Genomic DNA, 48,755 nt, shown 5'->3' with positions numbered 1-48,755 from the left:
GCGCCGGATCGGACCCCTCCGCCCTCACCACCACCGCCACCCGCACCGACGGCGGTTGGCGCATCGACGGCCACAAGTGGTTCATCACCGGTGCGGACGGTGCCGGGTTCTTCATCGTCATGGCCCGCACCTCCGGCACTCCCGGCGACCGCGGCGGCGCCACGATGTTCCTCGTCCCCGCCGACACCGCCGGCGTCACCGTCGGCCGCCACATCAGCACCCTCGACCGCGCCATGATCGGCGGGCACTGCGAGGTCACCTTCGACCGCGTCGTCGTGCCGGAGGACAACGTCCTCGGCGCCGTCGACGAAGGATTCACCTACGCGCAGGTGCGCCTCGGACCCGCCCGCATGACCCACGTCATGCGCTGGCTCGGCGCCGCCCGACGCGGACACGACGTCGCCGTCGCCCACGTCGCCCACCGCGAGGGCTTCGGCAGCCGCCTCGGCGACCTCGGCATGGTGCAGAAGATGATCGCCGACAACGAGATCGACATCGCCGCCACCCGAGCCCTGCTCGTCACCGCCTGCCACGCACTCGACCTCGGCGACCCCGCGAGCAACGAGACCTCCATCGCCAAGACCTTCGCCGCCGAAGCCATCTTCCGCATCGTCGACCGCGGCGTGCAGATGTGCGGCGGACTCGGCGTCTCCGACGACCTCCCCCTCGCCCGACTCTCCCGCGAGGTCCGCCCCTTCCGCGTCTACGACGGCCCCTCCGAAGTGCACCGCTGGGCCATCGCCAAACGCGCCGTCGGCGCCGCCCGCCGCGCCGCCGCGAAGGAACAGCCGTGACCACCACCCTACCCGGCATGAACATCGCCGCACTCGAAAAGTTCATGCGCGACAACAGCATCGACATCACCGGAGAACTGCGTGTCGACCGCATCGCCGGAGGACGGTCCAACCTCACCTACCGCGCCCACGACGACACCACGTCCTGGATCGTGCGCCGCCCCCCGGTCAGCGGACTGACCCCCTCCGCCCACGACATGGCCCGCGAGTGGACCGTCACCCGCGCCCTCGCCGGCACCGACGTCCCCGTCGCCACCGCCGTCGCCTTCGACGCCGACGGCGCCACCCTCGGAGCTCCGATGACCGTCGTCGAGTTCGTCCACGGACAGGTCGTGCGCACCCGCACCGACCTCGACGCCCTCACCGACGACGACATCGCCGCCAACACCAGCGAACTCGTCCGTGTCCTCGCCGCGCTGCACGCCGTCGACCACCACGAGGTCGGACTCGCCGACTTCGGCAGACCCGACGGATTCACCGCCCGACAGGTCGCCACCTGGGGACGGCAATGGCACCGCGTCAAGACCCGCGACCTGAACGACATCGACCGACTCCACCGGGCCCTCACCGACGCCGTCCCCACCCACTGCGCCGCCGCCATCGTGCACGGCGACTACCGCGTCGACAACACCATCCTCACCCACGGTGAACCCGGAACCGTTGCCGCACTCGTCGACTGGGAGATGTCCACCCTCGGCGACCCCCTCACCGACATCGCCCTCATGTGCGCCTACCGGCAACCCATGTTCGACACCGTCCTCGGCGTCGACGCCGCCTGGACCTCCCCCCGCTACCCCGACGCCGACGACCTCGCCCAGCACTACGCCGCCGTATCCGGACGCGACCTCGCCCACTGGAACTTCTACCGCGCCCTCGCCGACTTCAAGATCGCCGTCATCGCCGAAGGCATCGCACACCGCGCCGCCACCTCCGACGACACGGACGGCACCGCCGCAGCAGCCGCCCACGCCACAGCCGAATTCGCCGCAGCCGGGCTGCGCGCGTTCTCACGGTGACCCGCAGACACCACTTCTGATCGAGAGGCCGACAGCAATGAACGACATCGAGTGCGACGTACTGGTCATCGGCGGCGGGATGGCCGGTCTGACCGCCGGAGCCCGCGCCGCGTCCGCAGGCAGATCCGTCGTCGTGGTGGAGGTCGGTGCGGATGTCGGCGGATCCGCGCGCTATGCCGGATACGTCTGGACGGCACCGGATCACACCGTCATGGACGCACAGAACCCGCACGGCAACCCTGCCCTGAGGCGACTGCTGGTGGACCGGTTCCAGGACGGCGTGCAGTGGTTACGTGACACCGGTGTGGAGGTGGGCGATGCGCAGCGAATCCTGTCCTTCGGGCGAGGACACAAGTTCGACACCAACCAGTACGTCGATCTGTGCAGGCGGATCGTCCTCGAGTCCGGCGGATCGGTCCTTCTGAACACGTGCACCGAGAGCCTGACGTTCGAGAACGGCGTCGTCACCGGCGCGGTGATCCGGACCGGCACCGCGGAACCACAGGACGTGCGGGCGGCGCACACCGTGCTCGCCACGGGCGGTTTCCAAGGGTCCGCAGCGCTGCTCGAGAAGCACGTTCATCCGAATGCAGGGCGCATGCAACTGCGCTCGAACCCCCACAGCACGGGCGTGGGCCTGACACTCGCCGAGAGCGTCGGCGCTGCCGCCGGTGCGATGAACGCCGGCTTCTACGGGCACCTGATTCCCAGCGGGGTGACCCTGACGGACCCGTCCGATTTCGTCGACATGTCGCTGTACTACAGCGAACACGCGCTCCTGTTCGATCTCGACGGGACGCGCTTCGTCGACGAGACACTCGGTGATCACCTGACGACGATGGCTCTGCTCGACCGGCGCGAGGCACGCGGGCTTCTCGTGGCGGACGCTCGCGTGCACCGGGACTGGGTCCTGGCGTCGTACGTCGAGGGCGCCGTGGCCGTCGACAAGTTCGCACTGGCGAGCAAGCGCGGGGGTCGGGTCGGACGAGCGGACACGCTCGAGGAGCTCGAATACCTACCGGAGGACTGGGGATACGACGGAGCCGCCATCGCGGCCGCGATCGCCGACTTCAACGAGTCCACCACGTCGGCGGAGGGCCCTGTGCCGGGCCGAGCGCTGGATGCGAGCCCGCTGAACGAACCGCCTTACTACGTCATCGAAGCCGTCCCGGCCGTCACTTTCCCGTTTCACGGCGTCAGAGTCGACGGCGACGCCCGTGTTCTGACACCGAACGGCGAGCCGATTCCGGGCCTGCTGGCAGCCGGTTCCGACACGGGCGGCCTGTGGAACCGCGCGTACGCAGGCGGTCTGGCGGCCGCTCTGGTGCTCGGACTCGTCGCCGCGGAGACTGCCGGGTGACCCCTCGGGAAGGATGATGCCGCCGCCGCGCTGCGCGTGTCACGGCCCCTCGCGGCCGTGGAGGGTGGCGATGATGCGCTGCGCCTCCTCCACCGACGAATGCTCCCGAGTGACCGCTCCGGCCCGCAACATCGCCGACGCGACATCGACCGCCACGGCATGCCGCGCGACCAGGATGCCGATGGCCACGCTCGTGAGATCGGTTGCCTCGTCCCCGTCCACGGTCGCCAGCGCGGCGTCGCCTGCGACCACGGGCCCGATGACCCGCACCAGGTGTCCGATCAAGACGTCCGTTCCTGCCGGCAACGGCCCGCTCCACACCGAGCGCCGGTGCAGTTGCACGCACCCGAGGGGGGCGTCCACCGCGCCCAGTGGGAGCACCCTCACCCACCCGACATCCAATGCCACCAGGTCGTCGATCAGCAACGGCCACCGCGCCCCGTCGTGGCGGTCGTCCACGATGATCGTCCGGCCCACCGCACGGTCACTCGACACGAGATCGACATCCGCGCCGTGCAGGTACAGCAGGTCGGCGATCCTCTCCGCCGACGAGTCGGTGGTGTGCAGCACGCGTCGCGTATCGGGGTGACGCGGGGACGACACGACCACCGCGCCACCGTCCGCGCCGGCGACCCCGACGCACACGTCGACGAAATCCGACAACCGCTCCCCCGGGCCGAGTCGAGGCCCGTCGGACGCGGTCGCGTCACCGGGGTCGTTCATGGTCCATCCCTCCACCAGGCGTTCGCAGATCGACTCGCGCACGCCTCGTTCAGCTTTCCCGTCCGCGACGACGGGGGCAGGTCGCATCCTCACGAGACGGCGGACGTGCTCGCGTCCGATACGCCGCCACGACAGAATCGGCGATGCGCCCGCGGTCGGCGATGGCGAAACCATGTCCACGCGCCCACGTGCGGATCGCCGCGGTCTCCGCGCGGTCCGCTGCCGTCCGACGCCGCACCGTCGAGATGTCCTCCGACCGACGTCCTCGGGTGCTCCACTCCGTGAGCAGGCCGTGGATCTGCGCTGCGTTCTCGGACGACAGGTCGATCTCGAACCATGTTCCCCGGTAACCGAACACGACGGTGTCGTCCGCGGACATCCCGTCCAGGTCGTCGATCAGCGTCACGTCAACCTTGCGAACCACGCGGAGCTCCTCGGACACGCGTACGAACGACCACGCAGGGTGACCCCGCACGGGCCGATCTGACGTTGTATCTGTAGGTAGTAGGAAGCCGCCACACTCTGGACGCCGCTGTCTGTGCGTGTCCATACCCTGTCCGGTGCCACTCAACCTTCCGTGAGGGGATATTTTCTCTCGACTCCATGGTGATCTTCGAGCGGTGTTTCAGGGTGGTCCCCCACCGGGCACAATTCTCCGCAGGTGCCCCGCTGCACCCGGAGTTCGGTGCTCGACTGTCGAACCGACGGCGGTCGGCACCGACTTCCCGTGTTCGCGAGGCCCGTCACCGGTCGGCGCGACCTGAGACAGTGATGGAAAGAGCGCCGTGACCACGTCGGACCCCACACCGCCCGAGCTGCGGCTCGCTCTGGCCGTCCGGGCATTTGCCGCACTCGCCGACGACGACCACGTCGCCGAGCTGCTCGATCGACTGACCGACGTCGCCTGCACCCTCGTCGATGCCGCCGACCACTGCGGCATCACGCTGTCGATCGGCGATGTCACCTTCACCGCCGCAGCCTCGAGCACGGAGATCGCGCCGATCAACGACCAGCAGTACTCCGCCGACGACGGTCCCTGTCTGCACGCGGCTCGCACGGCCGCCACCATCGTCGTCGATTGCACGGTCGACGACGATCGATGGCCGCATCTCGGACCCGCTGCTCGCCGCGTCGGCATCAACACCATGCTGTGTGCGCCGATCGTCTGCGACGATCGGCCGGTCGGATCGCTGACCCTGTTCGCCCGTGCACCACAGGGTTTCGACGATCTCGATCACCGCCTCGTCGAGCTGCTCGCGGGAGTGACAGCGGATGCTCTCGAGAGGGCTCGACGTCGCCGCGAACTACACGGAACCATCGCCGGACTACGGGACGCGCTGGTGCACAGGGCTCCCATCGAACAGGCCAAGGGCATTCTGATGGCACTGCGTGGCATCGACGAGGATGCGGCCTTCACTGTGCTGTCGACCCGCTCCCAACATCTCAATCGCAAGGTGCGCGACATCGCCACCGAGTTCGTCGAGTCCGTCAGCGCCGCCGCGCCGACCGGCGATCTCTGACCGTCGGCGGAGGCGCCGTCGCGGTGCAGACAGAGTCGGTGGGACCGCCCCGACGTCCGAGCGAGAGCAGCAGCGGAGTTGCTCGCGACGCGTGATCAGCCCACACTTCTTGCAGAATATGCATTGCATATGCAATATTCGCAGTACGCACGTGGGCGGGCCGGGTGCGAAGACCGGAGGGGGTTCCATGATCACGGTGACCAGTGCCGCAGGCGGTGTCGGACGGCTGCTCGTCCGACAGCTGGCATCACGGGGTGTTCCGATACGAGCGGTGGTGAAGAATGACGACCAGGCCCGTACGACTCGGCGGGACGGGGCCACCGAGGCCGTCGTGGGCGATCTGAAAGCCCCGCAGACACTCGACACGGCCCTCGCCGGCACGACCGTCCTGTACCACGCGGCTCCGACCCAGATCATCGACGAGCGACCCATCATCGATCACCTCATCGCTTCAGGACCATCACATGGTCTGCAGCACATCGTGTTCCACTCGGTGATCCATCCCGAACTGCACCAGCTGCCACATCATCGGCAGAAGGACATCGCGGAGGGGATGCTGTTCGACAGCGCGATCCCCACCACCGTCCTGAGACCGTCGCACTACATGCAGAACTACCTCGAGGTATGGGACCTTCTGCACGCGGGCGTCATGCCGTACCCGGTCTCACCGGACAGCGTCATGGGAGTGGTCGACGTCGCCGATGCCGCCGAGGTGGCCGCCACCATCGCACTCGATCCGGCCTCACACACCGGGCGTACCTACGACCTGTCCACCGTCGAACTGACTCGCCACCAGATGGCGGCGATCTGGTCGACGGTGTTGGGCCATCGCGTGACTGCTCTTCGCATCCCGCCGTCATCGCTCAGACACAGGACAGCCGCCCTGCCCGCGCTGGGACCGATCCTCGTCGAGGCCGTCCGGGCGACCGGAATGCACTCCGCGAGCCACCTCGTGCGGGGAGTCGGCGCGGCCGCCAATCCCCGCGGCATGAACGACTGGCCGCACGATGCGCGCGAGGCGTACCGCACGATGATGTCGCACTACGACCGGCACGGACTTCCCGCCGGTGATCTGACCGTGCTTCCCGCACTGCTCGGACGCGAACCCACCTCATACGAGGATTTCGCCCGACGGTCCGCCTCCGAGCGTGGGCATCGGTCGAAGGACTCCCGAGGATGAGTCGCTCGCAGGATCCATTCCGACCGGCGCGGTCCATGGTGACCGGAGCGAGTTCCGGCATCGGGGCCGAGTTCGCCCGAGCCCTGGCCGCGCGCGGCTCCGACCTGGTGTTGGTGGCACGACGGGAGGACCGGTCGACCGCTCTCGCGGCCGAACTCGAACGTGCACACGGCATCCACTGCCGTACGGTCTCCCATGATCTGTCGGAACCCGCAGCCGGACGTCGACTGCGGACCCTGGTTCCCGAGAGACTGGACCTCGTCGTCAACAATGCCGGCTTCGCAGTACAGGGCCCGTTCGTCGACAACGATGCCGACGACCTCGCGCGGCTCCTGGCAGTCGATGTCGCTGCCGTGGTGGACATCTGCTCTGCCTTCCTCCCCGACATGATCTCCCGCGGCACCGGATCCGTCGTCAACGTCGCCAGCACGACGGCGTTCCAACCCGTTCCCACCCTCGCCGTCTACGCCGCAGCCAAGGCCTTCGTCCTGAGCTTCACGCAGTCGCTGTGGTACGAGTCCAGGCGCCACGGTGTCCGAGTGTTCGCACTCGCCCCGGGTCCGACGCGCACCGAGTTCTTCGATGTCATCGGCGAGTCCGCCGCGACGACCGGCTCGTACCAGTCACCCGCCGAGGTCGTCGCCACCGCGATGCGCGCCCTCGACGCCAGAATCTCACGTCCACAAGTCATCTCAGGACGGAGGAACGCCATCGCGGCCGCCACGGCAGCGCTGACGCCACCTCGGGTACTGCTTCCGGCGGTGGCGCGGCTGCTGCGCTGATCTCCCGAGTTGCCGTCCCCGCTCGGCCGACACGGACTGTAGTGTCACGATCATGGCCAGGGCCTCGAAGTTCACTGCGGCCGACCGTCGCGCCGCTGTGGAGCGTGCCTTCGAGGGAACAGAGAGTCCCACCGCCGTCGCATCTGATCTGGGTGTCCACCCGACCACTCTCTATCGGTGGGCCGCGTCCGACACGGCGGACGACCCGGGGCCGGCGCCGACTCGGCTCGTCCACGCCACCCAGACGCTGCTCGAACACTCCGACTACGGCGACATCACCGTGGAGGCCGTGGCGCAGCACTGCGGACTCGCGGCCCGGACCGCATTCCACCACTTCCCCACCAAACGCGACCTGTTCCACGCAGCCGTCAACGATGCCGCCACCACGCTGATCGACCGCATGGCAACGCGTTCCGAGCAGGCGACGTGGCCGGACGATCCTCTGGGACAGCTGCGATCGTTCCTGCACATCGCCGCGGCCACCATCTACGACACTCCGGCGACCCACGTGCTGTTCCGCAACATCGGTGTTCCCCGCAGCGAAGGAACCGCCGAGGGGTGGCACACCGACTTCGTCGTCGCGATCGAACAACTGCTGCACAGAGCGGCCGATGCCGGTCAGATCGAACGCCACACCGACGTGGCCGCGGCAGCGCAACTCGTGACCGGCGCCATGCGCGGGATCCACACCGCCGTGTTCGACGGCGCCTCTCCCGATGTCGCACTCGACCTGGTGGACCGCGTTCCCCTGCTGATACCCGGCCCCCGGCGAGCGTGATTCGCGGCGGTGACATAGACCTCCACACCGCATGCTCTGCACAGACGCGCCATGAAACGTGCAGGCCTCGACGGACGCTTCACCAGCTCGCTGCGGTGACTCGACCGATCTCACCCGGCCCGAGCCGATCAGCCGGCCGCTGCCCGTAACCGCTCGATCTCGCTGCGAGAGTGGCGTACGGACTCGGTGTCCTCGCCCTTCTCGCGGGCGACATCGTGCGCCAGGTCCAGAACGGCACGACGCAGATGTGTGCGGGCTCGTCGGGCATTCCGAGTGGGTGCGGACTTCACGAATGCCTTGCGTGCCTTCGTGTCCAGCACACCGTCGACCTCCGCCTCGGTCACCGCACCAGCATCGACTTCCGGGGCGAGGATGTCTCGCACGAACTGATACTCACGCGGTGCGGCCCGTCGGAACGCGATGGTCAGCACCGTGAACCCGATGACGACCGACGCCAGGAGGACCACGAAGTTTCCCAGACCGCCGCCACCGAGACCGCCGGCGTCGTCCCATGTGAAGTGGAGGAACATGCCGGCGACGACGAAGGCCGCACCACGCCCGACCCGCCGGGGTTGCGCTGCCGTCCCGATCAGATAGACGGCTCCGGTGCAGACGAGGGCACTGAACAGAGGGTGGGAGGCGAAACTGACGGCGATGCGTACGACGGACATGTGCACCGCGTTGCCCACGGAATCGGTGCCGAATGCCCGAGCAGTGGAACTCGCCGCGTAGAGGAAGTCCTCGAACACGGCAAATCCGAGCCCGATGAACGCTCCGACGATGAGGCCGTCGTTCGCGGTGCGGATGAGACGCGGGGCAAGGCTCATCAGGAGCAGGAAACCACAGAGTTTGGCCGCCTCCTCGGTGAACGGTGCCGTCGCACCTGCCGCCCAGTTCGCGCTCCATTCCTGACCGAACAGCTTGGGGTAGATGCCGAGCATCGCCGTATTGACGGTCATCGCGAAGGCAAACGTTGCCGGGACAGCGCCCCACACGAGGGCAGCGACCACGAGCCCGCCTGGTTGCCGCTCCCACCGGTCGATGTGATGGAACCAGGCGAGCCACGCGAGTCCGCACAACCCGCACAGCACCGCTGCGACCGCGAACCCTTCGGCGTAGAACCCGGCGTCGGGTGCGAAGAACGCCCACGCCTGGAACGCACCTATGGCGGTCAGCGCCAGGTAGACCCAGAAGGAGAGGTTGTGAGGCTGCACGAAGTGGAATATCGCACCCCACCCGGAGATCTCGACTGCTTCCGCTCGGCGCTGACCAGCTTCCGTGCCGACCGTCTCGGGAGACGTGCGGGGGTCGACAGTGCTCATGCGTCGTCCCCATCCACGGTACGGATGCTCGCGATCATCGCTCGGACGTCGTCGAGGGCTGCGGTCATCTGGGTGGGTGGCCCGTAGGCAGTGATGTCGACCCCTGTGCCGCCGAGAACGAAGGCCGCGATCACCCCGTCGCTTCGCACGCTGTTGTAGGGCTGCGCGACTCCGGTCTCGCCGGCCGCCGTGGTGAGAGTGGCCCTGTTCCAGTCGACCCGGAAGGTGGGGTCGTCCGTCCGGGACGTGACCTTCTACACCTGGTCGAGCAGCTGATCGGGAGTGCCGTCGTACGAGTCTGTCGACACCTGGAAGGTGATGCCGGCCCCGGCGAGGGTGGCATCGCCGAACGTGCCTCCGTCTCCGACACGGAAGCCGGACTCGACGTCGTAACCGGCGACGGGGGTGAAGACGAGGGTGTCGGTGAGTGCAAGCTGCTGCCCTGCCAGAACGGGGTCGTCCCAGTCGAGGGCAGCGTCGATGCGCGGAACCACCACGGTGAAGACCAGGAACACAGCGAGCACGACGAGCGCCGGTGGCCACGTTCGACGGTCGAGACCCAGCACACGATGTTCGACCGGTACTCGATGTCGATGTGCAGGAGCGTTCAACAGTGGTGTCACGGATACCCCTCGAACTCGTCGTTGTTCGTACTTTGTCACAAACCACGCGGTCCGTGCAGTCCGCTGTGAACGACCTCGACGAGAACGGCGAGTCGAGTGTCAGAGTCCGGCGATCACCCGATCGAGCCACTCGACCATGACCGCGCGCTCGGCGGCGCTCAACGTGTCCAACGCCGGCGTGATCGCACGAAAAGCGACCGCGGCGGCGGCGTGGTCGTCCTGCTGGCGGTCGGGCGGGTCGGTGAGGGTCTGCCGCATGACGGCATCGAACATCGCGTCGGCCAACTCGTCGTCGCGGTCCTCGGCCGGAGTCGCGAGAAGCACCGAGATCGTGCCCACACCCGCTGCCTGGACGAGTCCGAGCGCCCGTTGTTCGCTCACCCGCAGTCGGCCCGTCTCGGCGACCCTGTGTATCCGAGCCCGGAGGACGTCCATGCCGGCCTGCGCCGCGCGAGATCGTGTCAGGTGCTGCGGGCCGTTCATCATCCGGAACAGTTCCGGGTTGGCGATGCCGAACTCGACCTGCGTCAGCCACCCGTCGTGCAGGTCCACGAGGGGATCCACGCCCTGCGACGCGGCCGTCTCGGTGATGCGTCTCTTCATCGAGACATGCTCGGCCAGAACATGTTCTGCGACGGATTCCAGGAGACCGTCCTTGTCACCGAACAGTCGATAGATGGTCGGGGGCTGTACGTCGGCACCCTCGGCAACCCCACGAGTGGTCACTGCGGCCACGCCGTGATCGCGCAGCAGGGCGGCCGCGACCTCGATGATCCGCGCCCGGACGTCGTCTCGAGTGCTGGTCGGCTTGATCACGTTCCAACGATAACAGTCTCGTGATACCGTTGTGTTTCCATCGATAACACCGGTGCGATACCAACGAAACTGAGGCACTCATGATCGTCATCACCGGCGCCACCGGCGCGCTGAACGGCGCCACTGTCGACCACCTGCTCAGACATCGCCCCGCTTCGGAGATCGCGGTGGCGGTCAGAGACGCGTCCAGGGCCCGACGCTTCGCCGATCTCGGCATCGAGGTGCGCCACGGCGACTACGCAGACCCGGCGTCGCTGCCGGACGCGTTCGCGAATGCCGATCAGCTGCTGCTCGTCTCGTCCAGTGATCCGAGGGCCGACGCAGTCTCCCTGCACCGCAACGCGATCGACGCGGCCGTCACCGCGGGCGTGGGGCGAATCCTGTACACGAGTCATCAGGGGGCCGCGGACGACACGCCATTCGGTCCGGGTCGAGACCACGCGGCGACGGAGCGGCTGCTGGCGGGTTCCGGCCTGCCGTGGACCTCGCTGCGCAACGGCTTCTACGCCCACAGCCTGGCCTGGTCGACTGGCCCCTGGCGCGAGTCCGGCGTCATCACCGTTCCGGCCGACGGTCCGGTGTCGTGGACGTCCCGAGCGGATTCGGCGGAGGCTGCGGCGGCGATCATCGCATCGAACGGCGCGTACGACGGACCGGTCACGGTGACCGCCGAGTCCGCACCCACCTTCGAGGAGGTGGCGGCGATCGCTTCCGACGTGGCCGGGCGGACGGTACGGCGAGTCCTGATGGACCCTGAGGACTGGATCGCAGCCCGGGTCGCTTCGGGACAGCCGGAATTCGCGGCTCGCTTCACACTCGGGATGTTCGACGCTGCAGCCGGCGGTTGGTTCGCCGGCATCGATCCCCTGCTGGGACAGTTGCTCGGCAGGTCGCCTGCGACCGTGCGCGACGCGCTGACTCTCGCGTAGCCTCCACGGCGCCCGTCAAAGGTCGAGGGTGGCACTCCAGGACAGCGAGACTCAGACCGGTCGTTCCGCCCTCACCCGCAGCCGTTGTGCTGATCGGCATGTTCGGAGGACAATCACCGGATCGGTGACGTGTTCGGTGAGAGGGTGTGCGATGTCTGTGTCGTGGGAGTCTCTGTCTCGTCGGCGCGGCGTACGGGTGACCGGCGGGCTCGTCGGCGTGTACGTCGGCCTGGTGGCCTACTGGTTCGTGCAGGATGCCGCCCACCGTGTGGCAGCGCGGAAGGCTGAGGCATAGCCTCCGTTCGTGCCGCTCCGCGTCTTCGTCCGATGTGAGGGGTTGTCGGACAACAGGATGCCCCTACGACGCCGACCCTGAGTGCCGCATCGACGACGGGGACCGACCCATGATGCGGGTGAACGCTCGCGAGAACGCCGCGTCGGACCCGTTTCCGAACGAGGCCGCGACCGAGGAGATGGTGGCGTTCGATCTCATGAGCTCCGCCGCCGCGAGCTGCATGCGCCGACGGGTCAGGTGGACCAGCGGGGCCTCACCCACCAGCGCGGTGAAGCGCGCGGCGAAGGCGGATCGAGACATCGCCGCCGTCCGAGCCAGATCCGCCACCGTCCACGGCCGCTCCGGATACCGATGCATCGCGATGACCGCGGCACCGATCTGTCTGTCGCGCAACGCCCCCAGCCAGCCGCCGATCTCAGCGCCCTCCTCTCGGAGCCACGCTCGGACGAGATCGATGATCAGGATGTCGGCAAGCCGCGTCACCACGGCCTCCCCACCCGGCCGGCGGGCAGCGGCCTCGTTCGCGAGCAGTTCCAGTACCGCGGCCGAGACCGCAGACCCGCGATCACCCACCAGCACATCGGGCAGCACGTCGAGGAGTGAGCGGGCAGTCGGATGATCGAACTTCACGGCGCCACAGATCAACACGGCCCGCTCGCCCCCGCCGCCGTGCTCGAGAACGATGAAGCGGTCCGAGATCCACTCGGGCTCCGGGTCGTACATCGACACCGACAGGGATGACGGATCGTCCACCACTCGGTGGCCTCGACCGTGCGGGACCAGCACGCACTCACCCTCGCCCACCAGCCGAGGGTCCGTCCCCGGCAGGTCGAGCAGGCACGATCCCACCACCGGTGCGTGAAACCACAGGCAGTCCTCCATCGCGGGGATGTCGAGACCCCAGGGAGCCGTCAGTTCCGATCGAACGTAGAACACCCCACGCATCCGCAGCGAGTGCAGGGCGTCGCCGAGCGCATCGTCACCGCGCCACATCCTGGACGATCGATCATCAACGGTGGACTCCACGGTATTCATTGTCCACCACGAACCCGGCACCGTGAATATCGTGACCACACAACGAACCATCACTGTTCTCGGCGCCACCGGCCGAACCGGACGACGCCTCACCGACACGCTCCTCGGCCGCGGATGGAAAGTACGCCGTGTCGCGCGCACCGCACGGCCCCACCCACACCCGGCTGCCACCACGCACACGGGCGACCTGACCGACACCGACTTCCTCACCACCGCGTTCACCGGCGTGGACGCGGCCTACGTCCTCGTCCCGTTCGACCCCACAGCACCCGACGTCCGAGCACACATGGACGACATCGGGTCCTCCATCACCGACGCACTCCGACGAGCACGGGTGCCACGCGTCGTCGCACTCAGTTCTCTCGGCGCCGAACTCGAGCACGGGACCGGATTCCTCACCGCACTGCACGCTCAGGAGCAGCGACTCACCGCCCTCGAGACCGATCTCGTCCTTCTCCGACCCGGCTACTTCTTCGACAATCTCGACCCCGTCCTGCCCCACCTCCGCCACATCGGGGCACTCCAGGACTCCATCGCCCCCGACGTGCCCCTGCCGATGGTGGCGGCCGGAGACGTCGGCGCAGCCGCGGCCGACGCAGTCGAGGAACCCGAGCACCAGGGCACCACCATCCGCGAGATCAGGACCGCAGTCGATCTCACCCTGATGGACGTCGCCGCCGCGGTCGGCCGAGCACAGGGCATCGGCAATCCCCCCTACCAGCAGCTCCCCGACGAGGAGACGATCACCCAGCTACTCCAGGTCGGATTCTCCGACGATGCAGCGAGATTGCAGGTCGAGATGCACCACGCGTTCTCTGCAGGACGCGTCGCCGCGGCGGGGGACGACCCCCGCGCCCCGACGACGGTGGACGACTACCTGGCGTCGCGGGCGTGAGCGTCTACCGAAAGCGTGGCGTTCCCACGTGTGCTCACGACGCCGTGGTCGAGCCCCTGATCACAGCTGCCACGAGATCAGGATCGTCCCACGTGGGAACGTGCCCCAGATGCTCGTGGACGATGACGGCGGCGAGGGACGGCAGCCCGTCGAGGTCCGTCTCCGCTGCACGGATGAGCGGGTCTCTGCCCCCGTAGACCACGGTGATCGGGACATCGATCTCGTCTCCGCCGCCGAAGCGGGTGCCCTCGAGTGCCGACATCGTGCGGTCGAGTCGCACGTGGCGAGGTTGCGTGCATCGTCGGCTGCCACCACCGACGGGATGCGCCACGGACGGCCGACCAGCCCGAACAAGGCGACGGTCCGCAGCAGTGGCCGGCGCAGGAGGAACCCCGCACCCCGAACGCGAGACCCGTGCACCCACACGGAGAAGAGCACCTGCCGACGCACACGGGCTGTGCCGCCCGTCGAGCGCCACAGCCCGGCGGGCATGAGTGCACACACGGACGTCGCCCGGCCACGGCGCGCGAGCTCCAACGAGAGCCACCCGCCGAGCGAATTGCCCACGAGGTGCGCACTGTCCCAGCCCAGTTCGTCCATCACCAGCTCCACCCGGTCCGCCAGTCGCGCCGGCGTGGGTGCGTCACCGTCGCCGAGGGGATCGCTCTCTCCGAAGCCCGGGAGATCGATCGCGACGGTATCGAAGTGATCTGCCAGTGCCGGAATCACGGGGTCCCACATCTGATGTCGATGCCCGATCCCGTGAATCAGGAGCATGGGCGCTCCCCGGCCGGTCCTGCTGTAGCGAAGCAGTGCGGAGACATCGATGTCGGTCACGGGACAAGTATCGGTCCGAGACGGGCACCACCGATGTGGAGTGTGGACAGTATCCGTGCGATGGGTCGGGACATTCGACAACCTAGCCGTGCGCGTGCACCACGCGGGAGCGACGACCAGCTCGGGTGGAGTCGTCTGAACGGCTCAGAGGTGGCGCGCAGCGAAGTCCACCGCGCACCGCAGCGTCTCGCGGCCTTCCGGAAGTACGCCTGCCAACACGGGAAATGCGTGCACCTGACCGCGCCACACATGGGTCTCGACAATCCGGCCGGCGTCCTCGAGCTTGCGCGTCATCGCCTCCACGTCCGGGCGCATCAACTCGTACTGCGCCGAGGACAGGAAGACCGGCGGAAACACCGATGGATCGGCATCGATCGGAGACGCTGCGCCCGGGATGGCGTCCGGCCCGTTCATCCAACGATCCTCCAGCGCGAGAACCTGTTTCATCGGCAGATACGCGTCCCGCTTCATGAACGCACGGGAATGGCTCCTCAGGTCCAGATTGAGCAACGGCGAGAATCCCAGAACGGCCGCGGGTGGTGTCAACCCTTCCAGCACAGCCAGTTCGGCGACTTTCATCGCGAGGTAACCGCCGGCCGAGTCTCCCGCAACGATGATCTTCGACGGGTCGGCCACCGTCGCCGACGCGGCGCGGTAGGCGGCCATGGCATCGAAGATCGACGTGCCGATGCCGCCGTACGGAATCTGCCGGTACTCCACGGAGTACACCGGAACGCCCGCACGGGCGGCGATCATGGCACACGCACCGCGGTGGGTCGCCAGTCCGCAGAAGACGAAGCCGCCGCCGTGAAAGTAGAGAACCGTCGCACCGGCCAGAGAGCCGGTGGCCGTCCGAGGATGTGTCGTCCTCTCGCAGGGCACACCACCGAGAACCACCTGGTCGATCGTGACGCGAGGCGGCTTCGGCAGTCGGTCGACGACGCGATCGAGGTGCCCGATGGCCTTGATGCCGCCGTCGGTGAGCGGCCACATACTCAGAGTCGGCTTGAGGACCGCCTTCATCGCCGCCGACAGAACGCGCGCCTGCGGACTGATGTCGTCGTGCCAGGTGAGTGTGCCCGTCATCGTCTCGTCGTTCCCCTCGTGCGATGAAGCGTGGAGACGATCGACGCTATCAGCCCGGCTCCGTGCACCGATTTCGACAGACTCCAGCTCGGCTGTGCTCGTGGGAGCTCGACTCGGGTTTCCCGCGTGAACGTGCTGGGTACGACTACGACGAAAGTGCCTGGACGCACTAGAGAAGCTCGGTGGTTCACCGTGAAACGCATCGTCGTCGCCCTGTCGGTACTGGCTCTCGTCGCCGGCTGTTCCACCGACGACACTGCACCCGGGCCGACGCAGACACCCGCCGCCGAACCGGCTAGGGCGCCCGCAGCGCAGGATCCGATCGGCACCGTCGTCCCGCTTCCGGGCGCACCCGAGGGAATCGTCGTCACGTCGTCCGGCATCGCCGTCGCCGCAGTGCGTGAACCCGATGGCCTGAGGCTGCTCGACGCGGCGACCGGAGTCGAGCGATCGTTCGTGCCGACGGTCGGCGCCCCGCGGCACCTCTCCCTCGCCGGCCCGGACGGACCGGTACTCGCGCCCCTCAAGTCCAGTGACGAACTGCTCCTGGTCGATCCGGCGAACGGAGCGACGCTCTCCACCACCCGGGGCGTCGGACGGCAACCGCACGATGCCGTGGTAACCGCCGGCGGCACGACCGTCGTGACCAACGAGATGGGCGGCGGAGTCGTCTTCGTACGCAACGGTGTCGTGACCGCATCTCTCCCCGCCGGTCCCGTGCAACCGGGCGGCGTTGCAGCCGTCGGCAATTACGCAGCTGTCGCAGATGTGCAGGGCAACGGGATCTGGATCTACAGCGGGCCGGACCAGAAGCTCGTCGCGCAGGGACCGTTGGGGACCAAACTGACGCATGCGACATCGCTCGGCCCCGACCTCGCTGCCTTCGCCGACACCGACGGTGGCGCGGTATACCTCGAACGCATCACTCCCGACATCAGCGAGGTCGCTCGCATCGACGCACCCGGCAATCCTTACGGGCTCGCCTACGACGCCGATCGGAAGCTCCTTCTGATCACGCTGACCGAGAGCAACATCCTTCGTGTCGTCGATGTCGCCGACCCGGCGTCGCCGCGGATCGTGGCCGACTTGCCGACGGTTCGGCAGGCCAATTCCGTTGCCGTGGATTCACGAACGGGATACGTGTTGGTGACAGGCAGTGATCCCGGCGCGGACTCGAGCCTGCAGATCATCCCGGCCGACAGTGTCGACGTGTCGTGACACGTGCCTGCGCGACGTTCACGATCGGTATTCGGTGAACACCCGGCGCAACCCGACGAAGCGCACGACCGTGGCCACGAGGTTCGCGGCCACCAGGACGGACACCTCGATTGCTCGCGGTGCATCGGGTACCCACCTGTGGAGGAGTACCAACGAGCCGCTGGTGACCGCCAGCCCGAGGGCGAAGACGACGACCCCCTGCGCGTACTGGCGAACGATCGCGTCGGTTCCACGGATTCCGAAGGTGAACCGGCGGTTGATCGCGGTGTTGGCGAGCGCAGAGACCAGGAGCGCGAGCACGTTCGCGGCCTGGGACGACATGACGACTCGGAACACCAGAAACAACAGAACGTACGCGGCGGCGCTCGCACCGCCGACCAGATAGAAGCGGAACAGCACACTCCGGGTGCCGGAGGTCGCGGTCAGAGTGTCTCCCCCGTCGGCCTCGGAACGGGCAGCGCATCCACGCATCGGGCGAATTCACTGTCCGGGCGACACACTCGGGAGATGGGGGCCAGATCGACCAGTTCGTCGGCGTCACGCAGAGTCGGTGCTGCACCGACGACGAGGCCGCAGCGCTGCAGGGCGTCCCGGGTGTCGTCCCCGGTGCGGTCGGTGGACATCTCCACTGCCCGCAGGGCCCGGGCATCGGATGCGTCGTGCAGTCCGAGCACCCACCATCCTCCGTCCTCGGCACGGCCCAGGATCGCCGACGACGGCTCCAAGGCTCGACCGATGTCGGCCAGCATCGCGGGGTCGACCTGCGGCGTGTCCATGCCGATCTGCACGACGGGAGCGCATCCGGCGGCGTCGCGATGCGCGTGGATCAACCGTTCCGAGAAGCCGTCGCCGCGCTGATCGATGACGTCGAAGTCAGCCAGTGACCTCTGAATGTCGTCGCTGCGCATCGCCTCGGCCAGGTCGCCGGTCATCGCGACCACCCGCCGGGCGAAAGGAGCCTGCCTCGCCGCGGCGAGTGTGTCGAGCAGCGCCGCGGCCGCCACCGACGCGGCGTCCTCGGCGGTCATGGCGGCCATCAGTCGAGTCTTGGCAAAGCCGGGTACCGGCGCTTTCGCGATGACGAGCAGCGTCGCATCGATCATGGAATCACCTTCGCAAAATCCCAGACGGCCACCACCGTGCCGCGAACCGACCCCGACACCTTCGACACTCCCCCGGTCCGCGGGCGGTACGAGATGTCGTGCTCGACCACTGTCCACCCTGCCCGAGCGGCGAGAACCAACAGCTGCAGCGGGTAGCCGGAGCGTCGGTCCGGGACGTCGAGCGAGAGCAGATCGTCGCGGCGGGCCACCCGAAGAGCGCCGATGTCGTGGACGTCGATCTTCAGTCGTCTGCGTAGACGCCAGGCGATGGCCGTGTTGCCGAGGCGGGCGTGCCACGGCGAGCCACTGCGGTGCACCGGGCGGCGCCGACCGACGACAAGTTGGGCGGAGTCCAGCGCTGCGACGAGCCCGGGCAGTTCGCGAGGGTCCATCGACCCGTCCCCGTCCATGACAGCCACGACGGTCGTTCGAGCAGCTATGATTCCGGCGTGCACGGCTGAGCCGTATCCGGGTATCGCCTCGATGACCACCTCCGCCCCGTGCGCACGGGCCACGTCCGCGGTGCCGTCGGTGGAGCCGTTGTCGACGACCAGGCGGTGATAGCCGTCGGGCACGGCGTCGAGAACATCGGGAAGTGACTGCGCCTCGTTGCGGCACGGGAGTACGACGGTGACATCGGAAGGATCGATCATCGTCACACCACCGGGGCCGAGCCGTCGGATGCCGCCCGTAGCGGTGCCGACGCAAACCGCGTGAGCCCCTCGTCCGGACCGACGGCAGCTCGGAATCCGAGAATCTCGTCGGCCCGATCGGCACCGGCAACGATGTGCCGCACGTCGCCGGGACGGAACTGACCCGTCACCGCCGGTTCGATGCCGCCGCCGTGTGCACGACACAGAATGCGGGCCACGTCACCGATCGAGATCGGGTGTCCCGAACAGACGTTGCAGGCCACGAACCCCGCTCCGTCGTGCTCGACGGCGGCAAGGTTCGCGGCGGCGACGTCCCGGACGTCGACGAAGTCTCGCATCTGCCCGCCGTCCTCGTACACCGTCGGCGGCTCACCAGACTCCAGCGATGAGCGGAACATCGCCGCGACACCCGAATACGGTGTGTCACGGGGCATTCGATCGCCGTAGACGTTGTGGTACCGCAGCGCCGTGACCGATCCGCCCGTCGCCAGCGACCACGCGAGTGCATAGTTCTCCTGCGCGAGTTTGCTTGCCGCATAGAGACTCCGAGGCTCGAGCGGAGCGTCCTCGTCCACCGTCTCCCACGTCACCGGCTCGTCACCCTCCGGGCACTTCGCATCGAAGACACCGTTCCGCAGATCCGACGGGTTTCGAGGGCGCGGACGGATGACACCGTGCACGGGGCAGCGGTAGCGACCTTCGCCGTAGACGACCATCGACGACGCGAGAACCAGCTTCCGACACTCGGCTCGGGCCATCGCGGCAAGTACTTCGGCAGTACCCAGATCGTTGTGGCTGGCGTAGGCGGGTGCATCCGCGGTGCTGACGCCGGCTCCGACGACAGCAGCCTGGTGGCACACCACGTCCACCCCCACCATGACGTCGTCCAGAGCGCCGGGGTCGCGAACGTCGACAGCCGTCACGTTCGGCGCGTGCCGCGGCGTCGGGCCGTGCGCGGAAGGCAGGAACGCGTCGGCAGCCGTCACGTCGTGGTCGGCCCCCAGTAGTGCTTCGTGAATGTGTTCGCCGATGAAACCGGCCGCGCCGGTGAGTAACACGTGCATCGTTTCTCCTTATCGTGTCGACCGAGGGGGCGGGTCGCTCACCAGTTCGTGTACGTCAGATGGTTGATCGCGAGTACCAGCACGACTTGCGCTGCCAGCCAGAAGCGCACCGAGCGATCCCCGATCGCGACAGTGGCAACCGTCATCCACACTTGGAACGGCAGCCAGATGCGCTCCGTCTCCGCCTTGCTCAGCCTGCTCAGGTCCGCGAACGCCACCGCCAGCAGAGCGGCCACCACGAGCAGAGTCACAGGCTCGGCACGTCGCACACGCGGCAGTGACACCACGCGGGACAGGGCAGCGGGCACCGCGAGTCCCACCGCACACACCAGAGCCGCGATGTTGCCCCAACTCCAGTACTGGAACGGGCGCGCTGACGCGATGCCCTGCCAATATCGTTCCTGGACCGCGACGTACCCGTCGAACCACCAGAAGCCCGACGCGGTGAAGAGTCCGGCAACGACGAGGGCGCCACCGATCGCCGGTAGCAATGGCCGCACGCGGTGGGAGGCGATGAGGACCGCCAGAGCAACCAGGCCCATCAGAGCGAGTCCGTAGTTGAGATAGACCGAGAACCCCAGCAGGAGACCCGCCGCGAAGGCCGCGACGTCGTGTCGCGCTCGTCGCCCGGCTGCAGCGACGGCCAGGAGGGCGATGCCCCAGGCAGACACACCGGTGAAGAATCCGTCCGCGGAGACACCGATCCAGATCGCGCTGGGAGCGATCACGGCGAACGGGATCAACCGTCGAGCCGTGTCGCGGTCGACGAGCGCCGCCACAGCGACAACCGTGGCCACGGCGGCAGACGACCCGACGATCACACACAACCATGCGGCCGCCGCGCCTCCACCGAGTCCGATGCGGTCCAACCACACGAACGTCAGGATGGCGCCGGGGGGATGGCCGGAGACGTGCGTGGCCCACGAGTCCGCCTGGCCGTCGACGATCCGGTCGGAAAACCCACGCAGCGTGGCCCCGATGTCGTCGATCCCGCCGACTTCGGACAGATACTCGTCGCGGGACGTCAACTTGTCGACGAACCCTCTCTGCCAGCCGTCGACCGCAGCCAGTCCGACGGTCCAGACAAGGGTCGTCGCCCAGGTCACGAGGAGCAGGAGCCGCCACGACATGCGTGCCGCCACGGACGGGCCGAAAATCACCACCAGGACGCCGACGATCACCGCGACCGGGGTACCCGGGCCCACATGAGCGCCCACCCGCCCGAACAGCGGCGCGAGCGACGCGAAATCGTCGAAGTCGAAGCCCATGCCGTCGATCAGCGGAGTGACGACGGCGTTCTCCCGCCGCGCCACGACCACTGCCGCGACGACCAGTGCGGCCGCGAGGAGTGCGCCGATCAGTTCCGGAACTCGAGGAACCCACCCGCGCCGCCGATCGACCGCAGTCGGGCCGCTCACTCGGAAGTCTCGGGGGCCGAACTGTACGGGGGTTTGACGAAGTGAGCGAAGTGCCGACCGGCGATCGCGGTCACACCGACCGGTACCAGCCCTCGTGCCGCGGCGAGTGGTGCCAGCGTGTCCGCATCGATTCGCGCCCAGTCGTACCACGGCCCCGCAGTCTCGTCACTCTCGATACGCAGGCGTTCTGCGACGAATCCCGTTCCGGGCGCCGCCACTTCGACGTGCACCGTTCCGCTCTCACAGGCGATGTCGTGCGCGCGACCGATGACACGGCCGGGATCCCCGCCGATGCCGATGTTCCCGTCGACGAGAAGCACGGTGTCCCAATGCCCTTCGTGTGGAACGATGTCGAAGATGTCGGCCAGCTCGGCCTTGGCGCCGCGTTCACGGACCAGCGCGACAGCTGCCGGGGACGTGTCCACGCCCATGGCCGACACTCCCCGTCGGCGCAGTTCCTCGACCAGGCGGCCCGGCCCGCACGCGAGATCGATCGTGCGGCCCCGGCAGAGGGCGAGCAACGTCTCGTCCACTGCACGGTCATCGGCGTCTGCGTGCTCGCCGCCGAGCCATCGTCCGACCGGCAACGGGTGGCGGGGACCGTGACGGTGACGTACCCACCACGTCGTGCTGGGTATCGCGGTGGTGAACAGAGCATCGAAACTGTCGGGTGCTTCACCCGTCGAACTCGCTGTCACACGTGACCTTCCTGGATCGTCGCACCCGCCCCCTCGACCCGTCGGCCGGTGTCCGTACTCCAGGCATTCGCTCCCGTGGGACCGGAGGATTGCGCCTCAACGCTGTCCGGACTCGGTCCGACCTGCGCGGGGAATGCCTCCGGACAGCAGGACCCGCACCAGGAACATCCCGATGCTCGTCGCGACCATCGCTGCCACGACCCACAGCCACCGCTCCAGGTAGGGGTCACGGTTCATGCCCGTCGCCGCGACGATGGCCGTGTCGTCGGTGTTCAGGATGCCCGGGAAGAACACCAGCAGCGTCAGCGCGGCGCCGAGAGCCGGCACCCGTATGTGCGGACGCATCGAGACCTGCCGGACTGTCCAGTGTCGTGTCGGGCGCGTCGTTCGATCCGCCAGCGAGTACAGCGGATACAGGACCAGATCGTGCAGGACCGCCGAACCGACGAACCACACCGCGATCGACTGCCACCACCTGTCCGGGTTCCACAGTGCGTCCGCCCCGAGAGTCAGAACAGCGGCACCCGCGAGGACGAAGGATGCGACCAGCACGGCCGCGTGAGCAGCACCCGCCCCGTACAGCCGCCTCATCGACCGGCCTCGCCGGCGAAGTCGATACGCGACACCCACTTGGTGTTGTGGACACCGGGGAGGCCGGGAACGATCACACGCGCCGGATAGCCGTGGTCGAGCGACAGCGCCTCACCGTTGACGGTCAACGCGAGAAGCGAGTCCGGATGCCACACCTGGTTCTGCGCCAACGTCGCCTGAGCGAACGCGCCACCTCGTTCCAGTGAGCTGACTGTGGCGGCTCCGTCGGACACGCCGGTGAGGCCGGCGAGGTCTCGCAGCCGTACCCCGGTCCACTCCTGCGTCGTCGACCACCCCTCGACGCACGCAATCGGTAGGACCGCAATGTGCTGCTTCATCGCCTCCAGTGCCGCTCGGTCGAGAACCACGCGCGTCGTCCCCGACAGCTCCACTCGCCACGACTCCCCGGTGGACACCGGATCGATCCCCGCTGCGACGGCGGTGCGATTCACCTGGAAGTCGTTGGGCCCGTCGCCGTAGGAACGGCCCCGGGGCAGCAGCAGTGCGGTCGACCGCAGGGGCCCGTCGATGGTCTGCCCGATGGAGAGGACTGCCAGGAGACCACTTCCACTCGCCACGAGTGCGAGGGCGCCGCGCCGGGAGATGCCCTGCGTCGCTTTCTCCCCTTGCTCCGGTTCCGCGCCGGGCGCATCGTTGCGGTCCCGGAGCACGTCGGACAGCGACGTCGTCCGCAGCGTCCTCCACATGACCGGAACCTTGATGGCCACGTGCGCGAGGAACCCGGCGATGAACACCCACGCCCCGAAGTAGTGGGCCGTGTAGAAGTCGAAACCGAAGACGTAGTCGTACTGGATGTTCAGCACACCGGTGACGATCTCGAACAGCACACCACCGACGAGCATCAGCAGACTGAGCCGCTCGAGCGCCTGCGCCGGGGATCGGACCGGCGGCCATTGCACCAGCTTCGGCATCACCGACCACAGCTTCGCGAGAACCAGCGGAATCACGACGAGGCCGACCGTGACGTGCAGGCCCTGGTTCAGCCGATAGATCCAGGACGGATCGGTCGGCCAGTGGAACTGGGGCAACCTCAACCACCCCACGTCCCCCGGGCGGGCCTGCCCGAACTGCGGCCCGTACGCGATGTAGGACAGCAGACCGGTCACGGTGATCACCGGCAGCGACACGAGAAGGACGGCACCGAACACCGACGTCAACCACGGACCGCGGATCGCACTCTGGAACTGGGGCAGAGGAGGCAACGGCACGACCCTTCGACTACCCCGACGACTGATGCTCACCACCATGGCACGTCGACGCTCGCCGTGCGAGCGAACTGGGCAGCGAGCATCCCGATGGCCGTGTGCGCCTCCGTGCGCGAAAACTCCTCCACAGCGGCGTGTTCGAGCCCTGCTTCCTCGTCGGTCGGCGTTGGCGGTACAACTCCAGTGAACCGGTGGTCGACTCCCCGGCAGCCAGCGCGAACGCGAACACCGAACGCACCTCGAGCACCGCCTCGACCCGATGCGTTCAGTCGGTGCGACCGGCCCACATGATTCTCGCAACCCGAACGTGGTTGCAGGACTGTGTCAGGACACGACGCCTGTGAACGTGGGTCGCCGCTTCTCCATGAAGGCGCGCCCACCTTCCACGGCATCGTCCGAGCCGGCGCACATGGCCACGAAAGCCTCGGCTTCGGAGAGCATCTCCGGGTAGAGGTCGCTCGCGAGGGCCACCTTCGCAGCCCGCACCGACATGGGCGAATTGGCCGCGATGGTCGTCGCGAGTGTGCGCACGGCCTCGTGCAACTGGTCTTTCGGGACCACCCGATTCACGAGACCGATGGAGAGAGCGGTCTCTGCCGTGACGCGACCGCCGGTGTACAGCATCTCGGCGGCGTGACCGGAGCCGACCATGCGTTGCAGCACGCGCGTCGGCGGAACCGGGTATGCGATTCCCAGACGTGCGGCGGGAATCGCGAACGCGCACGCCTCATCGGCGATGCGGATGTCCGCGGTGAGCGCGACGGCGACGCCGGCGCCCATGCAGAAGCCGTGCACCATCGCGATGGTCGGCGTGTGCATGGCGGCGAGTCCGAAGAACAACGCGGCAATGGCGTCGTCGGCGGCCTGCTTGGCATCGGTGGAACCGTGCTGCGATTCGAACTCCGAGATGTCGGCTCCGGAGACGAATGCCTCCGAACCTTCCCCGCGCAGCACGATGGCGCGGACGTCGGGGCGTTTGTCCAGCTCTTGCAGTCGCGCGTGCAGATCGCGCATCATCGCTGCGCTCAATGCGTTGCGACGGGTCGGATTGCTGATCACGGCCCATGCGACCGCACCGTCGATCTCGACGGAGACATAGCCTTTCTGCTCCACTGTGGCAGTCATGACAGGCCGTTTCGGCGAACTTCTGGGTGCTCCATGCATGAATTTTAGATTCGGACCTTCCACCGAGAGCGCGGCCGAACCATTGTCTGGCGGTCTCACAACCCGGCCGCACTGTCCCGTGGTCGTGACCGCGCATTCCTGCCCCGTGTCACCTCCCGCGCACCCACACGTCACTAGTAAGTGCGCGTCCGACGAGCATCGACCGTTCGTACGGGGGTCGCGCATTGCGACATACCGTGTGTGGGGTCGACACGCGGCGTACGGTTGGGCGCATCCGGTGAAGTCATCACCGCGCAGCGTCCTCCGCGCACGTCGACAGGTGTCATGACTGCACCACAGAGGACTCCGCATGACGGATTCGGTCACGTCCGGCCTGCCCCCGGACGATCACAGCACGGCGGCCGCACTGGCCGCCGCGAACGCCTTCGACGACGAGATCGCAGGAGCGTTGTCGTCCCGCACGGCCGGCGGGGTTCGCACGGCGATCACGATGCGGTACTTCGCCGCGGACACCTTCGACGCATTGGACGCCTTTCGTGGACTCCTGCTGTCGCACAGTCGGTTCGAGACTCTCCTCCAGGGCTTGTGCGAACAGGCGGTCGCCGCGATCCCCGGAGCGGACATGGCCGGGGTGACCCTCCTGCATCACGACGCGGCGAACCCTGAGACCGCGGCGCGGTCGGATTCCCGAGTCAGCGACATCGATGCCGATCAGTACCGCGTGAACGAGGGGCCCTGCCTCGAAGCCGCCCGGACCGGGCGCATCGTGTGCGTGCACGTCGAGGATGCTGCGGCGCGATGGCCGCTCTTCGCCGCGGCAGCCTCCGAGGCCGGTGTGCGCAGCTTCCTGTCCGCACCCCTGGACGTCGATTCCGAACATGCGGGATCGCTGAACATCTACAGCTTCGGCGATCACGGCTTCAGCGACATCGACGAGGTGCTGGTCACGGTGCTCGTGACCGCCGTGGAGGTCGCGGTGTGGGAATCGCGGCACACCGCGGACGCTCGGGAAGAGTCAGGCAACCTCCGCAGAGCGATGGAGACCCGCGCCTGCATCGAACAGGCGAAGGGCATCGTCATGGCAGTTCGGGGTATCACCGCGGACGCGGCCTTCGCCGCTCTGGTCGAGCAATCGCAACGAGAGAACGTGCGTGTGTCGGTGCTTGCGGAACGCACGGTCACCTCGGTCGTGGCGGTACCGCTGTGACCCTTGATCGCGCACGCGAGCAGGACGTCGACCGACGATCCGTCCAGGTCACCGTTGCCCGCAACGGGTCTGTACTCATCGTGTCGGTCCGCGGCGATCTAGACCTCGAGTCCACGCCCATGCTGACGGCAGGTCTCGACCGAGCACTGTCGGACGACGTGCCCTCCGCGGTGATCGTCGACCTGACCGACGTCGATTTTCTCTCTTCCACCGGCATGACGGCCCTCATCGACACGCACCGCCGACTCGGCGCGCTCGGCGCACTCGTCGCGCTCGCTGTCGTGTCGAACGGGCCCGCGACCACCCGTCCACTCACGCTCGTCGGAATGGACGAGATGCTCTCGCTCCACTCCGACCTCGACGCGGCACTGGCCGCGGTGACGTCCTGAACGGTCGCACGGCGGGCGTGCTGGACGCGACCCATGACGGTGTCGCAGACAGCTCTCTCGGTCCGAGCGTCCGGAACCCGGGCCTCGTCATGTCCGATGTCCCCGCTGACGCCCTGTGCATCGGCGCCGTACGCAGAGCGTTTGCCGCCTGGCTCCGCATCCTGCCGTTCGACGACGCCCGCAGAGCGGATGTGGTGCTGGCGGTGTACGAAGCGATGGCCAACGTCGTCGACCACGCCTACCTCGACATCGACGGTGTCGGCACGATGCAGATCAGCGCCACCTACTCGGTCGGCCTCGGCACGCTGGACGTCACCGTCGCTGATCTCGGACGGTGGAAACTACCTGTGCACAACGCTCTTCGCGGTAATGGTCTGCCACTCATCATGGCACTGAGCACCTCGTCGACAGTGGATCACTCGGGAACGGGGACCACCGTCCGCGCGACGTGGTCCTCGATGGCACCTCCACACCCGGAGCCTGTTTTCCACTGACATCCGGTCTCGTTCTCCGACAACCGAATACTGCAACCGGAAGGGCACCCGTGCAGCAGCTCACCCTCGGCGTCACGTCACTCTCCAGCAAACCCAGCGAACGTCGCCTCCCGATCCACCCCCGGCACCTCGAGCGCATCGACACGGACCTGCGAGAGCGCATATTTCTCGAGAAGGGATACGGGGCCCCGTACGGCGTCTCGGACGACGATCTGTCCGGTCTGGTCGCAGGACTTCGATCGAGAGACGACCTCGTGGCCGAATGCGACGTGCTCCTTCTTCCCAAGCCGCAGGTCTCCGACCTCGCGGGAATGCGCGTCGGGCAGACACTGTGGGGATGGCCGCATTGCGTTCAGGACGAGAAAGTCACCCAGACAGCCATCGACCGCCGACTCACCCTCATCGCGTTCGAGGCCATGAACCACTGGTCCAGCAGCGGGTCGTTCAAGCTGCACGTGTTCCACAAGAACAACGAACTCGCCGGCTACTGCTCCGTGCTGCACGCTCTCCAACTGGCCGGATCGACGGGTGACTACGGTCGACGACTCCGCGCCGCCGTCATCGGATTCGGCAGCACCGCACGCGGCGCAGTGACGGCGCTCAACGCCCATGGCATTCACGACGTCGATGTCCTGACCCAGCGTGGCGCCTCGGCCGTCAGCTCGCCCATCCACTCCGCGCGTATCGTCAACTTCGACGTCGACGAGCACGACCCGCACGAGAACCGCGCCCTCACCGACACCGGCCGAGTGCCCCTGCCCGGGTTCCTCGCCGACCACGACATCATCGTCAACTGCGTTCTCCAGGACACCGCGTCACCGCTCACGTTCCTGTCCACGGACGACCTTCGGGCCCTGGCGCCTGGGACACTCGTCATCGACGTCTCCTGCGACGAGGGAATGGGATTCGAGTGGGCTCGGCCCACGTCGTTCGACGCTCCGATGTTCCTCGTCGGCGACAACGTCCGGTACTACGCCGTCGACCACAGCCCGTCGTACCTGTGGGACTCCGCCACGTGGGAGATCAGCGAAGCCCTGCTGCCTTACCTGCGCACCGTCATGGACGGCCCGTCCTCGTGGAACTCCTCCCCCACCATTGCCCGGTCGATCGAGATCCGCGACGGGACGATAGGCAACCCGGCGATTCTCGCCTTCCAGAACCGCGACGCGGACTACCCGCACCGGACGACGGCGTGACCACCTGCCGCGGAAACGTCCGTCAGTTACCGACGCGGGTGTGCACGGTCATGAGCAATCTCCCGAACCTGTCCCGCTCCGCCTCGTCGGTCCACACGACGCCCGCACTGTCGCGGAGCAACTGCTCACACAGCGCCCGCACAGGTACGTTGCTGTCCTGCGACCGCCACTTCAGCAGGTCGAATGCCTTCTCCTCCGACACCCCCAGAGCGAACTGGATGATCCCTTTGTACTGCTCGATCGCCGCTCGGGTCTGCATCGCAACGAGGTAACCGTCGACGGTCCCCGGCAGAGCTCCCCGTCGATTCGGCGACGACCGGACACGGTCGCTCAGCTCCCGGTGAGCGACAGGTAGCCGACGGTCGCCAGGGCTGCCGCCATCGGCGCCGACAATCCCACCGCGCCGAGGCGGTCGGCAGCGGACGCCTTGACGGCGACCTGCTCGCGCTCCTCCGCTGTCAGGTCGAGCACGGAGACGATGTCGGCACCCACGACGATCGCCGCGAGGGCGTCGATTCTCGGGTCGTCGCACACCGGGTTCACGAGATCGGCGATCACGCGGTAGCGCACCTCGGGGGTCACCCTCGTGGTGCGGTACGGCACACCGAGAACTCGGGACCGCCCGCGTTCGAGCACCCCGTCCGCGATCGCACGATCGCGATGCTCCGCGTAGGCGCGGGAGCGCCGACGCAGCCAGTGCCGAATCTGGACAGGCCGGGCCTCCGTTGCTCGGCCCAGGGAGTCGGCGAGTGCGGAGACCCACCCGCGATCATTCACCGCGACCCGCGCGCCGAGAATCAGGTCACCGTCGATGTCGAGGACCTTGCTGACGGACAGTTCGGCGAGTTCGGCGAACGCGGTGCACTTGGCGGGGCCGAAACGTTGATACGGGCGCCCGTCCGCGGTGTGCAACAACGTCATCAGGGCTGCCGGGACGGTCAACTCACGAGGGGTCGGTCGGGTGCTGGTCACGTCGTGCCTCTCCGTGGATCGGTACCGGTTTCACGGCCGCGAAACCAGTGCGTGTCACACCACGCTAACAACGATACGTTCTCCTATCAATAGTTTTTGTTAGGAAAACCCAATGTCCACGTTGATCGACCACTGATGAGTAGGTGCGGAGGAGTTCGCACGATGGTCGAACAGATGTGCTGCGGCAATCATTTCCGTCCAAATTTTCCTGACAGTACTGTCAGATTCTGGTCACACCTACTAGATTTCGAATCATGACTCAGACGTTCGTCCGCTCGGCACGACGCGCGCAGCTCGTCGAGGCTGCCATTCGTTCACTCGCCGACCTGGGCGTCGAAGGAGCATCACTCTCACGCATCGCCGAGCACGCCGGTGTCAGCCGTGGGGTGGTGAACTACCACTTCCCGGGCGGGCGACGAGAGCTGTTCGAGGCCGCAGTCGACGAGATCTACGATCTGGGCCGCCGTGAAGTGCAGCCCGACACCGAGTCCGCCCCGTCCCCGCGACGCGGGCTGGCGTCGTTCGTCCGGAGCAGCATCGCCTTCTACGCCCGCCACCCGATTCATCTTCGAGCTCTCACGGCGATCTACACCAGCCGCACCGAGGACAGCCTGCGACGGGACGAGCGACCCGAGCACGCGACCGAGATGATGTCCGTCGCCGATCTTCTCCGACGAGGTCAGGTGTCCGGCGAGATGCGTGATTTCGATGTGACACTCATGGCGTTGACCATCCGCGCCGTTCTCGACACCGCGGTCGGGCTCACCGCAGCAGGAGCAGACCCCGGTGTTCTCGCGGACGAACTCGTGAACACCCTCGACGCCGCCACGCGGGCGCTCCCGTGAGGCGCGCACTCACTGCCGCCGTTGCAGCCACGACTCTGATGGTGTCCGCGTGCACCTCGACGGGGACCGAACCGGACACCGAGTCGAACCTGGTGGTGGACAGCACGACCGGAACCTTGCAGGGAGTCGCAGTCGGGAACACGCACCGGTATCTCGGCGTGCGGTATGCACAACCCCCCACCGGCGACCGCAGATGGACCCTTCCCGAGCCGGTGCCCGACACCGACGAGGTCCTCGACGCCACGCGAGCGGGCTCACCGTGTCCGCAGACCGGCGAGACCGCGCAGGCAGTCTCTTCGACAGACGAGGACTGCCTGTTCCTGAACGTCACCGTCCCGGCACGCGCGAGCGCCGAGCCCCGTCCGATTCTGATGTGGTGGCACGGTGGCGGATTCACCAGCGGAGCCGGCTCGCAGTACGACGCGCAAAAGCTCGCCGACCAGGGTGACGTCATCGTCGTCTCGGCGAACTACCGACTCGGGATGCTCGGATATCTTGGACTGCCCGGCCTGGCAGGATCCGGCAACTTCGGTCTCGCCGATCAACTGGCCGCCCTGCGCTGGGCCAACGACAATGCCGCGGCCTTCGGCGGAGACCCGGATTCGGTGACGCTCTACGGGGAGTCGGCCGGTGGAACCTCCACCTGCGCGGCGCTCACCTCACCGGCCGCCGAAGGACTGATCGACCGCGCCATCTTCTCCTCCGGTTCCTGCCGTCTCGCATGGCCCCCCGGCACCCTGTTCCCCGGACTACCCGCGTCATCGTCACTGATCCCGTTGTCCGACAGTGAATCACAGGGCGTAGCGGTCGCCACTGCACTCGGGTGCACCGACCCCGACCCGGTGGGCTGCCTGCGAGAACGACCCGTCGATGCCCTGCTCGGGCAAGCCGCGTCGTTCGGCAATCCGTTGGCCTACGGCACCGACCTGCTCCCACAGGAACCCGTACTCGCCGTCGAGGCCGGAGACTGGCTTCACGTGCCCGTCCTGACCGGCGGCAACCGGGACGAGCATCGTTCCTTCATCGGCGGCCTGCTCCTGACCGATCCCGCGGCGGTCACGGCGGACAACTACCAGTCCTTGATCCGAGCATCGTTCCCCGCCGACGCTGCATCCGTCGGCGCGCAGTACCCGCTGGCGGACTACGAGTCGGCGCCCGTCGCCTGGGCGACCCTGGTCACCGATGTCGCCTGGGCATGCACGACCTCCCGTGGCGCCCGTGAGCTCGCCGCCGACGGGACACCGGTCTACAGCTACGAATTCGCCGATCGCAGTGCGCCCGATGTCAGCGGAGTGTCGGCGTCCGGTATGCCGCAGGGCGCGGCGCACGCCACCGACCTGCCGTATCTGTTCGATCTCGGCGGCGAGAACCTCCTCACGGGGCCAGGGCAACGCGAGCTCGGTGACGCCATGGTGGCGGCATGGGCTGCGTTCGCCCACAACGGCACACCCGGTCCTGCCGACGGTGCCGAGTGGCCGGCCACCACCGGCATCGAGACCACTGTCATGCAGTTCGACAATGCCGCCACCGGCTCCGGGGTACACCTGATCGACCACCGCGCCGAACATCACTGCGCGTTCTGGGACACGGTCGACCGTGGCTGAGCACGCGCGAGAAAGGATCGAGTCGTGCGACGACTTGTCGTGACCCAGAACATCACGGTCGACGGGGTGATCGAAGCTACCGATGACTGGTTCGCGCGCGCCGGTCACGATCCCGACATGGACAGGGCGTTGGCCGCTCAGCGCGACGCATCCGACGGCTTTCTCGTGGGACGGAAGACGTTCGAGGGCATGCGCGATTTCTGGGCACCTCGAACCGATGACACGACCGGCGTGACGGAACATCTGAACCGCGTCGCGAAGTACGTGGTGTCCTCGACGCTGCAGGATCCGGGATGGGCGAACACCACAGTGTTGTCGGGTCCGCTCGTCGAGGAGATCGGACGAATCACCGCACTCGACGGCTCCGACATCGTCTGCACGGGAAGTATCGACCTCTGCCATGCCCTGATCGGCGCAGATCTCGTCGACGAGTACAGGCTCTTCGTCCACCCGTTCGCGAGGGGACACGGAAGGCGACTGTTCGACGGAACTCCCCCACGACACCTCGTCCTGCGGGAGTTCCGCGCCTTTCCTTCCGCGACTGTTCTCACCCGATACGACACGCAACGGATCACATGAGCGAGGGGCTCGCGGCCGCCCAGCGCGTCCCGTCGGAGGATCTGACGTCGTAGCCGGTGCGCGAGAGGTAGCCGACCTGCTCACGTTCCCGGAAAGTCCTCGCTCCTCGGCCATCGACGGCTCAGCCATTCGCGCCGACGGCGGTGCACTCCCCACGATCATCCGACAGTGGATCGACCTCGCCGACCGGACGTCATGGCAGGGGATGCACCAGTGCGACTGCGCTCTCGTGCGCTCGGGTGAGGGCGAGATCGAGTGGCATGCGCCGGAAGTCGTCGGACAAGATCTCCACACCCCAGGTTCCGTCGTATCCGACCCCGCGCAGAACACTGATCAGTCCGTTCAGGTCAAACACTCCCTCACCGCACAGTCGACGGTTGTCCATCGTGTCGTCGAACAATGACCCGACGACGTGCTCGTCGGCGTCATCGAGTTCCACACCGAACACGACGTCGCCGGTCAGGGAAGATCGCAGTTCGTCGAGGGTGGTGCCGGCCCGGAAGACGTGCCAGGCATCGACGATCACGCCGCACGCGGGATCTCCTGTGGCGCGGGCGAGGTCGGCCCCGTCCGGGATGGTGGAGATGATCGAGAACGGCATCGGTTCGATGGCGATGCGGGTGCCGCGCTCCACGGCCTCACGGGTCAACACGCGTAGCGCGTCGACAAGTGGTTCGAGGTCACGAGGCGACGCATTCTCCGAGCCGATCTTGATGTGCGTCGGCCGGAGGATCTCAGCGGCCTCCAGCAGCAGGTCGCGAGTGTCGTGGGTGCTTCCGTTCTCTCCTCTGGGGATCCACCACCGTTCCAGCAGTTCGATCTCGACATACCTCAACGGCGAATCGTCGAGCATGCTCCGCAGAGCCGGTAGTCCGATGTCCTCGCGAATGGCCGCGAGGTCCGCGGCGACGATCCCCATGCCGGCGAACCCGGCTCCGGAGACCGCCGTGATCCGGTCCTCGATCGGAATCGGACTCACAGCGTGTGGCGCGTCGGGGCGGACATCGCCCGCCGACGTCCAACACGCTGCGATCAGTTCCGTCGTCTTCGGGGCGATGCGTCGTTCCGGTACGCCGGTCATGGTCAGGATCCTGTCTGCGTCGGGGTACCTCGCGGCCACCGCGATGAGGACTGGTGCGACGTGGTCCGGATGCAGGACGTGACACCGGGGCCGAGTGGTTCCTCTGCAGTGTGCCGATTCCGATACCGTCGGATCAAGCAGGTGGACCCATCAAAAACCCCTCGCCGAGGTGAAGTGGCGCTGCCGGTCCGATCCGGTCGTGGCCGGACGATCGCGTCATACCGAGTGTGGGCGACTCAGCTTGTCGGGCACGTCGAGGCTCGGTCGAACGACGTCACCCATCGAAAGTCGGGACCCTGAAGCCATCTACCCTCGCGACGGCCCGCGTGATCCCGACGCGGGCAGAGCGACGTGGTGGCCGATCCGAACAGTGTCAGACCGTTCCGGCAGTGACGTCGCCGCCGTCGATGACCCACCGGGCCACCTCGACCGACGAGATCGACAACGCATAAGCGCGGGCCCGCAGCAGAGCCGAGGCTTCGTCTGCCGCCAGGTCATGACGTGCCATCAGCATGCCGATCGCGATGTTCGCAGACTGCAGATCGACATGGTGACGCATGAGACCGTCGATCCCGGCATGGCCGACGAGGTCGTCGCCCAGTACGCGGGCCAGCTTGGAAACGAAGACGTCGACTTCCCCGGGCCATCGACGCGTCGGTGGGGTGCGTCGGTACATCTGCATCGTCCCCGATGCACGATCACCCGAACCGATCGGATAGACCTGCACCCACCCCACGCCCAGCGACGACAACTGCTCGACGAGCGCCGGCCAACGCAACCGATCCAACGGATCACCCGACGTGATCGTGCACACCGCGTTGTCGTCGATCGCGGCACGATCCGGACCGCACCCGTGCACGTACAGCACATCCGCCACCGCCGTCGCCGATGCGCTCGTCGCGTGCACGAGCGAACGTGCATCCGAATTCTCGGCGGAGGTGACGATCACCGCGGCACCGTCGGCGCCGAGGAGGTCGATGCACACATCGACCCAGTCGCCGACACCGGCCAGTCCACCCAACGGACCATCATCGCCCGGTGGTGCGTCGTCACCGTCGTTCACGCCGATGCCCCCCGTTCCGAGCCGCCTCTGTTTCTCATCGTGCCATCGATCGGACCGGGAGGTTCGAAACGCTCATCGCTCGGGTGGTCTGCGCCGGGCAGCCTTCACACATCGACCGCGACGGTACGTCGCGCCCGGGATTCCGCTGAGTACTCAATTCGACACCTACCCCGATGTAGCATCGCGCAATGGCTCTACGGAACGCGATTCTCGCCGCACTCCTCGACGGTGAGTCCTCCGGGTACGACATGACGAAGAGCTTCGACATCGCGGTGGCCAATTTCTGGAGTTGCACCTCGCAACAGCTTTATCGCGAACTCGACAAGCTGGAGGCAGATGGCCTCGTCGAAGCACGCCTGGTCGAGCAGCAACGACGGCCGAACAAGCGACTGTTCAGGCTCACCTGCGAAGGACGAGCAGCGCTGCAGCAGTTCATCGTTCGCGAACCCAAGCCCACAGCCGTACGTGACGAACTACTGGTGCAGATCGAGGCAGTGGACGTGGGCGACGTCCGTGCGATCATGGCGCACCTTGACACAAGGGAGGCCGCCTCGACCCGCAAACTGTTGCAGTACGGGCAATCTCGAGAAAGTATGCTCGACGGACAGACCGAGGCCGAGTACCTCGCGGACACGGCGAGGATCGGGCACTTCCTCACCCTCGCACGCGGAATTGCTTTCGAGGAGGAGAACATCAGATGGTGCGTCTACGTGCGCGACATTCTGTCGGGCCGATCGACCTGACGCCCGGCGAACGGAACGTCTGACCCGTGCTGCCGGCGGACGGATCGGGCAGGAACGACGACCCTGGACACGGTGCGGTCACCGCAGTACTGTCGCTCTACAGTATTCAACAAATTGACTAGGGGGTGTCATGACGACCTTCCGCCAGGCGATCGACGCGCGAGATCTCGATGCCGTCGACGACATGTTGGCGGACGACGTCGTGTTCCGAAGCCCCGTGGCCTTCGCCCCTTATCAAGGGAAGGCCATCGTCTCCGCGATACTCCGCACCGTCCTCCAGGTGCTCGAAGGCTTTCACTACGTCCGGGAGATCCACGACGGACACGGTCGAGACCACGCGTTCGTCTTCGAGGCGACAGTGGACGGAATGTCGCTGACCGGGTGTGATTTTCTCCGGTACGACGATGAAGGTCGGATCGTCGACTTCATGGTGATGGTGCGACCACTGCGTGCGGCGGAGGCCCTGTCGGCTGCGATGGGCTCTCGCTTCGAGCAGATCAAGGCCGACGCCGTCGAGCGAAGCGCACGGTGACACTATGACCGCCTCCGGTGTTCTGCGCCTCGCGTGGCTCAGCAGACATCGAGCTCCGATCGTTCTCGCCCAAGGCATTCGGGTACGGCGCTCCACCCCACGCCTGCCCGCGGCACGCGGACTGAACGGTCGGATCGACGGGACCGATGCTCGGGCTGTGCAGCTCGTCGTGCTGGGCGACAGCCTCGCCGCGGCCGTGGGAGTCGATCAGCATGCCGATGCTCTGGGTGGACATCTGGCGAGGCGGATCAACGCACGAACGGGCAGGCCCGTCGAATGGACGATCGTCGGCAGATCCGGAGCGACCGCACGCGAGGTTCTGGGCCTCGTCGACGACGTGGTGCTCGGAGCTGCCGACATCGTGGTCGTCTCGGTCGGTGTGAACGACACGAAGAATCTCCACTCACGGGCGACCTGGCGGGCTCAGTTGTCGGCACTGCTCGATCGCGTCATCGACGCCGCCCCTCGTGCGGCGATCCTGTTCATTCCGCTCGCACCACTCGCAGAGTTCCCGGCCCTTCCCGCGCCTCTGAAGACGGTGCTCGGACGCCGAGCGGACGACTTCACTGCCATTGCAAGCGAGCTCATCGCGACACGTCCGCGAATTCTGCTGTCGGACGTGGCTTTCGAACCGTCGCATCGGATGTTCGCCTCCGACGGGTTTCATCCGTCGTCGGAGTTGCACGGAATCTTCGCCGACGGTGTCGTCACCGCACTCGACCGGGCCGGCACACACGGCGTGCTCGCGGCCGTGGAGCAGGAGCCACCACACCACCGTGCGTCAGCCGGAATCTTCGACGACCCTTCGAGCTGAGCACGCGCGATCGGCTTCGATGTGGAAGCGAGGCACTGTTCGGTCGAGGGGCGCCGGCAATCCTGCCACTCACAGGCCATGCCACCTGAGCTACGCGGGTGCGGAGTCGCCGAGTAGCACGGACACCGCGTGATCCACGTCGACCGTGGAATCGAGGAACGGGACAGATCTCAGGCACCCGGCGATGAGGTGGACGAGCATGTCGACGACGACATCGACGTCGAACCGACTCTCCACTTCCAGCCACCGAGCACTCGTCTCGTCCACAGCGGCAACGGCTGTCCGTCCGACCAACCTGATCGCGTCGTTGTGGGGATCGATGCCGAGCATGGCAGCGGCGGCGACGAGCGCTGCTGTGCGGGCATTCTCGAATACCTGCCACGCCTCGGGATCGGCGCCTCGACCGCCCAGAACCATCCGCAGCGCCAGGCCACGGTGTTCACGCAGATATGTCAGGTGTGCGGTCAGCGCTGCCCGGATCTGCTTGTCCGGGGTTGCGTCGGGGATGCCGTCGAACGCGCGCGCCATCGCCTCGGCGGTCGATCGCATGGCCTCGAGGTAGATGCCTCGCTTGGTGCCGAAGTAGTGGAACAACAGCCCGTGCGCGACGTCGGCCGTCTTGGAGATCTCACCGACGCCGACCTTGTCGTAGTCGTTCTCGGCGAAGAGCGTGACGGCGGTGTCGATGAGTCGCTGGCGGGTCTCCGCCGCCCGGGCGGACCGGGCGGTCATCTTGGCAGGCGGGCGCGACACGACGTCACTGTATCGGGAACAGCCGACCCGGGGTGAGTAGGTGACGGCCGCGATCGTCAGATGATCGGGGTGATGTGATCGTGCAGCTCGACCCCCAGCAGAGCCTTTCCGTACGTCTCGATCGACACTCGGGGCAGCATCACCGCGTGGCGCGCACCGACGTTCGAGTCGCGCCAGATCCGCTGCAGCGCATTCACCTCCGCGAAGGCGCCGGCGCCGGTGGCATCGAGCAACGTGTTGAGCGCCTCGTTGATGCTGCGCAGCGCGGTCGCAGCATCGCCGCGGACACGGGCCCGCGAGAGGAGGTCCGGATACTCCCCCGCGTCCGCCCACCGCTCGACATCGTCGGCTGCGCGGAAAGCGTGCAGGTGGGCGGTGTCGATCTTCAGAGCCGCCTCGGCCACGAGCATCTGAAACGCCACCGAGTCTGCCTGGCGCTCGAACACGGTGTAGGCGAGAGACTTTTCCGCAGCCTTGGTGCGCACCAGTTCCAGTGCAGCTCGACCCATTCCGAGCTGCGGTCCGACAAGGACCATGACCAGCATGGGGCCGAACGCGGACCTGGCGAACGCGGAATCGGTGCGCTCGGAGACATAGGAACCGCTGAAGGCACCCATCATCGAGAGCATCCGATGTTGGGGGACGAACACGTCGTCTGCGACGACGGTGTTGCTGCCGGATGCACGCATTCCGGTCACGTACCAGGTGTCGTCGACGTGGTAATCGGTTCGGGGGATCAGCGCCATTCCCTGATCCATCACCGTCTCGTCCTCGTCCAGGATCACCACGCCTCCGGTGCACCACGTGGCGTGCAGACTGGCCGAGGCGTACGGCCACTGGCCGCTGACGCAGTAACCGCCGGGTACCGGTCGCGCGGTGGCAGTGGGCGACACGACGCCGGAGATGATGACGTCCGGCCCGTCCGCGTACACCTCGGACTGCGCTTGCTCGGTGAACATTCCGAGTGCCCAGTGATTGATGTTGGAGAGCGTGGTGACCCACGCTGCGCCGCCGTCACCCTCGGCAATGGTGGCAGACACCTCGAGCATCGTCCGCAAGTTCGTCTCCAGCCCTCCGAAACGGGCCGGCGCTGCGATCCGGAACGCGCCGGAACGGCGGAGGGCGTCGACCGTGTCCTCGGACAACCTGCGCGCCTGCTCGTTCGCCGCGGCACCGGACTTCAGCTGCGGCAGCAGGTCGCGTAGCTGTCGTACTACCTCGGCACCGGTGTCGATGCCCGTGGTCGGTGCGGAGGACTCGGTCAGTGTCGTCATGGTGTCACTCTCGGTCGGGCCCCTGAGGAGCGGAGATGCGATCTGTGACACCGAACGTAGAGTTTCGTTGACTTCGTGTCAATATTGACATCGAGTCAACGACATGGCCTGATTGCCTCGTCGACCGCATCCGAAAGGAATCCGAATGAGCCCCACATCCGTGAGCCGGAACATCGCCGCGCCCCAGCAGAAGGTCTGGGAAGCCGTCTCCGACGTGACCACCTTCGAGCACTGGCACGCTCTGCACGCCGGCTGGGAAGAGCTACCGCCGAGCACGATCGAGGTCGGCGCGACGATGGTGGAGAAGATCAAGGTGGCCGCCCTGGTCGACACCATCACCTTCGAGGTGGAATCGTTCCGGCCGCCGAGCGAGGTCGTCTTCCGCGGCAAGGGTTCGACCGGCTCGAAGATCCACATGCGCCTGGGGTTGGACGCGTCCGGTGACACGACCACCGTCACCATCGACCTCGACGTCACGAGCCCGCTGCTGGTCGGCCCGGTGGGCAAAGCTCTGCGGGGAACGTTCGAGAAGCGGCTACGGGAGACACTGGACGGGTTGTCCCGACATGTGATCGCAGTCTGAGGTCACATCGGGGCGCACGTCGCGTCACGGGGAGCGGACCGCGCGACGTGCCTTCACAACGCATCCGGCCCGCCCCGAGTACGAACCAGCGCGGAGATCACCGGGTGGTCGAGACGATGACATTGGCCGCGACGATGAGCACCAGAGCCAGCATCTGCCAGGGAGACAGCACCTGCCCGAGGACGATCCACCCACCTACCGCGGCCCAGACGGGATTCACACTCGCCAGCGTTCCGAAGGCGCCGGCGTCGAGATGCCGCAGACTCACCATGTCCACCGCGAACGGCACCACAGAGGCGAGCACACCGCACAGCGCTGCCAACAACACGAATCGCGGCGACGGCGGATTCACCGTGAACAACGCCACCGCCACCGGAGCCCACACGACTGCCGACAGAATCGCCGCAGCCGAGGTTCCGCGAAAGCCCGAGAAGAGCGCTCCCACGCGCTGATTGAGCAGGATGTAGCCCGCCCACCCCGCTGCGGCGACGAGAGCCGCGACGACACCAGCGATGTCGGAGGTCCCGCTCGGTCCGACGAGAGCGATGACACCGACGGCGGCCAGTCCGGCGCACAGCACGTCGAGGGCGCGGCGCGACCCGGCGACCGCGACAGCCAACGGACCGAGAAACTCCAACGTCACCGCCAGACCCAGACCGATGCGCTCGACGGCGAGGTACAGGCTCAGATTCATGACGCCGAACACCGCAGCCAGCGCCATCACCGCCACCACTTGAGTGCTCGTCATCGAACGGAAGCGCGGCCGCGCCACGAACACCATGACCAGCGCCGTGACCAACTGGCGCACGGCGACCACGCCCACGGGACCCATCGCGGGGAAAGCCAGAGCGCCCGCCGCTGCGCCGGACTGGTTGGCCGCAGATCCAGCGAGCGCGGCCGTCACGCCCACCGATCGGCGCCTGCCGTTCTCCGGCCGGGCACCGGCCATGTGAACTCGCGAACCCTGCGACGGACGTTGCCTGAGCACCATGACGAGAACCGTAGGAACAGCTCCAGCCAAAACTGAAATGCATACAACGCTCCGGGTATGCTCTGCGGTTATGACGTGGTCGTCTCGCGAAGTGGTCTACTTCGTCGCTGTCGCCGGCTGTGGGTCGTTCACGGATGCGGCCATCGAACTCGGCGTGTCCCAAGCGGCCGTCTCTCGCGCCATCGCCGCCACCGAGAACCGGCTCGGCGAAAGACTTCTGCGTCGCACACCTCATGGCTGCGAACCGACCGCTCTCGGACTGCAACTCCTGCCACAGGCGCGCCGCATCCTGTCCGAACTCGACGTGCTCGACGACATCGCTCGCACCAGGCGCCGACGGTTACGTCTGGGCTACGCGTGGGCCGCGGTCGGTCGTCACACCACACCACTCCTGCGTTCGTGGCCCGCCGAGCATCCGACAATCGAACTGCAACTCGTACGCCACAACTCCCCCACTGCCGGACTCGCGGAAGGTTTCTGTGACGTCGCCGTCGTCCGCACACCGGTGAACACCTCTCGATTCGACACCGTCGTCGTCGGACTCGAGAGACGACTGGCCGCGTTCGCGACCGACGACGCACTCTGGCGCCGCAGGCGGACACTGACCATGGCCGAGGTGGGCCGTCGCACGCTCGTCGTCGACCCTCGAGTGGGTACGACGACTCCCGCGCTCTGGACCCACGACGGCACCGACCCCGTACCGGATCTCATCGAGACCACCGACGTCGACGAGTGGCTCGACACCATCGCGGCGGGCCGAGGAGTGGGCTCCACCGCCGAAGCCACCGCCCTGCACCATCCCCGATCCGGGGTCACCTACCGACCGATCACGGACGGACCGAGCATCCCGGTCCATCTCGCGTGGTGGAGACATGAACCGCCGATCGGACTGCGCGAACTGGTCGACACTCTCACGTCGTTCTACTCGACGTGACCGTCCGCGCCGTCACGCCCCCGATGTCGACCCTGTGGGGAACATGCACGAGTGACGCGTGACATTCTTTCGACGCGGAGCGGCTGGGGCGAGCACTCGCGATGTCGCAATGCGCTGTCTTGCAGAGCATCTCAGTCACACAGTCAGGGGTAGCATTCGCTGCTACCACACCCTGGTCCTGCTGACACAGCGCACATCAGCGCGCACGCGGAGCGTCGCAAGGGCCTTCATTGGTCGTGCGCACTCGTTTCGGCCAGCATCGAGACCTCTCCGAAAGGACAGTCTCGGTGCGCAACAGGTCAGTTCGAGCGGGAAGTCCGCCGCCCGTCGATCTCCCCAGGGATGGTGATGGCAGTCACATCGACTGTCGAACCGTTGCCGACCACAGGAGACGACCATGGCCATCGAGCTCAACCAGATCTGGGACTTCCCGATCAAGGAGTTCCACCCCTTCCCTCGCGCCCTTCTCGGGGTCGGCGCACACGACATCATCGGCGTCGAGGCCAAGAACCTGGGCTTCAAGCGATCACTTCTGGTCACGACGGGCCTCCGGGGATCGGGGATCATCGAGGAACTGATCGGGAAGATCGAATACCAGGGCGTCGAGGTCGTGTTGTTCGACAAGGTGGAGTCCAACCCCAAGGACTACAACGTCATGGACGCCGCCGCGCTCTACCAGAAAGAGAAGTGCGACAGCATCATCTCCGTCGGTGGCGGCTCGAGTCACGATGCAGCCAAGGGTGCACGCGTCGTCATCGCGCACGACGGACGCAACATCAACGAGTTCGAGGGCTTCTCGAAGTCGACCAACAAGGAGAACCCACCGCACATCGCTGTCTCCACGACGGCGGGTACGGGCTCGGAGACCTCGTGGGCCTACGTCATCACCGACACCTCCGACATGGACAAGCCCCACAAGTGGGTGGCATTCGACGAGGCCTCCATCGTTACCGTCGCAATCGACGACCCGCTACTCTACTACACCTGCCCGCAGCACTTCACCGCGTACTGCGGCTTCGACGTCCTCGCCCACGGAAGCGAGCCCTTCGTCTCCCGGCTGGACTTCGCGCCGTCGCTGGGCAATGCGTTGTATTCCGTCGAACTGGTCGCGAAGAACCTCCGCGAAGCGGTGTACGAGCCTCGGAACCTGAAGGCCCGCGAAGGAATGATGAACGCGCAGTACATCGCCGGGCAAGCCTTCAACTCCGGCGGCCTCGGCATCGTGCACTCCATCTCGCATGCCGTGAGCGCTTTCTTCGACAGCCACCACGGACTCAACAACGCCATCGCTCTTCCGCGGGTCTGGGAGTACAACCTGCCGAGCCGGTACGAAAGGTACGCGCAGCTGGCCGGCGCCCTGGGAGTCGACACCCGCAACCTCACCACCGTGCAGGCCGCGGATGCTGCTGTGGAGGCGGCCATTCGACTGTCGAAGGACGTCGGCATCCCGGACAACTTCGGAGAGGTGAACACCCGCCTATACGACAAGAACCGGATGAACACGGGCAAGTACACCGGCCGCGGAGACGTCATCACCGGAGACGAGAAGACCGTCCTCGCCATTTCCGAGCACATCCAGGACGACTGGTGCACGCCGGGCAATCCCCGCGAGGTCACGGTCGAGTCGATGATTCCGGTCGTCGGTCATTCCATCAACGCGTCGTACTGACACACGAAAGATCACGGAAAGGACCACGACTATGACCACGGCCGGACCCTTCGTTCGACAACAGGAGACCACTTCTGATCTGGCGACGCCCGCGGACGTGCGCGCATCGCTCCGGGAGACCGGGTACATCGCGACCGACGACCTGTCGGTGGTGGTGCACCTCGCCATCGCGCTGGATCGCCCGTTGTTGCTCGAAGGTCCGGCCGGCGTCGGTAAGACGGAACTGGCCAAGGCGCTCGCCCTCGCGGGAGGGCGTCGGCTGGTCCGCCTGCAGTGCTACGAGGGTCTCGACGACAATCGCGCGCTGTACGAGTGGGACTACGCGAAGCAGCTGCTGCACGTCCAGATGTTGCGGGACCGCATGGGGGCCGAACTCGCAGACGCACCGGATCTCGCCGCAGCGTCCGCTCTGCTGTCCGACACGGATTTCGGTCTCTACTCCGAGGGCTTCCTCGCTGTCCGACCCCTCCTCGACGCGATCCTCTCGGAGCAGCCGGTGGTGCTGCTCATCGACGAGGTCGATCGCACCGAGGAAGCGATGGAAGCGCTGCTCCTCGAGGTGTTGGCGGAGAAGCAGATCACGATTCCCGAAGTCGGTACGTTCCGGGCGCGGACCGATCCATGGGTGATCCTGACGTCCAACGACACTCGCGAACTGTCGGCCGCACTCAAGCGGCGCTGCCTGCACTTCGCGGTCGATTTCCCGAGCGCGGAGGTCGAGCGCGAGATCGTCTCCTCACGTGCACCGGAGGTGGAGGAGTCCGTGGTCGCTGACGTCGTCGACCTTGCTCGGTCGATGCGGGAACTCCCCCTGCGCAAGAGCCCGTCGGTCTCCGAGGTCATCGACGCAGCCCGAGCCGCGATGATCCTGAAGGAGCACGACACCGAGCGCACGAGGGAGTTGCTGTCCTCCGCACTGCTGAAATACGTGAGCGACGTCGAACTCGTTCGGCGACAACGAGAACCCTCTGCACCGCACGACACTGCCGACCGTTCGGGTCCACCGCCCAGCATCGCCAGTCGACCACCCAACAGCACCACCGCTGCTTTCCGCGGACACGGCGGACGTGACCGTGGCGGAGTCGGGAAGAAGGCGTGACGTGACAACCACGTCCGCCACTCCGGCACGGGTACTCGACGTTCTGTCGGCCGTGTTCGGCCGGCTCCTCCGCCGATTCGGTGTCGCGGCGTCGCCCGCCGAGGTGATCGAGGTGAGGCGGGTTCTGGGCCTGATCGGCGCCTCCGACACACCGCTTCTTCGCTCGGCACTGCGCGCGACGTGCGCGAAGTACCCACACGAGCAGGAGGGCTTCGACCTGGCGTTCTCGGCGCTCTTCGATCCCGTTCTCCCGATCGACGAGCCAGGACGCACGGCGAGCGCGGCGGCGGTGGCCGGTGGATTGCCCACGGACCTGGAGGTCTCCGGCGAAGAGCACACCACCGCCCGCTACGCGGACTTCAACGAGCGCGCCGCCGACGTGGGCGAACACTTCGACACGCCCGATGCCGAGCAGGGGTTCAATCCGCACAAGGACGACGACGATCTGAGCCTCACGAGCAGCGACTCTCAGGTGTCCGTGGACGCTGATTCCGCGTCGGGTCGCCGCGGAGTCACGTTCACCGTGGACGTGGACCGTGCCGACAGCGCGACGGTCGGTGAGTTGTCGTCCGATGACGCGGTCGTGTCGCAGGGCACTCTTCGGTGGGACGACCCGAACGGGATTCTGGGCTGGCTGGACGCCTACGATCCCGCGGCGGTCTACGGCGACGCACTCGACGCGGGGGAGATGACTCGAACCCAGCTCGATCGACTCGCGGAGGCCATCGAGGCCTTCGTCGATGCGCTGGCGCGCAGCGCTGGGGGTACGACACCCGCGACGGAGGCCGATCCGAACGCCCTGTCTCGCGTCGACGTGGACGGGGCGTGCCGGGAGATACTCCGCCGGATGAGGGGGGCGCCCAGACCTCGACCTCGTGAACACGGTCGCGGCAGACTCGACATGCGCAGGACCGTGCGCGCCGGGATGCGGACCGATGGGGTGCCGTTCCATCTGATCGTGCGCACCCCCGTTCCGGAACAGGTTCGACTGCTCGTACTCGCCGACGTCTCCTTGTCCGTTCGGCCCATCACCGCATTCACCCTGCGACTCGCGCAGAGCATGCGCCACCGGGTCAACAGATGCACGGTGTTGGCCTTCGTCGACCGACCGGTCGACGTCACGGACGAGTTGGCTCGAAGCACAGGCGACGACGCTCTCGCCACGGTGCTGTCCAGTCCGGAACTGGACCTCGAAGCCAGCAGCGACTACGGACGCGTGCTCGACGAGGTACTCACCCACCACGGCTCGTTCATCACATCACGGACGTCCGTCATCGTCGTCGGCGACGGCCGATGCAACGGTCTCCCCGCGGGAGTGGACAGGCTTCAGGAGATCTCACGCCGGGTTCACCGACTGGCATGGATCACCCCGGAATCTGAGCGGTACTGGGACCAGGCATCGTGCTCCATGCGCGAGTACGCAGACGTGTGCGACGGCGTCGTGGTGGCCCGCGATGCTCGGCAACTCATCGACCGAGCACCCGAACTCGGCAACGCTCTGCGGTGACGGTCCTGCCCGATCGGGCAGGTATCGACAGGCCGTTGCGCCGTAAGCTGGATCACATGTCCGGATTCTCTGCACCGTCCTCGGCGCATTCGGCGGACCCGACTGTTCCCGGCCTGGACGTTCCGCTCGGTGACGTCAACGCCGTCGGCCGGGTCGTCAAGTTCCACGCCCCCGAGATCGTCTTCGGGGTGGGTTCCACCGGCGAGGTCGCGCACGCGGTCGCGAGACTGGGAGGAGTGCGCCCGTTCCTGGTGACCGACGTGGGACTGCTCGAGGCAGGGTGGGTCGCGGCGATCGAGAAGGAATTACGAGAGCACGGCATGGCACCGGTGGTGTGGGCGGACCCGACCCCGAACCCGAAAGACCACGAGATCGCGGCCGGCCACGTCGTCTATCGCGACCGCGGATGCGACGTCCTCGTCGCAATCGGTGGCGGTAGCGTCATGGACGCGGCGAAGGGCGTGGCCATCCTCGCGTCGAACGGCGGTCGCATCCTCGACTACGAGGGCGTCGACACGGTCGAATCACCCATCCCGCCTGTCGTGATGGTCCCCAGCACCGCCGGCACCGGCGCCGATGTCTCTCAGTTCTGCATCGTCACGGACACCGACCGTGGCACCAAGATCACCATCCTCGGCCGTGCACTGGTCCCGGACATCACGATCATCGATCCGCGACTGCTCACCACCATGCCGGAATGGCTCAGTGCGGCCACCGGCCTGGACGCCCTGACGCACGGGATCGAGGCTTTCGTCTCGCTCGCCCACAATCCCCTCACGGACCACCATGCCCTCCGGGCGGTCACTCTCGTCATCGAGACTCTCGCCCACACGATCGCAGACCCCGACGGACTTCCTGCGCGCACCGTGATGGCCCAGGCCAGCCTCGAGGGCGGACTCGCGTTCACCAATGCCATCCTCGGAGCCGCGCACGCGATGAGTCACCAGGTGGGTGGTCTTCTCGACCTCCCCCACGGCGTCATCAACGGAATACTTCTGCCGCATGTCATCCGCTTCAACGCAGGCGCCGACGGCCGGCCGTACGTGCCCGTCGCCGCGAGTCTCGGGCTCCCCGAGGCCCGCGGATCGGCCGCGGAGGCAGCGTTCGCGGTCGCGGATCGTGTCGAGACTCTGGCGCGGGCCGTCGGGGTTCCCCGCACACTCGGGAACATCGGCGTCACCGACGCCGATGTCGAGCGCCTCGCGGAGTTCTCGCTCCGCGACGCCTGCATGGCCACCAATCCGCGGCCGGCCACTCAGAGCGATATCGCAGCACTGTTCCGGAAAGCACTGTGACTCAGCGCGAACCGGTGACGGACCTGTCCCGCCTCACCGGCCTGCGATCGTCGAAGAGCACCTACTACCCGCAATACCGGGGAGCCGCCGAACGGGCCGAACGGATCTTCCACGCCCTCGATCTGGTGTCGCGTGCACTCGTCCGCACGGTCGAGGGGCCCGAGACCCTGATCTGTGCAGTGGCCGAGGCCGCTCGCGCGCACCTCGGCGCCCGCTGGGTCGTCTTCGCCCTCACGGACGGCGCACTTCCGGACGCCGGCCCTCGCCGCCTGGTCCTGGGCCCCGACGCGACACCGTTTCTCGTGGGCGACGTCGAGGGCCCTCCCCTGCCCGACGACGTGGTCAAGTGCCTCGACGACATCCGCCGAGCGCGGGTGCAGGGTGGCATTGTCACAGAACCCCACTACGCGTTCGTCCCCATCGATTCGGTGGGCGGCGCTGTGGGGGCGTTCGCCGCGTGGACCGGTGAGCATCGGACTCTCGATGCCACCGACGGGGCCGTCCTGAGCATCCTCGCCTCGCAAACTGCGGTGGCGCTGCAGAACTCGGCCCTGTTCCAGAATGCCCGCCGCACCGCGGCGGACCTCGCGGTGCGTAACGCTGAACTGGAGACCACGCAGCGACAGCTCGGCGCGGTCCAGCGCCACCAGGTAGTGGACGAGGAGCGGCACCGCATCGCCCGTGAACTACACGACAGTGTCACCCAGGCAGTGCTGTCCGCCGGTATGCAGATCGAGGTGTGCCGCAGCGAGATCCCCGACGCGGAACGCCGAGATCGCCTCGATCTGGCGAAAGACCTGACCAAGCGTGCAGTCGAACAATTGCGATCAGCGATCTACGCGCTGAACCACGCGGGTGACTCTGATCGGTCCACACTCCCGGAGATGCTCGATCAACTCGCTGTCGTGCACATGCCGGACGAATTGCAGGTCAAAGTGAACACCGTCGGTAACGCTGTCGAGTTGTCGAGCGACCTCGAGCACGCGGTCCTTCGTATCGCCGGTGAAGCGTTGTTCAATTCGGCGGTGCATTCGAACGCCTCCCGCGCGGCACTCCGCCTCACGTATCGCGACCACTCGGTACTGCTGACAGTCGACGACGACGGCGACGGCGATCCCCGCGATCTCCGCGTCGTGATGCGACTCGCGGAGACCAACGACCTCGGCGGCTCACACCGCGGTCTCGTGAACATGGCGGCGCGCGTACGAGAGTTCGACGGCACCTTCGACGTCAGACGTTCGCGCCTGGGCGGGATACGCATCGCCGCAACGATTCCGATCGGAGCATGATGACCTCCATCCTTCTCGTCGACGACCACGCGATCCTGCGCCAGGGTCTGCGTTCCGTCCTCGAACGTGAGCCCGACCTGAGAATCGTCGGCGAGGCGGCATCACTCGACGAAGCCACCACGACGGCGGCTCACCTCACCCCTGACGTGGTTCTGATGGATCTCAAGCTCTCCGCCAGTTCGGATTACGAGGGTCTGACCCTGTGCCAGAAATTGTCGAAGTCGCATCCGTCCATGGGCCTGCTCGTGCTCACCACGTTCCTCGACGAACGACTCGTCGTCGAAGCCGTTCATGCGGGCGCACGCGGCTACGTGGTCAAGGATGTCGACACCACGGAACTCGTGCGAGCCATCCGTGCAGTGTCTCGCGGCGAGTCCGCGTTCGACGCCCGCAGTGCATCCGCCGTGGTGCGGTCACTGAACCGAGGAGGTGAACCCGACGGGAGACTGACCGAGCGCGAACTCGAAGTCCTGCGCCTGCTCGCGAACGGCATGTCCAACACCAGGATCGGTACCGAACTGTTCATCTCGGCCACCACAGTCAAGTTCCACGTCAGCAATATCATGCGCAAATTAGGCGTCAGTCGCCGTGCAGAGGCCGTCTACGCTGCGAGCAAGGGCGGCTTGATCTAGCTGTTCTTCGCGGGGAGGTTGTGGACGGTGAGTCGCTCGATGGGTGACTTGCCGTCGATGCCTGTGTGGGGTCGGTGGTGATTGTAGTGATGGACCCAGTCCTGGTAGGTCGCTGCGCGGGCT

Annotated in this window: 55 protein-coding genes; 29 read left to right on the top strand and 26 right to left on the bottom strand. The window is 66.9% G+C overall.

Annotated elements, in window-relative coordinates; translation table 11 throughout:
• The 3 genes from HQ308_RS21590 to HQ308_RS21580 all read left to right on the top strand — a co-directional run.
• The coding region (locus tag HQ308_RS21590) for an acyl-CoA dehydrogenase family protein (protein WP_222647876.1) at positions 1 to 794 on the top strand (794 nt) is incomplete at its 5' end.
• 17 nt (positions 795 to 811) lie between these two features.
• Positions 812 to 1,810: a phosphotransferase family protein gene (locus HQ308_RS21585; RefSeq protein WP_222647882.1), complete on the top strand. Its 999-nt coding sequence runs from the start codon at positions 812 to 814 to the stop codon at positions 1,808 to 1,810.
• Between the two features lie 37 nt (positions 1,811 to 1,847).
• A complete protein-coding gene (locus HQ308_RS21580) occupies positions 1,848 to 3,170 on the top strand; it encodes an FAD-binding protein (protein ID WP_222628075.1) in 1,323 nt (440 codons plus the stop codon).
• 39 nt (positions 3,171 to 3,209) lie between these two features.
• Here the strand turns inward: HQ308_RS21580 and HQ308_RS21575 are convergent, their stop codons facing one another.
• A complete protein-coding gene (locus HQ308_RS21575) occupies positions 3,210 to 3,893 on the bottom strand; it encodes a hypothetical protein (RefSeq protein WP_222640011.1) in 684 nt (227 codons plus the stop codon).
• Between the two features lie 49 nt (positions 3,894 to 3,942).
• Positions 3,943 to 4,317, bottom strand: coding sequence for an Lsr2 family protein (locus HQ308_RS21570; RefSeq protein ID WP_081821111.1), 375 nt, complete (start codon positions 4,315 to 4,317; stop codon positions 3,943 to 3,945).
• Positions 4,318 to 4,678: 361 nt separating this feature from the next.
• Between HQ308_RS21570 and HQ308_RS21565 the strand changes: the two genes are divergently transcribed.
• From HQ308_RS21565 to HQ308_RS21550, 4 genes are all read left to right on the top strand, one after another.
• Positions 4,679 to 5,413 (top strand): GAF and ANTAR domain-containing protein, encoded by a 735-nt coding sequence (locus HQ308_RS21565; RefSeq protein ID WP_222647875.1) that lies wholly within the window; start codon positions 4,679 to 4,681, stop codon positions 5,411 to 5,413.
• 187 nt (positions 5,414 to 5,600) lie between these two features.
• Positions 5,601 to 6,593 carry an NmrA family NAD(P)-binding protein gene (locus HQ308_RS21560; RefSeq protein ID WP_222647873.1) on the top strand — a complete coding sequence of 331 codons (993 nt, stop codon included), beginning with the start codon at positions 5,601 to 5,603 and terminating at the stop codon, positions 6,591 to 6,593.
• Complete coding sequence (locus HQ308_RS21555) at positions 6,590 to 7,375, top strand: SDR family oxidoreductase (RefSeq protein ID WP_222647872.1); 786 nt, start codon at positions 6,590 to 6,592, stop codon at positions 7,373 to 7,375. Before HQ308_RS21560 ends, HQ308_RS21555 begins: the two co-directional genes overlap by 4 nt.
• A gap of 52 nt (positions 7,376 to 7,427) precedes the next feature.
• Positions 7,428 to 8,153 (top strand): TetR family transcriptional regulator, encoded by a 726-nt coding sequence (locus tag HQ308_RS21550; RefSeq protein ID WP_222647870.1) that lies wholly within the window; start codon positions 7,428 to 7,430, stop codon positions 8,151 to 8,153.
• Between the two features lie 128 nt (positions 8,154 to 8,281).
• Here the strand turns inward: HQ308_RS21550 and HQ308_RS21545 are convergent, their stop codons facing one another.
• From HQ308_RS21545 to HQ308_RS21530, 4 genes are all read right to left on the bottom strand, one after another.
• Positions 8,282 to 9,475 carry a PrsW family intramembrane metalloprotease gene (locus tag HQ308_RS21545; protein WP_222647868.1) on the bottom strand — a complete coding sequence of 398 codons (1,194 nt, stop codon included), beginning with the start codon at positions 9,473 to 9,475 and terminating at the stop codon, positions 8,282 to 8,284.
• Complete coding sequence (locus HQ308_RS21540) at positions 9,472 to 9,624, bottom strand: hypothetical protein (protein ID WP_222640080.1); 153 nt, start codon at positions 9,622 to 9,624, stop codon at positions 9,472 to 9,474. The genes HQ308_RS21545 and HQ308_RS21540 overlap by 4 nt, the downstream gene beginning before the upstream one ends.
• A 105-nt stretch (positions 9,625 to 9,729) precedes the next feature.
• Positions 9,730 to 10,041: a hypothetical protein gene (locus tag HQ308_RS21535; RefSeq protein ID WP_222647867.1), complete on the bottom strand. Its 312-nt coding sequence runs from the start codon at positions 10,039 to 10,041 to the stop codon at positions 9,730 to 9,732.
• 156 nt (positions 10,042 to 10,197) lie between these two features.
• Complete coding sequence (locus HQ308_RS21530; RefSeq protein ID WP_222647865.1) at positions 10,198 to 10,914, bottom strand: TetR/AcrR family transcriptional regulator; 717 nt, start codon at positions 10,912 to 10,914, stop codon at positions 10,198 to 10,200.
• Between the two features lie 80 nt (positions 10,915 to 10,994).
• On the opposite strand from HQ308_RS21530, the gene HQ308_RS21525 reads away from it, so the two are divergent.
• Together HQ308_RS21525 and HQ308_RS21520 are read left to right on the top strand one after the other, a co-directional pair.
• Positions 10,995 to 11,843, top strand: coding sequence for an NAD(P)H-binding protein (locus tag HQ308_RS21525; RefSeq protein WP_222628089.1), 849 nt, complete (start codon positions 10,995 to 10,997; stop codon positions 11,841 to 11,843).
• Positions 11,844 to 11,994: 151 nt separating this feature from the next.
• A complete protein-coding gene (locus HQ308_RS21520; protein WP_155956917.1) occupies positions 11,995 to 12,138 on the top strand; it encodes a hypothetical protein in 144 nt (47 codons plus the stop codon).
• A gap of 63 nt (positions 12,139 to 12,201) precedes the next feature.
• Here the strand turns inward: HQ308_RS21520 and HQ308_RS21515 are convergent, their stop codons facing one another.
• The gene (locus tag HQ308_RS21515; RefSeq protein WP_374198552.1) at positions 12,202 to 13,173 is read right to left on the bottom strand and encodes a cupin domain-containing protein; all 972 of its coding nucleotides are present in this window, start codon (positions 13,171 to 13,173) and stop codon (positions 12,202 to 12,204) included.
• A gap of 31 nt (positions 13,174 to 13,204) precedes the next feature.
• Between HQ308_RS21515 and HQ308_RS21510 the strand changes: the two genes are divergently transcribed.
• On the top strand, positions 13,205 to 14,068 hold the full coding sequence (locus tag HQ308_RS21510; RefSeq protein WP_222647864.1) for an NAD(P)H-binding protein: 864 nt from the start codon (positions 13,205 to 13,207) through the stop codon (positions 14,066 to 14,068).
• 60 nt (positions 14,069 to 14,128) lie between these two features.
• On the opposite strand, the gene HQ308_RS23115 is transcribed toward HQ308_RS21510, so the two are convergent.
• Both HQ308_RS23115 and HQ308_RS21500 read right to left on the bottom strand, forming a co-directional pair.
• Positions 14,129 to 14,845, bottom strand: a complete 717-nt coding sequence (locus HQ308_RS23115; RefSeq protein WP_374198553.1) for an alpha/beta fold hydrolase — start codon at positions 14,843 to 14,845, stop codon at positions 14,129 to 14,131.
• A gap of 204 nt (positions 14,846 to 15,049) precedes the next feature.
• A complete protein-coding gene (locus HQ308_RS21500; RefSeq protein WP_222647861.1) occupies positions 15,050 to 15,991 on the bottom strand; it encodes an alpha/beta hydrolase in 942 nt (313 codons plus the stop codon).
• A 192-nt stretch (positions 15,992 to 16,183) separates the two neighbouring features.
• On the opposite strand from HQ308_RS21500, the gene HQ308_RS21495 reads away from it, so the two are divergent.
• Entirely contained in the window at positions 16,184 to 17,209 is a 1,026-nt protein-coding gene (locus tag HQ308_RS21495) for a YncE family protein (protein WP_222647859.1), read from the top strand.
• Positions 17,210 to 17,227: 18 nt separating this feature from the next.
• Here the strand turns inward: HQ308_RS21495 and HQ308_RS21490 are convergent, their stop codons facing one another.
• The 9 genes from HQ308_RS21490 to HQ308_RS21450 form a co-directional block, all read right to left on the bottom strand.
• The gene (locus tag HQ308_RS21490) at positions 17,228 to 17,680 is read right to left on the bottom strand and encodes a GtrA family protein (RefSeq protein WP_222647858.1); all 453 of its coding nucleotides are present in this window, start codon (positions 17,678 to 17,680) and stop codon (positions 17,228 to 17,230) included.
• The gene (locus tag HQ308_RS21485) at positions 17,632 to 18,312 is read right to left on the bottom strand and encodes a DUF2064 domain-containing protein (protein ID WP_222628099.1); all 681 of its coding nucleotides are present in this window, start codon (positions 18,310 to 18,312) and stop codon (positions 17,632 to 17,634) included. The genes HQ308_RS21490 and HQ308_RS21485 overlap by 49 nt, the downstream gene beginning before the upstream one ends.
• Positions 18,309 to 18,965, bottom strand: a complete 657-nt coding sequence (locus HQ308_RS21480; protein WP_222647856.1) for a glycosyltransferase family 2 protein — start codon at positions 18,963 to 18,965, stop codon at positions 18,309 to 18,311. Before HQ308_RS21480 ends, HQ308_RS21485 begins: the two co-directional genes overlap by 4 nt.
• A 2-nt stretch (positions 18,966 to 18,967) precedes the next feature.
• Positions 18,968 to 20,029 (bottom strand): NAD-dependent epimerase/dehydratase family protein, encoded by a 1,062-nt coding sequence (locus HQ308_RS21475; protein ID WP_222647854.1) that lies wholly within the window; start codon positions 20,027 to 20,029, stop codon positions 18,968 to 18,970.
• Positions 20,030 to 20,067: 38 nt separating this feature from the next.
• On the bottom strand, positions 20,068 to 21,447 hold the full coding sequence (locus HQ308_RS21470) for a hypothetical protein (protein ID WP_308115856.1): 1,380 nt from the start codon (positions 21,445 to 21,447) through the stop codon (positions 20,068 to 20,070).
• The gene (locus HQ308_RS21465; protein WP_222647853.1) at positions 21,444 to 22,145 is read right to left on the bottom strand and encodes a class I SAM-dependent methyltransferase; all 702 of its coding nucleotides are present in this window, start codon (positions 22,143 to 22,145) and stop codon (positions 21,444 to 21,446) included. Before HQ308_RS21465 ends, HQ308_RS21470 begins: the two co-directional genes overlap by 4 nt.
• Positions 22,146 to 22,241: 96 nt before the next feature.
• On the bottom strand, positions 22,242 to 22,736 hold the full coding sequence (locus HQ308_RS21460) for a hypothetical protein (protein ID WP_222647851.1): 495 nt from the start codon (positions 22,734 to 22,736) through the stop codon (positions 22,242 to 22,244).
• Positions 22,733 to 24,004 carry a molybdopterin-dependent oxidoreductase gene (locus HQ308_RS21455; RefSeq protein ID WP_222647850.1) on the bottom strand — a complete coding sequence of 424 codons (1,272 nt, stop codon included), beginning with the start codon at positions 24,002 to 24,004 and terminating at the stop codon, positions 22,733 to 22,735. Before HQ308_RS21455 ends, HQ308_RS21460 begins: the two co-directional genes overlap by 4 nt.
• 282 nt (positions 24,005 to 24,286) lie before the next feature.
• Positions 24,287 to 25,087, bottom strand: a complete 801-nt coding sequence (locus tag HQ308_RS21450) for an enoyl-CoA hydratase-related protein (RefSeq protein WP_222647849.1) — start codon at positions 25,085 to 25,087, stop codon at positions 24,287 to 24,289.
• Between the two features lie 349 nt (positions 25,088 to 25,436).
• On the opposite strand from HQ308_RS21450, the gene HQ308_RS21445 reads away from it, so the two are divergent.
• The 4 genes from HQ308_RS21445 to HQ308_RS21430 all read left to right on the top strand — a co-directional run bounded on the left by HQ308_RS21445 (position 25,437) and on the right by HQ308_RS21430 (position 28,373).
• A complete protein-coding gene (locus HQ308_RS21445; RefSeq protein ID WP_222647848.1) occupies positions 25,437 to 26,294 on the top strand; it encodes a GAF and ANTAR domain-containing protein in 858 nt (285 codons plus the stop codon).
• A complete protein-coding gene (locus HQ308_RS21440; RefSeq protein WP_222647847.1) occupies positions 26,291 to 26,683 on the top strand; it encodes an STAS domain-containing protein in 393 nt (130 codons plus the stop codon). The genes HQ308_RS21445 and HQ308_RS21440 overlap by 4 nt, the downstream gene beginning before the upstream one ends.
• A gap of 89 nt (positions 26,684 to 26,772) precedes the next feature.
• Complete coding sequence (locus tag HQ308_RS21435) at positions 26,773 to 27,177, top strand: ATP-binding protein (RefSeq protein WP_222647846.1); 405 nt, start codon at positions 26,773 to 26,775, stop codon at positions 27,175 to 27,177.
• Positions 27,178 to 27,227: 50 nt separating this feature from the next.
• Complete coding sequence (locus HQ308_RS21430; RefSeq protein WP_222647845.1) at positions 27,228 to 28,373, top strand: N(5)-(carboxyethyl)ornithine synthase; 1,146 nt, start codon at positions 27,228 to 27,230, stop codon at positions 28,371 to 28,373.
• A gap of 22 nt (positions 28,374 to 28,395) precedes the next feature.
• Here HQ308_RS21430 and HQ308_RS21425 read toward each other — a convergent pair whose 3' ends face one another.
• On the bottom strand, positions 28,396 to 28,632 hold the full coding sequence (locus tag HQ308_RS21425) for an ANTAR domain-containing protein (RefSeq protein ID WP_222647844.1): 237 nt from the start codon (positions 28,630 to 28,632) through the stop codon (positions 28,396 to 28,398).
• A gap of 71 nt (positions 28,633 to 28,703) precedes the next feature.
• Positions 28,704 to 29,345 carry a GPP34 family phosphoprotein gene (locus HQ308_RS21420; protein ID WP_222647843.1) on the bottom strand — a complete coding sequence of 214 codons (642 nt, stop codon included), beginning with the start codon at positions 29,343 to 29,345 and terminating at the stop codon, positions 28,704 to 28,706.
• 254 nt (positions 29,346 to 29,599) lie between these two features.
• On the opposite strand from HQ308_RS21420, the gene HQ308_RS21415 reads away from it, so the two are divergent.
• From HQ308_RS21415 to HQ308_RS21405, 3 genes are read left to right on the top strand one after another with little or no spacing between them, the layout of a single operon-like run.
• Complete coding sequence (locus HQ308_RS21415) at positions 29,600 to 30,190, top strand: TetR/AcrR family transcriptional regulator (RefSeq protein WP_222647842.1); 591 nt, start codon at positions 29,600 to 29,602, stop codon at positions 30,188 to 30,190.
• A 38-nt stretch (positions 30,191 to 30,228) separates the two neighbouring features.
• Positions 30,229 to 31,794 carry a carboxylesterase/lipase family protein gene (locus tag HQ308_RS21410; RefSeq protein WP_222647879.1) on the top strand — a complete coding sequence of 522 codons (1,566 nt, stop codon included), beginning with the start codon at positions 30,229 to 30,231 and terminating at the stop codon, positions 31,792 to 31,794.
• 24 nt (positions 31,795 to 31,818) lie between these two features.
• Positions 31,819 to 32,373 (top strand): dihydrofolate reductase family protein, encoded by a 555-nt coding sequence (locus HQ308_RS21405; RefSeq protein ID WP_222647841.1) that lies wholly within the window; start codon positions 31,819 to 31,821, stop codon positions 32,371 to 32,373.
• A gap of 193 nt (positions 32,374 to 32,566) precedes the next feature.
• On the opposite strand, the gene HQ308_RS21400 is transcribed toward HQ308_RS21405, so the two are convergent.
• A complete protein-coding gene (locus tag HQ308_RS21400; protein WP_222647840.1) occupies positions 32,567 to 33,454 on the bottom strand; it encodes a sugar phosphate isomerase/epimerase in 888 nt (295 codons plus the stop codon).
• 373 nt (positions 33,455 to 33,827) lie between these two features.
• Positions 33,828 to 34,517, bottom strand: coding sequence for an ANTAR domain-containing protein (locus tag HQ308_RS23060; RefSeq protein ID WP_222647839.1), 690 nt, complete (start codon positions 34,515 to 34,517; stop codon positions 33,828 to 33,830).
• 188 nt (positions 34,518 to 34,705) lie between these two features.
• Here HQ308_RS23060 and HQ308_RS21390 point away from each other — a divergent pair, with 188 nt between their 5' ends.
• From HQ308_RS21390 to HQ308_RS21380, 3 genes are all read left to right on the top strand, one after another.
• The gene (locus tag HQ308_RS21390) at positions 34,706 to 35,260 is read left to right on the top strand and encodes a PadR family transcriptional regulator (RefSeq protein ID WP_222647838.1); all 555 of its coding nucleotides are present in this window, start codon (positions 34,706 to 34,708) and stop codon (positions 35,258 to 35,260) included.
• A gap of 130 nt (positions 35,261 to 35,390) precedes the next feature.
• Positions 35,391 to 35,792 (top strand): nuclear transport factor 2 family protein, encoded by a 402-nt coding sequence (locus tag HQ308_RS21385; RefSeq protein ID WP_222640147.1) that lies wholly within the window; start codon positions 35,391 to 35,393, stop codon positions 35,790 to 35,792.
• Between the two features lie 4 nt (positions 35,793 to 35,796).
• Positions 35,797 to 36,606 carry an SGNH/GDSL hydrolase family protein gene (locus HQ308_RS21380; RefSeq protein ID WP_222647837.1) on the top strand — a complete coding sequence of 270 codons (810 nt, stop codon included), beginning with the start codon at positions 35,797 to 35,799 and terminating at the stop codon, positions 36,604 to 36,606.
• Positions 36,607 to 36,696: 90 nt separating this feature from the next.
• Here the strand turns inward: HQ308_RS21380 and HQ308_RS21375 are convergent, their stop codons facing one another.
• Entirely contained in the window at positions 36,697 to 37,359 is a 663-nt protein-coding gene (locus HQ308_RS21375; protein WP_222640156.1) for a TetR/AcrR family transcriptional regulator, read from the bottom strand.
• Between the two features lie 56 nt (positions 37,360 to 37,415).
• Entirely contained in the window at positions 37,416 to 38,633 is a 1,218-nt protein-coding gene (locus HQ308_RS21370; protein ID WP_222647836.1) for an oxidoreductase, read from the bottom strand.
• A gap of 145 nt (positions 38,634 to 38,778) precedes the next feature.
• Here HQ308_RS21370 and HQ308_RS21365 point away from each other — a divergent pair, with 145 nt between their 5' ends.
• Positions 38,779 to 39,216: an SRPBCC family protein gene (locus HQ308_RS21365; protein WP_222647835.1), complete on the top strand. Its 438-nt coding sequence runs from the start codon at positions 38,779 to 38,781 to the stop codon at positions 39,214 to 39,216.
• Between the two features lie 97 nt (positions 39,217 to 39,313).
• On the opposite strand, the gene HQ308_RS21360 is transcribed toward HQ308_RS21365, so the two are convergent.
• Positions 39,314 to 40,207, bottom strand: a complete 894-nt coding sequence (locus tag HQ308_RS21360; protein WP_261776426.1) for a DMT family transporter — start codon at positions 40,205 to 40,207, stop codon at positions 39,314 to 39,316.
• 70 nt (positions 40,208 to 40,277) lie between these two features.
• On the opposite strand from HQ308_RS21360, the gene HQ308_RS21355 reads away from it, so the two are divergent.
• The 7 genes from HQ308_RS21355 (at position 40,278) to HQ308_RS21325 (ending at position 48,632) form a co-directional block, all read left to right on the top strand.
• Positions 40,278 to 41,141 carry a LysR family transcriptional regulator gene (locus tag HQ308_RS21355; protein WP_027507092.1) on the top strand — a complete coding sequence of 288 codons (864 nt, stop codon included), beginning with the start codon at positions 40,278 to 40,280 and terminating at the stop codon, positions 41,139 to 41,141.
• Positions 41,142 to 41,538: 397 nt separating this feature from the next.
• Positions 41,539 to 42,810, top strand: coding sequence for an NDMA-dependent methanol dehydrogenase (mdo, locus tag HQ308_RS21350; RefSeq protein ID WP_222640167.1), 1,272 nt, complete (start codon positions 41,539 to 41,541; stop codon positions 42,808 to 42,810).
• A gap of 31 nt (positions 42,811 to 42,841) precedes the next feature.
• Complete coding sequence (locus tag HQ308_RS21345) at positions 42,842 to 43,909, top strand: MoxR family ATPase (protein WP_222640175.1); 1,068 nt, start codon at positions 42,842 to 42,844, stop codon at positions 43,907 to 43,909.
• Position 43,910: 1 nt separating this feature from the next.
• The gene (locus tag HQ308_RS21340) at positions 43,911 to 45,416 is read left to right on the top strand and encodes a VWA domain-containing protein (protein WP_222647834.1); all 1,506 of its coding nucleotides are present in this window, start codon (positions 43,911 to 43,913) and stop codon (positions 45,414 to 45,416) included.
• A 56-nt stretch (positions 45,417 to 45,472) separates the two neighbouring features.
• Positions 45,473 to 46,711 carry an iron-containing alcohol dehydrogenase gene (locus HQ308_RS21335; RefSeq protein ID WP_081821461.1) on the top strand — a complete coding sequence of 413 codons (1,239 nt, stop codon included), beginning with the start codon at positions 45,473 to 45,475 and terminating at the stop codon, positions 46,709 to 46,711.
• Positions 46,708 to 48,000, top strand: a complete 1,293-nt coding sequence (locus tag HQ308_RS21330) for a histidine kinase (RefSeq protein WP_308115855.1) — start codon at positions 46,708 to 46,710, stop codon at positions 47,998 to 48,000. Before HQ308_RS21335 ends, HQ308_RS21330 begins: the two co-directional genes overlap by 4 nt.
• Positions 48,000 to 48,632 (top strand): response regulator transcription factor, encoded by a 633-nt coding sequence (locus tag HQ308_RS21325; protein ID WP_222640465.1) that lies wholly within the window; start codon positions 48,000 to 48,002, stop codon positions 48,630 to 48,632. Before HQ308_RS21330 ends, HQ308_RS21325 begins: the two co-directional genes overlap by 1 nt.
• Here HQ308_RS21325 and HQ308_RS21320 read toward each other — a convergent pair.
• Positions 48,629 to 48,755, bottom strand: a 127-nt coding sequence (locus HQ308_RS21320) for an integrase core domain-containing protein (RefSeq protein WP_222647877.1), incomplete at its 5' end; no start/stop codon positions are given. The genes HQ308_RS21325 and HQ308_RS21320 overlap by 4 nt on opposite strands.

Origin of the sequence: Rhodococcus sp. BP-241, from assembly GCF_019836145.1 — a bacterium.
Taxonomy (GTDB): domain Bacteria; phylum Actinomycetota; class Actinomycetes; order Mycobacteriales; family Mycobacteriaceae; genus Rhodococcoides.
The sequence above is the reverse complement of the archived record's forward strand: the minus strand, read 5'-3'. Positions and strand labels throughout refer to the sequence as shown.

Bases quoted from the DNA above. Each gene is read 5' to 3' on its own strand.
- HQ308_RS21585 (WP_222647882.1), top strand. From the start codon at position 812: ATGAACATCGCCGCACTCGAAAAGTTCATGCGCGACAACAGCATCGAC.
- HQ308_RS21580 (WP_222628075.1), top strand. From the start codon at position 1,848: ATGAACGACATCGAGTGCGACGTACTGGTCATCGGCGGCGGGATGGCC.
- HQ308_RS21575 (WP_222640011.1), bottom strand. From the start codon at position 3,893: ATGAACGACCCCGGTGACGCGACCGCGTCCGACGGGCCTCGACTCGGC.
- HQ308_RS21560 (WP_222647873.1), top strand. From the start codon at position 5,601: ATGATCACGGTGACCAGTGCCGCAGGCGGTGTCGGACGGCTGCTCGTC.
- HQ308_RS21555 (WP_222647872.1), top strand. From the start codon at position 6,590: ATGAGTCGCTCGCAGGATCCATTCCGACCGGCGCGGTCCATGGTGACC.
- HQ308_RS21550 (WP_222647870.1), top strand. From the start codon at position 7,428: ATGGCCAGGGCCTCGAAGTTCACTGCGGCCGACCGTCGCGCCGCTGTG.
- HQ308_RS21545 (WP_222647868.1), bottom strand. From the start codon at position 9,475: ATGAGCACTGTCGACCCCCGCACGTCTCCCGAGACGGTCGGCACGGAA.
- HQ308_RS21525 (WP_222628089.1), top strand. From the start codon at position 10,995: ATGATCGTCATCACCGGCGCCACCGGCGCGCTGAACGGCGCCACTGTC.
- HQ308_RS21520 (WP_155956917.1), top strand. From the start codon at position 11,995: ATGTCTGTGTCGTGGGAGTCTCTGTCTCGTCGGCGCGGCGTACGGGTG.
- HQ308_RS21515 (WP_374198552.1), bottom strand. From the start codon at position 13,173: ATGAATACCGTGGAGTCCACCGTTGATGATCGATCGTCCAGGATGTGG.
- HQ308_RS23115 (WP_374198553.1), bottom strand. From the start codon at position 14,845: ATGCTCCTGATTCACGGGATCGGGCATCGACATCAGATGTGGGACCCC.
- HQ308_RS21500 (WP_222647861.1), bottom strand. From the start codon at position 15,991: ATGACGGGCACACTCACCTGGCACGACGACATCAGTCCGCAGGCGCGC.
- HQ308_RS21490 (WP_222647858.1), bottom strand. From the start codon at position 17,680: ATGCGTGGATGCGCTGCCCGTTCCGAGGCCGACGGGGGAGACACTCTG.
- HQ308_RS21485 (WP_222628099.1), bottom strand. From the start codon at position 18,312: ATGATCGATGCGACGCTGCTCGTCATCGCGAAAGCGCCGGTACCCGGC.
- HQ308_RS21480 (WP_222647856.1), bottom strand. From the start codon at position 18,965: ATGATCGATCCTTCCGATGTCACCGTCGTACTCCCGTGCCGCAACGAG.
- HQ308_RS21475 (WP_222647854.1), bottom strand. From the start codon at position 20,029: ATGCACGTGTTACTCACCGGCGCGGCCGGTTTCATCGGCGAACACATT.
- HQ308_RS21460 (WP_222647851.1), bottom strand. From the start codon at position 22,736: ATGAGGCGGCTGTACGGGGCGGGTGCTGCTCACGCGGCCGTGCTGGTC.
- HQ308_RS21455 (WP_222647850.1), bottom strand. From the start codon at position 24,004: ATGGTGGTGAGCATCAGTCGTCGGGGTAGTCGAAGGGTCGTGCCGTTG.
- HQ308_RS21450 (WP_222647849.1), bottom strand. From the start codon at position 25,087: ATGACTGCCACAGTGGAGCAGAAAGGCTATGTCTCCGTCGAGATCGAC.
- HQ308_RS21445 (WP_222647848.1), top strand. From the start codon at position 25,437: ATGACGGATTCGGTCACGTCCGGCCTGCCCCCGGACGATCACAGCACG.
- HQ308_RS21435 (WP_222647846.1), top strand. From the start codon at position 26,773: ATGTCCGATGTCCCCGCTGACGCCCTGTGCATCGGCGCCGTACGCAGA.
- HQ308_RS21425 (WP_222647844.1), bottom strand. From the start codon at position 28,632: ATGCAGACCCGAGCGGCGATCGAGCAGTACAAAGGGATCATCCAGTTC.
- HQ308_RS21415 (WP_222647842.1), top strand. From the start codon at position 29,600: ATGACTCAGACGTTCGTCCGCTCGGCACGACGCGCGCAGCTCGTCGAG.
- HQ308_RS21410 (WP_222647879.1), top strand. From the start codon at position 30,229: ATGGTGTCCGCGTGCACCTCGACGGGGACCGAACCGGACACCGAGTCG.
- HQ308_RS21400 (WP_222647840.1), bottom strand. From the start codon at position 33,454: ATGACCGGCGTACCGGAACGACGCATCGCCCCGAAGACGACGGAACTG.
- HQ308_RS21390 (WP_222647838.1), top strand. From the start codon at position 34,706: ATGGCTCTACGGAACGCGATTCTCGCCGCACTCCTCGACGGTGAGTCC.
- HQ308_RS21385 (WP_222640147.1), top strand. From the start codon at position 35,391: ATGACGACCTTCCGCCAGGCGATCGACGCGCGAGATCTCGATGCCGTC.
- HQ308_RS21380 (WP_222647837.1), top strand. From the start codon at position 35,797: ATGACCGCCTCCGGTGTTCTGCGCCTCGCGTGGCTCAGCAGACATCGA.
- HQ308_RS21370 (WP_222647836.1), bottom strand. From the start codon at position 38,633: ATGACGACACTGACCGAGTCCTCCGCACCGACCACGGGCATCGACACC.
- HQ308_RS21365 (WP_222647835.1), top strand. From the start codon at position 38,779: ATGAGCCCCACATCCGTGAGCCGGAACATCGCCGCGCCCCAGCAGAAG.
- HQ308_RS21360 (WP_261776426.1), bottom strand. From the start codon at position 40,207: ATGGTGCTCAGGCAACGTCCGTCGCAGGGTTCGCGAGTTCACATGGCC.
- HQ308_RS21355 (WP_027507092.1), top strand. From the start codon at position 40,278: ATGACGTGGTCGTCTCGCGAAGTGGTCTACTTCGTCGCTGTCGCCGGC.
- mdo (WP_222640167.1), top strand. From the start codon at position 41,539: ATGGCCATCGAGCTCAACCAGATCTGGGACTTCCCGATCAAGGAGTTC.
- HQ308_RS21345 (WP_222640175.1), top strand. From the start codon at position 42,842: ATGACCACGGCCGGACCCTTCGTTCGACAACAGGAGACCACTTCTGAT.
- HQ308_RS21335 (WP_081821461.1), top strand. From the start codon at position 45,473: ATGTCCGGATTCTCTGCACCGTCCTCGGCGCATTCGGCGGACCCGACT.
- HQ308_RS21325 (WP_222640465.1), top strand. From the start codon at position 48,000: ATGACCTCCATCCTTCTCGTCGACGACCACGCGATCCTGCGCCAGGGT.